Below are 57,671 nucleotides of genomic sequence, written 5' to 3'. Positions count from 1 at the left end.
TGCTACCACTGTTACCGGATTGGAAAATTAGTCCCCATGCGCTCTACGCGGTTTATCCCTATCATAAAGCGCAGTCACAAAAAGTGCGTGTATTCATTGATTTCTTAACTTCCTACTTAAAATATGAATGACTCAGAGAATAGTCTAAGCGGCACATAGTATGCACGTACGCTGCTGTTTTATTGTTTACTCTCAGTGTTTAATTTTTTTACTATAACTATGTTTTTCTACTCATCATTAATATTTAGACTTGGAAAATAGGCTCGACAGTGATGGTTTTGCCTTACTTGTCTAATTGTTTGAGGAGAAATTAATATGAAGAAGTTTTCTAATTTGATGCTAGTTGCGCTTGTTTCGGTATTGCCCCTATCAAGCGGTATCGCCAATGCTACCCAGAGAGAGGGGCAACTTATACTGTCGTATAGTGATGGCAGAGCCGAGTCAAAGGGGATTGAGCAGGTAAATCAAGTATTACGTCGTGTCGGAGTGAGGGTGAGCACTGTGAATATTCCAGAAGAGGCTCGGCCGATTCTGGAGGTGTCCAAGAAAAGAGCGATTAACGAACAAGAAAGCATCCAGTTACTGTCGTTATTTTCATTACACCGAGGTGAGCTGCTAAACGAAATCAAGCAAGCAGGGCGTCAACCGGAAATGCATCGTGGCGGATTCTTATCTACTTCAGAAATAGGCGTTGCGCCTTATCCTAAGATATACGACATGAAAGCGATGAGCAGCGAAGTTAAGTCCTATCTACAAGAGAAGTTTGGGAAACTCCATGTCAATAGCGCCGAAAATGGCGTTGGCATCGATGAAGTGATGACGATTGTATCAGGTGGCCCATGGACTTGGTTCTTTTTACTACCAGATAACGTGATCGGTAAGCTAACGTTAGGACAGGTAAGTAATCACAGTAATGCATGGCGCATTAGCTACCCGGGACTTGTTCCACACGGAGGCTTTTTGGACTCTGAATATGGCTTAGTAGTAGCCTACGCGCACGGACCAAAAAATTTCGTCATGCGATATGAAGATCCGAGTGTGGCGGGTGCTGAGCTATTAGGCACTAATGCATGGATTGATTTTACGTCTGAGACGCCAACATTATTAGATTAAGAATATCTCAGCGGTTCCACAGCGCTTTTTGAGGTGACGCTTAATTGCGACACAAAAGAAGCGAGGCTATATAGCCTCATTGGTTGGAGAATAGAGTGGTAAGGACGTGCGCTAGCGCGCTCCTTTGCCTGAAGTTGGTTCGCCTAATCAACGTTTGCGATTGCGGATTCTATGCGATTTTCGCAAAGGGTAGTGCCGGGCAGTGTCGCACAGTATTCGCCAGCTTGCTCGAGTCCGATGCGCTGCGTATTGCGGGCAGAAATACGAGCTGTAAGCTGTTCGATTTCAAGCGGGTCTTCAGACACAGCTTTAAATGCACTTAACCTTTCTATTTCGTCATAAACTAAATCTTGATAACTTCTGAGTCTGGCGGACAGTGCAATATAGCGGTTAGATAGTGCGGTGTGACCAGCATAGGCGAGGTCATAATGGCCAGAGTCTTCATAGCTTTCGACTTCGTACTTTAAAACGTTTAAATGTTCGTCTTTAAGGTCGTCGACATACTCTCCACCGTCTAGTAAGTAGCTAAATAAATTGTCGGCGTATGTAATACAGGGAGTTAGATTATCGGTTTTGCAGTGTATGGTGCCATTTTTACTGAGTCTAGCGAGTTCTGGCGTCATACCCCCATCGGTATTCACCTGAATCGTATAAACGGCATCTTTGGTTGCCTCTTGAAATACTTTGGTTTTAGTAAAAGTTTTACTGAAAAAAAGAAATTTCACTTTGATTTTGGTCTGAAACCATTCGTATTTTGTGCGATCTTTAAAATGGAGTTTAGCGGTAACATAGATACGAGAACCAAGTTTGATATTGTGGATGAAGCTGTCACCACAGCGGTTTCTTACCTGAGTCGGATCTGTACTGAGCAGCTCGACAAAAGCGGGTTTGGTGGCTCGATTTTCAAAGTTATAACTTCCTTTTTCATAGGTTAACTCGACCGCTGAGGCAGCTGAATTTCTATTTTTGGTTACTTTCCTGCGCATGGAAAACTTGGCTGAGCCACCAAAAATAACTAAGTTGATACCAGCTTTTACACTACCTGTAATGGTATTGATCATGGTGTCGGAGTCAAAATCGCCACGATAAGCCAAGTCGCCCATGCTACCACCCTGAAATTGCCACTGACCATCGAGGCACGATTCAAGCGGTATGCCTAATTCCTGTTCAAATCCCTGTCCGAGTTTTTCATGCTCAGTATTTAAAGAGTAATAGGTATGTGCATTTGCATAAAAGCTTAACAGGCCACAGAGCACTATTAATATGATTCTTAAGTGCATACATAAATTCCTGTAGATGGTTTACTGTGGGAGAGGCGAAGAAGTAATAATTCAATGTTCGAATGTTTATTACTTGCCACGCCTCAATTGAACTAATTGAGTCTTAGCGTTTTTACTACTCACTAATTTTCAAAAGCGGTTCCATAGGTTGGTAGGGCTGATTTACATGGTAGCCAAACCATCACGCCCGCAGCAGGGTCATTTGCATCAACAAAGGAAGGCGCCCAGCCCAGCTGTCTAAACCCAAGTGATACATGGTTTTCTTCAACCCCAAAGTTTGCTGTTGCTTCTCGGGCATTTTCACATTTGAAGTACTGCGTCATGTTATCAGCTGGTATATTCAGATCGGCAAGCGTGTAGTTTTGTATGCAGCCGACGCCACTACCACTACAGGTATTTAGGTAGTCGTTCCACGCATCTGTACAAGCTGTACCATAAGGATTATCGCGACAAACTCGAGCATATTGCTCATAAATCCATGCATTGTTGTAAGCGGCTTCTTGTACGCCTTCTGCTTTTTGACGTTGTACATCTGTCATCCAACTGGCGTATTGCGCAAGTACACCACGCGCACGGTGTTCATGATTAACCGACTTTTTGAATTGATCTTCAAGCCATAAAGTACGGTAAGTGGTTTCAAAGCGAATATCTTTATTACCTGAATCTAAACGACGTACATCTTGTGAGCTGATCTCGTAAGGCGTTGCCTTGTAGCGCACTACGTTGTAATCAGATAGCGCATTAAACTGATTACCAAAGTCGTTCTTCGCATAGTTCACCGCTTGCTCAAATAAAGTAAAGCAAGGCTCGTAGTTATCGAGCGAACAAGTGATAATATTGTTAGGGATTATGCTGAGAAGCTGTTTAGGATCACCGCCTTTTTGTAAGGCTCTGACGGTAATGCGCACACTTTTCTTTAGGTCCTCGTCGATATAATTAAGCTTACCATCGACGCTAATACCAATATTACCAGCACCGTAACTTACCCCTAAGTAACCGCCAATTTCACTTTTGTGCTGCTCACTTAAGTATTCAATTTTCATGTTAATGAGTAGCTGTGCACCGTATTCAATCTCACTGATAAATCCATCGCCTGCCATGCTCATGAGTTTACTTTGGTACTCATTCGCTAGCGTATTACCTGACGGGGTCAAGGTGTAACCAATGTTGGCATCCGCTGGCATAAGTACACGCTTTTTCGGTGTTAACGATGCTTGGAAAGTATAAGTATTAGAAAACTCAGTCGAGGACATTTCTTTGGCTAAGTGACCGCCAGCTTTCACTCGAATGACCGGAAAACCAACATCAACATCAACATTACCGTTGAGTTGACGGAGTACTTCGTCATAGCTGCCATTGTTTACTAGTTCAAATTGCACTCGGGTATTACCGAGAGTCTCAACTGTTTCCCCTGCGACAGTTTGAACATTCAAAAAGCGTTTTTGGTCGCTGTTATAGGCCGTACCTAGTACGATGTGATCATTCATTAATCCAGGGATTTCGCTTTGAAAGGTATTCACATTTTGTGCTTTTTGCATTAATTCCGCTTCGTTGACAAAATTGGAATCTGCGAATGCGAAAGGTGTAGTGCCGGCAATAAGTGCCGCGATAGTCTGTTTGTATAAGTTCATGTTGCCACCTATTACTTCACGTAAAGGAGGTAATCTTCTACCTCTCCGGAGTCTACTTCTTTACATGCGTCATTGCTGCCACCCAAGTAATCCATGGTAACGCGCATTTTCGTCATGCCCTTTTTAGCGCCCGTTGGCGGTGTAATTTCTACCTGAACGGCTTGTTCTGAAACACCTGCAAATAAGGTTTCTTTTGTATCGTTAAAATCACCATCTTGGTTCCAGTCAATAAACACATGCCAAGTTTCCGGGTATGTTTCTGCATTACTAAATCCTGGGGTTAACGTTAACTGGTAGCTTCTATCGGCATATATTTTCGCAGTATCACCAACATAGTTACTGTAAAAGGTGTTGCTACTGGTATTTTCAAGATTAGAAAACTTGACTGACTGGATAAACTCATAGGCACGTTCACGAGACTTAGTGGTGCAATAGTTCGGCATTACAGGTGTAACCATCACCGCGCTTATGCGATAATCTGATGGGATCTGCAAACAAGAAGTTGTAGGTGATTTACCCGCAAACCAGTTCTTTGGATTCGCATTGTCTTCATCTCCAAAGGTAAGATATTTTGCATCAGTCCTGAGGGTACTATTTTTGTATAGCATTACTTTTTTAAGATTTGCTATTTTCTCATCATTTGGAATGGGAGTTGTGGGATCAAAGATATTATCAGAGACTTCAACCAATAACCCTGGGTAGCACTTTTCCAACCATTGAAAGCGTCCTAACGCTTGCTGTGGCGTGAGTACATCTCGAGATTCAAATAAAGTCGTATTTGCCTGTGCTGATGGTGCTACTATCGCAGCGAATGAGGCAATTAATGTGCTGGTTAGCATGACTTTTAACATAGTCTTATTCCTTATAATTCTAGCCATTTACGGTCATACTGATGAACGCGGCCACGAGTCTGTAGCTCTCTATCGCGACAGTAATTACCAATTGGATTACGCTTACAATAATCAACGGCGTCTGCCAGAATAAATGAGTTAAAGAGTGCATTATCGCGAATGGTCTCTAATGCAGTTCGATGTGAGTTATTCAGCTCACTGGCGTAGTAATTGAGTAGGTTATCGGCACGACGATTGTCGAGAATTGCCTGTACCCAATCATCACTCATGTTTTTTAATGCCAATTTAGTCAAGATGCTTTTGGCTGGATAGACATCATCAGGTACTAAGGGAGATAGGCTTGGTCCTGAGTCGGTATAACTTTGTGTTAAGACTCGACCAACGTTGTATTTATCTAAGGTATCAAACTGAGTGACGTAGTTAGTTTTAATGTAATCGATGCTGTTTTTAAACACATCAAAGCATGGTGTTGGGTTTTCCATCGTACAGTTGACGAGTTGATTAGGGATCACCTTCAATAGTTCAGTTGGATCACCACCAAGTTGTAGCGCAGAAACGGTAATTTTGATGTTACGCTTCACATCTTCGTCTACTTTTTGCAGTTTACCACTGACACTGACTTTACCCGCCCAGTCAACACCAAGCTGACCACCCCATTTGACTTTGTCTTCGTCATTTTTATATTGGAACTTGAGATTGATCATAACTTGAGAGCCGTACTCAATCGCTGATACAAACTCATTACCAATATTATTGAATTTATCTCCAGGATTAGCATTGACCAAATCAAGCGCCGCTTGTGTTGGCTTAAATCCTGTTTGAGGATCTGCAACTAGCAGCCGTTTTTTCGGTTTCAAGGAGAGGAATAGGGTGTAAGTGCCGGTGTAGTTATCTGCGGCGTTTTGTTTTGCATAGCTTGCGCCAACGCCAACTTTTATGACTGGAACATCAAGTGCAGCGCCTAAATTACCATCTAGCATGCTAGATAGTTGGCTATAGCTCATATCTACACCGACTACAAAATCCATTTCGGTATTGCCATAGGTTTCATCAACTCGACCAAGCACACTTTGCAGTGCATAAAAACCTTCTTTTTCACTATGGTAAGCAGTACCGAGTGTCACTGAGTCTAAATCAGAGTTATTTGCTTGAGTAGTGAACTCTGGATTAGCAATTTGATCAGCAGTAGCTGAAAAACTGCAGGCAAAAAGTCCCGCTACCCCCATGGCACGTGCCAATGGAGAATGTATAAATTTCATGTTGAATTCCTTACTGAGAAGTATGGCCCCTCAATAGGAGAGGCCAGATGCAGCGATTAGTTCAGGCTGTTGATGTAGTCTGTTTTCCACTTTTCAGGAAGACGTTGGAGAATCTCTTCTTCTGACATGCGTACGTCCTGATCTTTGTAGTTGAACTCATCTTGTGTAGCAAGATCGCCTACCGCCATACCATTGGCAAACATGGCAAAGTTACGTGACTCAGCTAGTTTAGAATCTGCTGTTGGAGCAAGTTTTAGGTTATAAATCTTGTCGCGATACTTCTCTTTGGTCACGCTTGTTACCAGCACCGACCCATTCTCAGTTAAGATACGGTCACCAACTTTAAGCTCTTTCGCCCAAATAATTCCTTTATTTGACGTCGAAATTGGGTGAGTCTCAGTAGTTAAGATATCAGAGCCATCTGCGCCTTTTACGCGATACATCTTGATAGCTTCAATCCCAACCGACACATCAATAACTTGCATTGGTTCTTTAACTTGGGTATTCGAAGCAAGTGCACCTAATACCAAATCGCCTTTTGCAATGTCTTCAATGGCAAGTTGTTTGCCATCGGCCATGGTGATCATTGTGCCTGTAGCTAGACAGCTGTAACCTAGCTTCATCATAGGTAATACTTCACTATAGAAGTTACCAAAACGCGTTGATGTTTCTGACGTTAGTGAAACTTGGAATGCAACGGCACCACCTCGTCCTTTCTTAAAGTACGGATAACCTTTAACAGCAAAGGTCATGTACCAGTTTGCTTCAGCGATATTTGAGAACAGTTTGGCATTACCAAAACGGCCCTCAGAACGTGGAATATTCCAACGGATAATCGACTCTTGGTTTACTGTATCAACTTCGAACTCCAAGTAATCGGAAAATTGCTTAACCGCGTTTTCGAGCCCTTTATAGCTTTGCTTTGTCGCGCCGCCATAGATACCTTCTTGTAGATAGATATTCGTTGGTTCATCTATACCGTTTGGCAAATCGCCTACAGTTGGATAGATTTCAGTGATCTCGTGAGGAACACGTAACTCGCCGTTGAATGGGATATTTACATCGGTAATTTCATTCGGCTCACGGTATTGATCTGCCGCGTAATCACAGTCAGTATGACTACGGTTTAAACAGATTTTAATAACCGCGTCGTTGTTTTTATCGATTGGCGCAGTTGCATTATATTTCGGACGTGTATCCAAAGATGAGCTGATCCCTACGTTAAGTGCAGAAGCCTCACCTTTTGCTGCTGGTGCAGCAGAGCCATACAGCGCTTCAAAGTGCTCCCATGAGAATGGGTATTCAGTGTACTTCATCGTCGTACTGATAGTGCCATCTTCTTGCTCTAGTTCAACGTATGAACTTGCGTAAATGGTATCTAGGTTGGGAAAGTTTGCTTTCAATGACTTCAGTGAAATAGTCGAAGTTGCAAGTGTGTCTTTACCATCTAATACATTAAATGTAGAACCTAAAGGCGCAAGCTGATTACCATTTGCATCTTCTAACAACAAGTCGATGTAGGTCGCTTTTGTACCACCAAAGCGTGAGCTTTTTGCACGTACAATGAGATAAGGTTCGTTTGTATCAGACGAAATAGCTAAGTTCATATCCAAGAAGAAATGTGCTTCTTTAATAATATCCACTTCAGTTTCACTAACTGGCGGCACTTCAGAGGTGGTCATATTCATTTTGGCTGATAAGTGCTGTCCTTTTGCTACATCTAGCGTTTTGTGTAGCTGTGGGAACTCGCTCTCAATACGGTTTGCTTTTATTAAGCGTGACTTCGCCAATTGATAGTGCTGCAGATTGGACATATCGAGTTTACGGATCCCGAATTGGTCTGGCTGAGTTACTGCGATACCCTGGGTTGCAGCAGGACCAGACTTCTGTTTCGACGCCGTGGTAGTCGGTTGTTCATTAACACTGTTGCTAGCAGCAACCGCATTGCTGACTGCTAACGCGATTGCAAGCGGCATGAGCACCTTTTTGTTTAGTTTTTTCATTTTATTTTCCTTAATTCTTATAGATTTCTACAAGGTAGTCTTCAATTTCTCCGCTCCCCGAGGTCGCGGCACTGCTATAGTCAGAGCAAGGATCGATACTATTTACTCTGCTAAATCCGTAATACTGCAAAATTCTCATTCGAGTCGTTGTGACAGGTTGTGACAGCTTATTGCTTGGAATGCTAAATTCCCCCTCAACATAGCCTTTACCGTAGTCTTGGTTAGTTTGGTCAAAATCCATGACCAGCAACTCTGATTTGTTGTTTCTCCAATCGCCATCGCCAAATTGACCGTCGCCGTTTAAATCTATCCAGATGTGGTAGTTTTCAGCGAAGGCTTCATTGCCTGCATAACCTGCCTCAATACGATAAGTATTATTCTGTGTGGCATAGAGCTTGATTGGATTGTTAGGATTAACGACACCAGGTTGCTGTGCATTGCTAAATGGACCATCTTGATTGAAAGTCACGTTACTGATGTGTTCATAATCGGTCAGACCTACAGCCGTGCAATATTCAACAGGTTGTGTTGATTTAAGCTCTAGCAGCATATTTTTGGTACCTGTAACTCGGCTTCCCCAATCATCCCAAATAGGTTTGTCGTAACTAATTGTTAGGCTTGCGCTAAAGTTACCTGCGGCTTGATAGGTGTGTTCGGTGTCTTGGCCAAAATCACCAGTTTGCGTAAGTGTTGAGCCATCTCCAAAGTTCCATTCCAATGTTACATCTGGGTATCTTGAAGCATTATCAGGTTTTGTGGTGGTATTACTGAAGCTGACCTTAAACGTACCGTCTGCTTGTTCGCTTACCGTGTAGCTCACATCAGGCGTAAAGCTCGTCTCACCAATTTTCACTGTTTCAGTGGTAGATTGTGTGCCATCAGCATGATTAATTGTGAGTGTGATCGTGTACTCGCCATCGGCTTGATAGGTGTGCTGAGTGTCTCTTACCGAGGACGTGACACCATCTCCAAATTGCCACTGTATTGTGCTACCTTTAGGGATAACACTCTGATTTGTATCTACATAAACAGTACTACCGGATTTACGAGGTGTGAATCTTGCCGTGATAGTGGTGTTGAACTGAACTTGTTTGTTCCAGCTTCCAATTACCTTGTTGAATCTGTCATATGCTTTTAGCTCGACCGCATAGTTGCCAGATTGCGCATATTGGTGAATAGGCGACTTTTCACTACTGGTTGTGCCATCGCCAAATTTCCAATGCCAACGTTTAACACGTGCATCGACAGTATTGTTTTCAAAGCTAATCTGATTGACACCTTGGTTTGTGCTGATCCTTAAATCAACAGGATCTGTGTTTTCAATGAGCTTTACTGTGTAGTCTTCAACTTCACCCCAAGACATGTCACCACACGCGGATTTCACTAGACCAAATGACACCATAGTTCGAAGGCGGTAGCTTTGGTTTAGCTCACCACTCAATGAGATCTCGCCAGTCAATTGCGTTTTACTGCTGCCAAAAAGTGCGAGTTCTTCCGTCTTATGAAATAAGCCATCATTATCTTTGTCTAACCAGACATAAAAGTTCTTTGTCTTGTCTTGAGTATCTGGGTGGGGTGCTGCGGTTAGCGTTACATTGAGTGCTTTACCATCCTTAACTTCGACTACATCATGTGAGTAGTCGCTATAATTGCTTGATGTAGAATCGTTTTTGTAGCTGTTCAACGAAACTGATGATAAGTAGTACTTGCTATGATTGATGCCTTGCGCGGGGCAATAGTCGTCAAAAACTTCAATAGGCAGCATAAAAGTATCAGACTGACCAGAGGGGGCGATGGCGGTCAGTTCAACATTGTATTCGCCCGCAGTAGTATAGTTGTGTGTAGGCTCAAAGGCGCTACTTTGTGCACTTCCATCACCAAAATTCCACTGCCATTGCCAGCCTTCGCTGTTACTAGCCGAAACTTGCTGGCCGTCACGGCGAGTTAAGTTTTTAAAGTCAAAAGCTAAGAATTGACGATCAAAGCCAAGTTCACTCTCGAGTCCACGGTCTACCTTCAAACCTATACCGACTTGTGCAAATGCCTTACGTACGTGGTTTTGTAAATCAGTAGCTTGCCAGTTGCTACCATCTTGCTTTTTAACGCCATCTTGAGTCAGCTGATCAGTTACCGTGTGAGTTTGTCTCATTACACAATCAGCACCAGTAAGATAAGTACTATTGCTGGTCCAGCAGTTTTTATTTGCGTTAGCAAACAAGATAAAGGCGTACTTTGTATTCCACGGTGAGGTTTCGTTGTCTAGATCTGCAGTCGTGAGGTAATAAAAAGCTTTGTTAAATACGCCTGCGCCATGGTGAGAAGTGACTGAGTCGTCATAGTCCTCAACATGATCAATCGAATTTCCATCTAGCGTAGGAGTTTTGAAATAACGCAGTGCATCATCAAGGCGGAACGTTTCGTGATTACTTTTCCAATCATTCGCGCCAGAGTAGAAGAATTCAGCTGCTTCACCCGCCATATCAGAAAAGGCTTCATTGATGGCACGAGCTTGACCTGTCAGCATTGATTTTGGCGTATTTGAGCCATACTCTTCGGTAAAACCGTGAGCGATTTCATGGGCAACTACATCCAAGGAAACCATAGGATAGAAGAGGTAGTCACCATCACCAAAATAGACCTCGCCGTTTTCATAAAATGCCTGATCCATGTTTAGACCGTAATGGACATTTTGAATTATCTTTTTATTAAAGTAGGGTTTATGTCCAAGATAAGCCTCGAACATCAAGCTTGCTGTTTGTCCATGATGATGAGCATCATTTAAGGCAGAGCGAGCGCCGTGATATTCTTTATAGTCATTGCGAGTTGAATCTGAGCAGTTATAGCTATAAGGCGTATTAACTTGCGCGGTACCGTGATTGTAGTTTCTGGTCTCAACGTTTTTTGCATCAAACAAGCAGTTAGTTTGCTGAGCATCAGTTTCCATGGCGACAACAAAGGTCTTTGGTGGGTAGGAAACGTAATCTGCTTGTTGATAATCTGGGCGTGAAACCTTGTCATTACCAGATGGTCCGCTTCCGCCTTCATACACAACGCGCTGCAATACATCTGATTGGCTGATAAGCTCGTTTGTTATTAAATCTACAAAAGCAAGGATCCTTTGTGGCTTAAAAGGACCAGACTTAAAATCGGTGAAAAAAGTAAGCTTGGCAGCGTGTCGGGCTTTGCCATGAGCATCTATATAAATTACTTCTTCTGCTGATGAACGTCTAAAAATTCTAGGGCGTTCACTGGTAAACTGAGAAATGACTGAGTCTAAAGTCGCGCTAAGTTGTGCTTCAGAAACAGGAGCGAGCGTGGGTATATCTTTAGCGACGTTAATAATGAGATCACCATAAACTTGCTCAACAGCGCCATTTTCGTCTGTCAGCACAACAAGGTCATGATTCCAGATTGGAATATTCTGGTACTTTTGAGTTATGGTATGGCTTTGCTTCGTTTGACCTACTTGGCTTTGATGAAATGTAAGCGTATGACCTGTGTATTGCGCTGCAAATGTTTTCAGCGTGAGTAGATAGTTTTGATTAGAATCATCACCAAATGTGGATTGTTTTTGTTGTAAAGTTGGCGCAATTTTCTGCGTGTCATTGAATAAAGAGACGCGTTCAGCGCCGTGACAATACATACTTATCGCTGATGCTAAAACGCACAGAGACTTTAACCCTTGCATGTTAACTCCATAATTATTTTGAAGATTCCTTCCCACTAAAACGCAACTACTCAATACATGAGATAAAAGAGCGAATGAGTGCGGCTGATTATTAGTGCTATTGCTTTGAGCACAAACTCTAAGGTAATAAAGAATTTCAAATAAATAAATAACAAAAAATAAACAAAATAATAACCTTATGTTTTCGTTGGGAATTTAGGGGAAGATTTTATTTTTTGTTATTTTTATCTAACTAATTATTATTGTTGAATAAATCTAAATTTTTTTAGAGCTTATAAAAGACTAAGAACAGCTCATACGCTAGAGTAGGTAGTCATCATTTTGTAATGTAAGGTAAATTTTAACGCTGGCAGATTTACTATTTGTTCCTTTATTAGGAGCTTTTGCACAATATTGATGAGATAAAATGAATAAGAAGCGTTGTTTTGGGTTGCTTGATTGATGAGGAAATTGGTCTGGTAAAAAGTACCTAGCTGTTTTACAAGTACTAGGTACTTTTTGTGATCTTTATTGAACGGTTACATTAATGTAGTTAGTAACAAAGGGCGATATCTCAATAGTTCCTGTCGCATAGACTTTTTTACCTACATCTTCACCTTTTATCTTTATATAGTATTGGCCAGCTGGAATAACAATGTCAGAGTAATGGCGTGTGCCAAAGTGAATAGTATCGCCTTTGACCAACCAGCCCTCTGGTGAAACTTCGTATAGATAGCCTTCACACCTTATTTTTCCAATTCGCGGATGTTTGCATTCATTAAACTTAAGTCTGGTTTTACCACTTGGATTCTTTGCCGTTTTCACAAATGCCAATGAACCATAGTCTCGAGCCGTTTTCGTTGCTTGATGAGGCCATACGTCTTCTTTTTCGACTGAATAATCGTTACTTGAGCCACTACCAGTTGCTGAAACGACGGTTCCTGAACTGCCAAAAATACCATTAATGGCGCCGTCTACACCGTCGTTAACTACACGATTGATATCATTACTTTTACATGCGGTAAGAGAGATAAGTGAAAGTGCGATAAGTGTTACTTTTTTCATTATTTGTCCTTGAAGTTCCATTCGCATCAGCATTTTTACTTAATGTTAGCTGCTTTCTTCAACGCTTAGTAAGTAACATATTCAAAGACTTACTAAGCTGTAAAACTAACACAAAGCAATACGAGCATTCTTTGCTCATACAATGCTTCCAGTTATTTTTGATTTAAATCGCATAAAAGTTTACCTTGTGGCGAAAAAAAGTCCAACAAAAAGCATGCTAGTTAATGACTTTGCTCATAAAACAGCATGAGATAAAGTCATTTAGGTATAAAATATAGGGGAGCATTACTGCCCTCCAAGTTGATTAGTCACTTTGCAGCGCTTCGATTGGGTCTAACTTTGAAGCCTTAATGGCCGGATATACCCCAAATGTTAAACCGACTAAGGCACAAATACTAAAAGAAAGGAAAATAGCACTTAGAGACCAAGACACCGCCCAATTTGAGTAAAATGCAATTATCTCTGACAGTAAAATACCAAACACCACACCGAGTAGTCCGCCTAATATCGAGATGGTAAAGCTCTCTGTAATAAACTGGACTTGAATATTTTTCCGAGTGGCGCCTATTGCCCGTAATAAGCCTATTTCTTTGGTTCGTTCAAGTACGGTTGCGAGCATGATATTCATAATACCAATACCACCAACAAGGAGTGATATACCCGCAACGCAAGACATCACCATATTAAAAATAGCCTGTGTTTGTTTTTGCTGAGCAAGCAAAGCGGCGGGAATGGTTAGCCTATAGTCATCAATATCGCTATGGCGATTGGTTAATATGTTAGTGATAGCTTGAGATGCCAAAATTGGACTCTGAGATTTGTCGATAGCGAGTTTTAGTTCGGTAACCTCTGGTTCAAGTAATCCTTTATTAAAGCGATGAATGGCGGTCGTTAGCGGAACAAAAATACGGCTTTGTTCACCACCTAGGGCAACGCCTTGAAACTCCTTTTTGTTCAGGTGCGGTGCTTGTAAAATACCAACAACCTCAAACCATAAATGGTTAATTTTTACTTGTTGACCAACAGCGCTCCCGAGGGGAAACAGAGTTTTTGCGGTATTTGCGCCGAGTAGTGCAACCTGCCTATATTCCTTGCTATCTTCAGTATCTAGCAGGCGACCCGCCGCGAGTTCATAATGCGCAAGGCTAAAATAGTTTGCTGTGACGCCCGCGGCTTCTCCTTCAAAGCTGCCGAATTCGCTAAATATCTGGTAGGTATCCACCAGTCGCTCTGCCGAAAAGTCACTAACAAAGGGTAGGGCGTCGACAATCACTTGGCCGTCTAATAGATTAAGACCTTGCGAGTGTTTTCGTTGTTCTTTTAGGTCATTCTCTTCAATGTCTTTGGCGCTGACAATAACATTATTAATCCCCATAGAATCGATCATTTTAAGCGCTTCTCGTTCAGCACCTTCACCGATGTTTAACATAGCAATAACGGCACCCACACCAAAAATCATGCCGAGCAAGGTCAATAGGGTTCTGAGCTTATGCTGCTTTAATTGCACAATAGCGTCGGTAAATAAATCCAAATATTTCATTACAGTTCCTTATTCGCGACGAGTGCAATTTGTTGTTTGGGAGACAAACCTGCCAATACTTCAGTATGGCTTAGGTTGCTTTGGCCTAACTCCACTTCTACGCGTTTAAACTGGCTACCGTCTTTAACTTGAACAAAAAATGCGTTGTTATCATTGATCACGCTATGTTTAGGCACGAGTAGCGCTTGTTTATTTTCTTGGACAAATACCGTAGCGAGTACTTTATTGCCCGGCTTGAAGTGGGCCGGAGTCTCATCAAGGCTCGCGATGATCTCATAGTATTTTTGTGGATCTCCACGACGAATAGATTGTGGGTAAGGTGATACTTTTGTGATTTTACCATCAAAGCGCTCATCGCTATTGGAGAGCAGGGTAAACTCAACCTTTTGGCCAATCGCAAGGCCAAGCGCTTCTTTTTCATGAACGAAAAGCTTAGCTTGCAGGGATGAAATATCTGGTAACCCCCCGATCTTTTGCCCAGGCCATAGTGCTTGACCTGATTTGGGCTTCTCTCCACGCCAATCGGCACTGAGGGTAAGTAAGCCATCATGTGGCGCGATGACTTCAAGACCTTCTAAGTTTGCGTTGTACATCGCAATTTTGCTTTCATGTTGCTTTGATTGCAGTTTTAACAGTTCCATTTCTCCAAGAGCAGAAGATGAAAACTGCTCTGTCTGCCAGCCAAAATAAGCCTCTTTTGCATTGAGATACTCAACATTTTGCATTTGATCTAAAATGTCGAGCTTTGAGCGGATCCGTTCATCGTCAACTGAAAAGGTTTCGGCAAAGTGTTTCTCTTCACTAACGATAACCTTGTCGCTATCCAAATGGGACTTTCTCGTGGTTAAATCACTATCGGTGACCGTAATGTCTTGTGCGACTTTGCCTTTGTCGAATTCACTAAAGCGTTTTCGTCTTTCTAATTGGCTGCCATCGAATCGTGCAATAACATCGCCTTTTTTCACCTGAGTGTACTCAGGCATGATCCATGCGAGCGTCTGAGCCCCTCTTGCTGAGGTTGGGGCAGATATGACGGTTTCACTTGCGGCTTCCAATTCGCCTTCTGCCTCCACTGTGATCGAAAATGGCTTCGACTCTACGGTATATAGTAGTTGCGCTGGCTGCTCAGGTGCTTCTTGGCAGCCAAGTAACCAAAGTGGGACAATGACTGCGAGTAATGTTTTTCTCATAGCTTTACCTCCACGCCTTGGCTAATTCCAGAAGAAATCACGGCAAGTGTCGGTGTGGTATAAGAGACGGTGACCTCTTTCTCTCCGCTATTTGTGCTTACATGTACTTTACCCGCACTTTGTTTTAACGCGTTTAATGGCACGGTCAAGGCGTTATCGAGTTGTGCTGTCACTATCTCTATACGAGCACTCAAGCCTGGCCGCAGCTTTTCGGTATCGACTTTGTCCAGCTCTATAATAGCATCAACAATGCGGCTTTTATCTTGATACGACTTTTCTCTAAAGGCCTTTCCTATTTCAACGAGTGTTCCGCCGATAACATAACCGTCGGCGCTGTCTATGGTAACTTTGACCTTTTGCCCCAATTTGATCCGTCCAAAATCGGCTTCTTTAATTTGTGCTTTTACTTGCATTTGTTCAATAACTGATAGCTCAACAACAGGTTGACCAAATTGCATGGATTCACCAACACTGGGTTTTTCACCTTCCCTGTTTGCGCGATATGCAACTAACCCATCCATTGGCGCTTTTACTTGTAAACGCGCTATGTCACGTTTTAGTTCTTTCACTTCAGCATCCATTCGTGCAACCTTACTTCTTGCCATTTGGATACTCAGTTCTTTGTTGTTTAGATGAAAAGCGAGTTTACCGCGGGCAAGTTCTAAATCATTGGTTGCAATGGTGAAATCGATTTGCGCCTTTTTTCGGTCGTTGTCTGAGCGTGAGTTATCTATGATCTCTGCGCGTCGTTTTGCCTTATCAAAGTTCATTTGCGCTTCAGCGAGTGCGAGTTTGTATTCTTCTTCCTGCTTCTCGACTTGAGCTTGTTTATTTTCTAGCTCTTTTTGCGCTTGACTTAGCTTCGAATTATATTCCATCAAGCGATCTCTAACGGTTTGATCGTCAAATGAAACAACAATTTGGCCTTTTTGAACCGTGGTATTTTCAGGCATTAACTGTTTTATTTTGTATTGCCACATACGCTTGATTGAAGGAGGGGCTATCAACGCTCGGCTTTTTGATTCCAATTCACCATTCGCTTCTACTGTGATAGTGATTGGCTGTGCCTTAACGATATGTATATCGCTGGGGGCCTGACTACAGCCTAGTAAATAGAGTGGAATGATGACTGCCAGCAACTTAACTTTCATTTTTCTCTCCTGGCAAAGTTATGCTTCCGCTCATGCCTGGCAGTAGTGGCAAATCGGTGTTGAATGTGAACTTAGCTCGGTAATACATGCCTTGGCCCCAGTCTTGGCGCTTTTCAGGTTGTGTTGATAGCTCAGTGAGCGTACCAGGCGTTGGTGATGAGCGAAAGGCGTCAAACTTTAAATCGGCGGTTTGACCTTCCTTAATGCCAATAGCATCTACTTCATGGATCCAGGCTTCTAGATACAGACCCGCTGTAGAAGGGATTTCTGCTACTTTCCAACCCGGTTGTACTGTTGCGCCAGCAAACAACTTGTTGCCATTCCAAGGGTGATCCGTATACAGAATTGGGCCGCTGTTACTAGCCGTTAGACTCATTTTTTCGAGCTGCTCTTGGTTGTGCGTAAGGCTTGCTTCTAACCGTCTTATTTCCAGTCGCTGTTTCTGAGTATTTGCTTTTGCTTCAGTTTCGGCCTTGCTTAAGCTGATTTCGGCTTTATGGTTTTCGATAATCGCTTTTTCTAACGTTAGCTGGTATTGCTCGTAGTCGTAGGTGCTAATATTGGCTTTTGGCACGCTAGCATCTATTTTGGCTCTTTCTACGAGCAAAATGGTTTTTTTCAGCTGAAACTGAGCTTCTAGTACCTTTTGGGCGCCGTCTTGCTCAATTCGTTTGTACTCATCTCTTGCAGCATCGAGCGCTACTTTATCTTGGTCGATTGAGGTCGCGATAGAGCCTGAATCATAGACGACGACGATGTCACCCTTATTAGCAACTTCACCCTCGGGCAGCATCCATTGAATTTGAATTTTCCAAGAGTCACTCATCGGTGCGTGAAAGACCTGAGTTTCACCAGCTTTAATAAGACCCGAAACGATAATTGGTTTGGCAAAAGCCTGCAAAGAGGTGAGCAGGGCGATGCTTATGATATAGCTGCGCATTGGCTATCCTCCACTTTCTCGCCATCTTTCATTCTGATGATACGCTCGGCATATGCCGCAATATCGTCTTCATGCGTTACCATTACAATCGTGTGGCCTTGCCGATGTAGCTGACATAGTAATTCCATGATCTCATGCGAGGTTTTACTATCTAAGTTGCCAGTTGGTTCATCGGCAAAAATGACTTTTGGCTCATTGATAAGAGCCCGAGCAATAGCAACACGTTGGCGTTGTCCGCCAGACATTTCGAAGGGTTTGTGATGTGCTCTGCTATCAAGACCTACTTTTTTTAGCATGGCAAGTCCGCGACTTTTTGCCTCTGATGGGGAAGTCTCTGTGTACCTTAGCGGTAAGATGACATTTTCCAGTGCGCTCAGGCGAGTGAGTAAGTGGAATGTTTGAAAGATAAAGCCAATTTTTTGATTTCTAATTTGTGATAAGGCTTCATCTTCCACGGCCTGAATTTCTTGATTAGCAAGATAGTAAGAGCCGGAGGTTGGAGAGTCTAAACAGCCAAGTATATTCATTAAGGTAGACTTTCCAGAGCCAGAAGACCCCATTACTGCGACAAATTCACCTTCCATTACTTCTAGAGAAACTGATTTTAGTGCATGCACTTGCGTTTCTCCGCTTCCGTATACTCGGCTTAAGTTTTCGACCCGAATCATTGTAGATTTTAATCCCTTGTTTTTATTATATTTTATTTATGGTCCAGAGGTGTTCAACCTTGTACCTGAATTTGAGTGTAACTGTTGTGCAGGATAGAGTAAACCGAGAAGGGATTAGACGAAAAGCGAATAAGGTAAAAAGTTGTTTCTGAATACTGCGGATTACAGAAAGTGCCTAACAAAATTGGCTGCTAGGCACTTTGTGCGCAAGGTTATACCAATTTGCTTAATTAGGCTCTACCCAAAACGCTCCAACCTCTTTTTTAACCACTTTGACTTGCGTTCCTGCAGTAATAGGTTGTTTACTTTTTAGTTGCCACGCAATACCAGAATAGGTATGAAAAATACGACTTTCTGCATTCAAGTCTTTTTCCAGCGTAAAGGTAAGCTCAGCAAAATCACTGGTTACTTCTTTGTCGTCGGTGACATTTTGCATGCGTCTTAGTGGTTTCCATAAAAACACAGCCAGTAATGTCGTAACTAACGCATTAAACCAAAGTGCAGTCAGCCAAGTTTGGTCAAGCATGCCTGCGTACATTAGACCGCCGCTGATCACCAGCGACAGACCCAAAAAGAACAGTACAAAGGTCGCAAAACCAAGCACAGCAACCTCAACAATTAGGCAAGCAATTCCTAGTACTACTAAGGTTTGTGCTAAATGCTCAAGTAAAAAGGCCATAGGCGTTACCCTTGCTTTTTATTTAATGTATTAATAATAGACATGCCTTGTGCCACAAGTGAACTTGCGTCTGTGCCATTGTCCGGTAGTAATACCACAGAAGATTCTTTGGCTATTGCTTCTTTTGCTGCAATGGCTTTTGTTGCTAAGTCAAGCTGAATGGCTTTTTGACCTTCTTCGGTATTTGCGGCTTCACCGACTTTACGAAGGGCTTCGGCTTGTGCGTCTGCAACGGCAATAATCGCTTTTGCTTCACCTTCAGCGCTTAGGATCTGCTCTGCCTTTTCGGCTTCAGCTGCAAGCACCTGCGCTTGCTTCTTACCTTCCGCGACGTTGATTGCGGCTTGACGGTCGCCCTCCGACTCTAATATTTGAGCTCGTTTCACACGCTCAGCCTTCATTTGTGCTTCCATTGCTTCCATTACTGAGTTTGGTGGCACAATATCTTTAATCTCGTAGCGTAGTACTTGAATGCCCCAAGGATCAGAAGCTGAGTTGATGGCGGCGACGATGTTGGTATTAAGTAAATCTCGCTCTTCAAAGGTTTTATCCAACTCCATTTTACCCAGCTCGCTACGCATGGTGGTTTGCGCGAGCTGAGTTACCGCGAAGATATAATCGTCAACACCGTAAGTCGCTTTATACGGATCTAAAACCCTAAAATAAAGTACACCATCAACAATCAATGAAATATTGTCTTTAGTTATGGCTGATTGAGATGGTACATCAACGGCTTGCTCCTTTAAGCTCCTATCAGCCGCTACGCGGTCGATAAATGGCAGAATAAAGTTTAGGCCGGCTTCTTTAGTGGATTGATACTTGCCGAAACGTTCAATAATCCACGCACGGTTCTGCGGGACAAATTTGATACTCCCTTTTAGTACCACAATAACGAAAATCAATAAAAACGCTTGAATGGTAAAAAGGTAATCAAAAATAAGTGTGACTGGATCCATGTTAGCTCTCCTACTACATAAGAATTGTTCGCATCAAATGCATGTTCCCAATATAGATGAACCATTAGTGAATTTCTATAAATAAATTCACTCAGAGGTATAGCGATGGCAATCATCCTCAAACGATAGCCATCGTTACTTACTCCATTAAAGTAGTTCTACTTTTATTTCTATCCATGCGGTAGCGCTATTTTCTGCTCCGCCCTTTGATGTCGGGGTGATTTTGAATCCTCCCCAGTGATCGGTATATGAATTTCCGATTGTTAGCTCCGAATCGGTTTGGTCGTCACCCCACCAGCCTGGTGTTTTTGACCCTGGAGTCATATCTAAGAGGTAAGAGGTCGTTTTCCAAAAACGTGGATCTTGCTCATTTTCGAAGTAGCCCTCTAAATTGATGAGTATGCCGTTTTTGGTATTTGGATATCGCGCATTTGTAGTTCTGTACTCTAACCAATACGTATATAAGCCGTTACCCGATTTTAGCTTTAATCCGATATATCCTTGATCATTGCGCCCGTGGTCAAATGCATAAATGCGATATGTTCCCGATGAGGTAATGAGTGGGACTTCTGATCCGCTTACCCAACCGAAATACTTTTTGTACAGTAAGTTATATTCTTCTAAAGAATGAGCGCCCATTCCCATCATGCTATATACGTTACCATAGTTTAAACTTTCCTTTGCATAATCATGATCGCCAATGACTCTACCAGGGCCAGCTTCTAGCGCTTTAGCATGACGTAGCCCAAGTGCATGCCCTAACTCATGCGCCACCACGCCTGATGTGTGGTGATATAAACTGATTGAAGGAGGAGCTGCGCTGGAATTGAAGTTACCAACTTGAGGGGCAACCATCATTACCACATTACCAGTTCCAGGGTTTTCTGGGTCAACGCCGTTGGCTTTAACATGCTTCTTCCATTCAGCTGTCCAACCGTGAAAGTCACTGTCAAAGTCACTTTTGGGTCGATTAATATTAATTATTGGCACCGATGTATCATATGTGAGGTTAAATTTACCGTAAGATTGGTCCGTGTAATATGCTGCAGCGTCAGCTAAATCACGCTGCATTGAATTCCAGTTAAGTTGCGCATCGCTAAATTGAAATCTAAACACTTTGATGTTGGCATAATTTAAAGGATAACCATCATTATCTCCAGGTGGTGGAGTAGAACCTAAGTTACGGCATGAGGTTGCACCTAAGTCAACGACCAATGAGGCACCTTGACTGGCCCCATCTAACGTAATGTAAGTCCAATATTGGTTTAAGTTCTTAAGCACGATACATTCGCTATTACCGTTTCTTTTTGAATTTGGATCGCTACCGTCCAGTTTTGGCCACCCCCCATTTTTTGAATATAAATTAAGATTTCCTGAGCCATGTCCAGTGGTAATTGCCAAACTATTTACACTATTTGTACCTGGAATACTTAAGTAAGTTCGAGTGCCACTCGGAAGGCAAATAGGTTGCTTATTGACAATTTCTCTTCCAGTAAATGGGGCTGAGGATTTACAGGTGTCAGTGAGTTGAGCTGCACTTGCCGGACCTGCCGTTAATAGTAATAGAAGCGCATAATAGCGCGCTCTTCTCAAATATATCTTTTTCACAGTTGTATCCTCATTAAATAAGCTTGCTAATTTACAAGCCTATTTAACATAGGATTAAAGTATACAATATTCAATATAATATTCTTGTGAGTTGGTGGAAGGTATGGATTTTACAATCGTAAAATCCTCAACTAAATTTAGAGAGGGAGGTATTAGGCTCAGGAATCCTTTTGTTTACCAGGTAATTGAATGATGTATATGAATTTTCTGAGGTACCTATTTGTCGTTTTTTGCTTAGCTGTCACTGCTAATGTTGATGCAACAACGATTCAGATATTTTTGGATGATGAAGAAGACCTCGCTATTTTGACGCAAAAAGCTAAACCTGAAAATATTGCTGGCGCAACCAACAAAATACTATTTGAACAGTTAAACCTCTCAAACATTGAGTTTCTCGGCGCAAGTTATAAACGGACGTTACGCTCAATGCTAAAGCAAGATAAATCAGCTATTTGCACTCTTAACAAAGTAAAAACTACTTATCGCGAAAAAAACTTTCTATTCAGCTTGCCAGTAAATTTTTATATCAGTAGACGTCTATATCAACATGCTGATTCACCTCCGCTATCTAAAGAAGTGCTTGATGAAGAAGGTAATGTAGTCTCTCTTATGCAACTTTTTAACGTATACAGAAATAAGCTGATAGTAACTGCTGACGATCTGTCATATGGGCCTTTTTTAGATAAGCAATTAGCACAGGTGGATAGCGCTAATAAAGTGGTGAGAGGTGGAAGTAATCATTATGAAACTGTACATCGGATGTTCGAGTTGAAACGTGTGGATTTTCTGCTTGGTTACCCTGTTGAAGTGATGCGATACGCGAAAGCCAATCAAGATAAATATGAGTCCTATCTAATCGCGGATTCACCTCGGTTTATTTTAGGTCATGTGATGTGTAATAAGACTCAAGTAAGCAGGCAGGTGTTAGAGAGAGTAAATCAGATACTACTCAGTAATTATGGTACCAAAGAGTTTTTATTGGCCCATATAAATTATTTACCCGTTCAGGAGCATCGATCTATTCAGGAAGTTATAGAGCGCTACATAGATCAACTCGGCTCAAACTAATCCACTAAGCATGCTCCTGATCCTGTGTCGGGCGGTACAGCTATCACCACCCCCCAAATCTTGGCCAAAACTCGATGTCATCATGACTTAACACATGATAGCCCGAGTGCTGAGCAGCTGTTGCACATGCATGATTTGGTAAAATACGTAGTAGGTCACCATGTTTCACGTCTGGTAAGGTGAAGCCGGGTTCACATTCAATAACGCCATGTTCTTGATTTGCCGAGGTTACTTTGAGCCCAGGCAGCAAATTACCCGCTTGGTCACAGACGAGGCCATAGCCGCAATCAAACGCTTGACTCGCGGTACCTCTGTCTCTTGAAAGCGCCATCCAGCCTGCATCTATAAAGAGCTTATTTTCACTACGTTTGATACCAGTGACACGCGTTAGCACGCTTAGTGCAATATCTTCGATGTCACATATGCCGATACCAGCCATAACAAGGTCGAAGAATGTATAGACCCCAGCTCGCACTTCAGTGATCCCATCGAGGTTTTGCGTTGACAGTGCTGTTGGGGTAGAGCCAATACTCAGCACTGTTGTGGTGATCCCTGCCTCTTCCAGCATGGACGCGGCAGTCACAACTGCTGAGCGCTCTTTCTCAGCAAACTGTATTAGCTGCTCGGCCGTGCTACACGCGTATGAGCCACCGGCATGCGTTAGTAAACCCCGATATAAACGACTACTTTCCAGTATGGTTGCGATGGTCACGATTTCTTTGTTTTTAGGGCTAAGTCCTGCGCGATGTCCGTCACAGTCTATTTCTATCAAGCAAGGAATCGTACACTCATTTTCCGAGCAAAATTGCGAGACAAGCATGGCTTGTTCCATACTGTCTAGCAGTATGGTTAGGTTGACACCTTGGTTGATTAGGGCTAGAACGCGTTGTAGCTTATCTTCTGTGATCCCCACCGCATAAGTGATATCAGTGTAACCTTCCGCTGCAAATGTTTCTGCTTCTTTGAGGGTGGAGACCGTACATCCTGCTTGTTTGTCGGCCAAAATATAGCTTGCGGCTGCAATGGATTTTACCGTTTTCAAATGTGGGCGAAGGGGCACATTAAAAGCATCAAGATGCTTTTCCAGACGCGAAAGGTTATGTAAAAAAGCAATTTTATCAACAACTAAACATGGTGTTTGTAAAGATCCTAATGTCGTAAACATAGCTCAATCATACTCCTATGAGTTCTATTTCCTGTCGATTGCTTGGGGACCAGACGCGTTCACAAGCGTGTGTTTTGTTAAGCCAAATAAAGTCTGTATGTTCATCTTCAGCAAGTACCACACTGATCCCTGACGGTACTTGGACACTAAAAACATGTTCAGTGTTTATGGTAACACCCGGCTCATAACGATGGCGCCACTGCGGTCTTATAGTGTATTGATTCGTTTTATTATGCGAGTGGATGGTGATCCCAAGCGCCGCGGCGTCAATACCGGTCTCTTCTTTTAACTCTCGATACGCGGTAGTGATTGGAGTTTCACCGGGATCTACTCCCCCAGTGACTGATTGCCAAAAGTGTTTATCGTCTGCTCTTTGTAATAGCAAAAACTCATTATGCTCGTTGTATATTACGACCAATACCGAAACGGGTTTACGTAGTGCCGACATGGTTTACATCAAATCAGGAACATGTGCTTTGAGTTTAACCAGTTGAGTTGCACTCGGCAATTGGTATAAAGCGTAGATGGCGAATTTTGGACAAAAAAAAGCAGGCCATCTGGCCTGCATAAAAACTCCAATAGCAACAAGCTGTGCCAAGGAAATCCCAATAATGCCAACATCCCAGTCGGCAAGCTCTACTTCTCGGGAGTTCAATTGTGACTTTAGGCACGCCTAGATACGCAGGTAAAAAGGTGCAGCCCCAAAGGAACGAGACCAATGCTAATGTAATGTTTAGTACTTGTAAACTAAAAATTGAAAAAAATAGTTTAAACGGATTTTTTTTGCTCACTTTGAAATATAAAGCTTCTAAAATGATGGAATTACAATCGATGTAACTATTTGTTATTTATCTGGTTGATAAATTTTGTACCTTTAATGGTTTGAGAGTTGTTGCAATTTTGTATCCATTCTGTATGTTAATGAGTTGTACAACATGTAACCTAGGAAAGGAAAAATGAAATTAACATCAGCAATTATCGCAACCTCATTATTGGCAACCAGTGTCGCAGTAAACGCGGCGATACCTTATAAAAATGAACAGTATCAATTTACCCAACCAAGTGGTGAGGTGATCACTCTTATTCTTAATGGTAATACGTACTTTGCTCAGCAGCGTACACCTGACGGCGAGCTTGTAGTGTATGATGCCTCGCTCAAAGGCATGGCTTACGCACAGGTATCAGTCGATGGAGAGCAACTTATATCAACAGGTAAGCTTGTGACCAAACGCAGTAAGCGGGGCATGCAACGTCACTCAGTAGATGCTATGCAGCAAGGATTATCCTCGACTGCTATTGCAAAAAAGGTAAAAGCGGCGCAGCAGTTAATGTTGGGTCAAAATCAAACACCAGTCGACTTGGTACATACTCATCAGTTTGAGCGTAGTGATAATGCAATGGCGTTGAATGCCGAGATCAGCGGTCAAGTAAAAGGGTTAACTATCATCATTGATTTCCCTGATGAGCGCGGCACTATCACAAAAGCGCAAGTTGAGCGTTTTTTAAATGACCAAAATTACAATGAATTTGGTAACGCGCAGTCAGTAAGAGGGTATTTTTCGTCGGTCTCTGGAGGCAAGCTCGATTATACCAATACGGTAACGGCTTATTACACCGCAAAGAAAAACAAAGCGTATTATGCGGATAGCGCATTAAGCTCAACAGTACGCTCGCAAGAACTTATAAAAGAAGCGCTAAACTGGCTTGAATTTCAACAGGGATTTGATTTTAGCTCGCTGACTACAAATAGTAGTGGGCAGATCCGTGGATTAAATATTTTTTATGCTGGCAACTCTGATAGTGCATGGTCTAAAGGTCTGTGGCCACATATGGCAAGACTCAGTCCACGTTTTTGTGCTGATGGCGTGTGTACAGATCGCTATCAAATCACGGATATGGGAAATAGCCTTGCAATTGGCACCTTTGTACATGAGTCAGGTCACTTAATCACAAATTGGCCCGATCTTTATGATTATGACGGCAGCTCAGAAGGCTCAGTCGCAAGTTTTGGCGTTATGGGATTTGGCGCGATTGGTGCTTCCAACCGTTTTAAGCCGACGCCACCTGTCGCACACTTTAGAGCAATAGCTGGTTGGGATACGGTAACTGAACTTAATCCAGCCGTAAATGCAAATGCCCCAACGGGAAGGCTAAGTCATACTTCGGGCGCTAATAGCTCATATAAATGGACCAACCCAAGTAACACAAATGAAGCCTTTTACATTGAGGCTATTCATCAATCGGGACAAAACTCAGAGCAACTCGATTCTGGCTTGGCTATTTGGCACGTTGATCCCGCGGGCAATAACTCGAATGAATGGTATCCGTATATCCAAATGGAGCATGGTGATGCCAAACGAGATCCTGAAAATGGTCGCAACCGTGGGGATAATGGCGATTTATTTGATGTGGCAGGAGAGTTTAGCGCCACACTGCCGAATGCGTTGAGTAGCAAAGGGACGAATGCGCTATGGTGGAATGGAAGCGACTCTGGCTTGTCCATCAGCAATATTTCTGATCCCGCTGCAGAGATCCAATTTACCGTAAGCGGTAGTACAACCCCACCACCTGCGGGAGATGTTTACACTGGATACTTAGCAGACAAGCAACAAGCCATACAACCTGACGGCAGTTGGTTTCAGTACAGCGGTGGCACAATAGCACTTACTTTAGAGGGGCCGGCGAACGCAGACTTCGATTTGAAACTCGAAGCTTGGCAAGGTGGTGCATGGCAACAAGTTGCAATTTCGGAGACGCCAACCTCACAAGAGTCAATTAACTATTCGGCAAATTCAGGTTATTACCGCATTTTGGTTTACTCATACAGCGGTGCGGGTGACTACCGTCTAACGGTACAGAAGTAGCTATCCTAAGCACTGGTTAGTCAATACAATTGATATAATGCCAAGTCGCGTTGCTTGTGTGATCAGCGCGCGGCTTGTTTTGGTGCGTATGTTAGAACGCCAAACTCCACTTTCTTATCTATAATTCATACTTTATTACCAAAACTATGATAATAATGCAGTCATGCATATTGTTTGTTACGGAATAGCTTATGAACTTTTTTCGAAAGCCAAATCAAGAAGTTGAAAATTTGACCGCTGAACTCAACCGTGCTCGGGCATTACTTTCTGCGATTGATGAAGCGGTCGCAAAAATTGAATTTACACCCGATGGTCAAATAGCTGCAGTCAATCAACATTTTCTCGCTGTCGTGGGTTACACAGAGGCTGAAGTGATAGGACAGCACCATCGTATTTTTTGCCACAAGGACTATGTAAACTCTTCAGAGTATCGTAGTTTCTGGGCAAGCCTTCAACGTGGCCAAGCTCAGTTTGGTAATTTTGAGCGCTTTACCAAAACAGGTGACGTGGTTTGGCTTGACGCTACCTATTTTCCGGTTGAAGAAAATGGCAAAGTCACCCGTATTGTGAAAATTGCGAATGACATCACAGCAGAAAAACTCACCATAACAGCACAAGAAGCGATAGCTAACGCACTCAATAAATCCATGGCGACCATAGAGTTTACACCCGAGGGCGTTATTTTAGATGCGAATCCAAATTTCACGGCAACTGTGGGTTATAAACTTAGTGAGATTAAAGGCCAGCATCATCGAATGTTCTGTGACGACAGCTTTTATAAAGAGCAGCCACACTTTTGGCAAGAGCTGGCAAAAGGCCAGCATAAAAGTGGTCGCTTTCATCGCTTAGGTAAACATGGCGAAGATATTTGGATTGAAGCAACGTATAACCCTATCTTTGATGAACATGGCAAAGTCATTAAAGTGATAAAGTTCGCAACAAATATCACGGCGCGGGTGCAAAAAGCGCATCGAGTCGCACAAGCTGCCGAGGTTGCGCAGGTGACATCAGAGCAAACCGAGCAAATAGCGGCCCGTGCGAGTTTGCTGCTGCAAGAGTCTGTTAGTACCTCAGGGCTTATTTCTAATCAAGTACAAAGTGCAATGGCCGCAATAGCACAGCTTAATGAACAGTCAAAAGGGATTTCGGCAATTGTGTCTACCATCAGTGCGATTGCAGAGCAAACTAACTTGCTTGCGTTAAATGCAGCGATAGAAGCTGCCAGAGCGGGCGAGCAGGGAAGAGGGTTTGCGGTGGTAGCCGATGAAGTAAGAAGCTTGGCAGCACGTACTTCGCAGTCGACCAACGAAATCAATGATGTGGTAAATCAGAATGAAGTGTTAACTAAAAAAGCCACCGCACTGATGAATACGGTGTCTGAAAGCACAGAGCTTGGTCTTGCACAAATCGATGAAGTGAATAAAGTGATGAATGAAATAAAGCAAGGCGCAGAAAACCTCACAAATACGGTCAAAGGATTGTCAGAATAACCTAAAGATCGCCGCATAAAGCGGCTCCCACCAAAAGCTTGAATATGGTGTAGGAGCGGGTTCACCCCGCGATCTTTACGCTTGCAATCGCCGCGTAAAGCGCCTCCCACCAAAGGCTTGAATATGGTGTAGGGGCCGGTTCACCCCGCGATCTTTACGCTTGCAATCGCCGCGTAAAGCGGCTCCCGCCAAAAGCCTGAATATGGTGTAGGAGCGGGTTCACCCCGCGATCTTTACGCTTGCAATCGCCGCATAAAGTGGCTCCCACCAAGAGCTTGAATATGGTGTAGGAGCGGGTTCACCCCGCGATCTTTACGCTTGCAATCGCCGCATAAAGTGGCTCCCACCAAAGGCTTGAATATGGTGTAGGAGCGGGTTCACCCCGCGAGCTTTTCATCAAGATCGGCGCATAGAGCGCCTCCCACAGCGACATAATGTGAATGCTTTATTTTTCAGCGATTTGCCACACCGCAACTGAACCGGAAATTTCATTACCGATCACCAATAAGGCTTCGCCAGTTGCACTTTTGTCGGCAGGAATAAATACCATGCCCTCTGGGGCTAAGTCGCCACTAATTTCGGCATCTTCAACTAATCCGCGGTTGTAAAAATAATCTTCAAACTTAACATCGTAAGGGTTGGTGATATCGTAAACCATGATACTACCCATACGCTCTAAGCCAACGAATGCAAAAGTGCGTTCACCAATTTGACCTAGCGCTAGTGCTTCCGGCTCTGGGCCTTTTGCATCGGAGCGCGTATCGCCTTCATTGGTGTCTTCATCATTGTTAAATTGTGCGCCATGCACGGAGGCTGTGATCCGCTCGATTTGATCGCCTGAGTCGAACACCACAAGGCCGTTGCTATCCCAAATGGTGAATGAACGTGCACCATAGGTGTACAGCGCTTCATATTGGCCGTCATTATTTTCATCGCCTTTCACCGTTGTAACTTTAAGGCGACCAATGTCGTCATCGTCATTATTGAGATAAGCAAAGTTGCTTGCTAAGGTAAGATCTTCGGCACGGCTCTCATCAATGTACGCTAAACAGCCATCGTCTTTATCGTAATCTAGGCCACCTCTCGCGGTACAGTCGGCTTCATCGGCAGCATCAAAAAAGTATTCTCTACCATCACCTTCGTTAGCAGAGACAATAAAGTTCGCGCCTTTCCACGTGTAGCTAGAGATAGTATCTGGCTGATACATGCCGTAAAGACCGGGATACTTTTTAAAGTTGATCTTTTTATCTTTATCCGAGGCATCTATGGTGTAATTAGACCAGTCTTTGAATCCCAAACCGACTAAATTAAGGCTGTTGTCACTTAGATCTACGATAGCGAGTGCGTTGTTTTCTTGAATTGAAACATATGCGAAGCGGTTGTCTTTAGAGATGGTGACATATTCCGGTTCTAAATCCATCGCAACTGTCGTATTAATAAGTTTGCCATTGATAGTGCGACCAGTTGGATTGGCGAAGACAATGCCTTGTGCTTCTAGCTCAGCTTGCTTGGTGTTAAATGCGCTAAAGTCTAATTGTGTTGCTGTATTTGCAACTACGCCGTTTGTAATGTTGATAATGCTGATGCTACCTTCAGGATCAACGCTGTAGTCACCTGCGGGTTCCCCTTCATTTGCGACCACGACTTTGCTGCCATCATGAGTAAAGGTAACCATATCAGGTAGTGCACCTGCTGTTACATTTTTAACAAAGGCCGGAGTTGCACCTGAGATATCATAAAAAGCGATTTGTCCTGCGTCACCCGTAGTCTTGGCAGCCATTGCAACTGCCAATAGTTGGTTGTTTTCGTCAACTGCAATACTGTTTGCGTCGCCGGGTGTATTGTCGTTTAAGTTGATTGTCATGGCTGATGTTAAATTTGTAGCGGTAATAACACCTTCATTATTTTTGACCAGAGCGGCCGTATCAAAGCTGGTTGCTGGAATAACTTCAACCACAGCGGCACTGCCTGAACTATTAATGGCATATATCCATTTTTTGGATGCTTGGTAAGCGACAATTTCAGCGGCGCCTTCAGGGCTTTCTGCATTAAGCACTGCGCGTCCCACAAGACTTATTTCAAGCACGCTATTGGCGTTAGTGCCATTGGTTCCGTCTTGTCCGTTTGCTCCATCTTGGCCGTCGGAGCCATTTTGACCATCGTTACCATCTTGTCCGGCAACGCCTTGTTGCCCTTGCGAGCCTGTGGCGCCATCGTCACCATCAAGTGAACAGCCAGTGAGAAGAGAAAGCAAAGAGAGCGCGATAAGTGAGTGCTTAAACATAAAATATCCTGATTATTATTGTTAAAGCAGCTACTTAATCACAAAAATATGACTCTTATATGGCAATGAGGTTTCACAATTATTGTGAGAAATTCATTGATATCACTGAGCTGAATGTAATGCCATTCAAGCGTTAGTATCATCGGTATCAATGGATGAACAGGCAAAAGTTGGTATTGCAGTTGGCGCAATTAGGTACAGACAAAAATATACAATAATTTTGCAAATTTGATGAACTTTTATTCAACTCTGTTCGTAAGGGTTAGCTATGGGTGACAAAAGTCATTCTTTTTAACCGAGTCTACAGGATGAGTATAATGAAAAAGTTTATAGTAAGTGCCAGCCTCATGCTTCTTATGGCATGCAGCGATAACGACGATAACGATACAGTTACACCTCCGCCACCTCCGCCACCCCCGCCAGTCCAAGAGTTTTCAGCGACTAAGACCTTTGAATTGATGTTATCAGGAAAGCAAGAAGTACCGATGAATACGTCAATGCAAACTGCTTCCGCAACAGTTGAGCTTGATGAAAATCTGATGCAATTCAGAGCAACACTCGACTACAGCGATGTCGAAGGTTTTAGTGCTGCACATATTCACGATGGTGATTTGGGGGCGAATGGCGATGTGGCATTCGCTTTTGAAGCATCAGATGACAATAAGGTCAGTATTCCAATCACAGATCTGTCTGAGGATCTAATTGAGGATATGTTGGATGGTGATTGGTATATCAATCTACACACCGAAGCCTTTCCAAGCGGCGAGTTACGCGCTCAGATTGTGCCAGACACGGTAAGCGTGATCACGTTCAAATTAGATGGCTCACAACAGGTGCCAATGAATGAAAGTAGTGCCATGGGGTATGGTTATGCGTCATACGACAGCACCGACGGCGAGCTTTATCTTCGCGCGGTCACTATGGACGTCGATGATGCCACTGCAGCACATATTCACACTGGCCGCATTGGTATGAACGGCGATGTGCTTGTGGTGTTAGAGCAGGACGACGAAGTAATGACAGACTGGGTAACGCCAGATGACACGATGATCGACGAAGCGACGTTGAACGTTTTGCTCTCGGGTGGACACTACGTCAATGTTCATACGCCAGAGCTACCAAATGGTGAGATCCGCGGCCAAATCCTGACGGACAATTACGCAGTTGCAACATTTGACTTATCCGGCAAACAAGAAGTGCCAGCAGTAGCAACAATGGCATCCGGTGATGGCTATGCCCTTGTGAACACAGATAACTATGAAGTAGAGCTCAGAGTTGTCACTAGCGGTGTTGAGGATGCAACGGCGGCACATATTCATACTGGCCGGATCGGCATGAATGGTGATGTTCTAGTGGGCCTTGAGCAAAGCACCGATGATATGAATGTATGGATGACGCCAGACAACACTATGATCAATGCTGAGATTTTTGCGGTACTCGCATCGGGTGGTCACTATGTTAATGTCCATACTTCTAGCAATCCCAGTGGTGAGCTACGTGGCCAAATTCTTACCAGCAATTATGCGCTCGCTACATTTGCGCTTTCAGGTCAGCAAGAGGTTCCTGCAGTATCGACCATGGCGTCAGGGGATGGCTATGCATTGGTTAACATGAACGATTATGAAGTTGAACTTCGTGTAGTGACAATGGGTGTTGAAGATGCAACGGCGGCACATATTCATACTGGCCGGATCGGCATGAATGGTGATGTTTTAGTGGGCCTTGAGCAAAGCACCGATGATATGAATGTATGGATGACGCCAGACAACACCATGATCAATGCCGAGATTTTTGCAGTACTCGCATCAGGTGGTCACTATGTTAATGTCCATACTCCTAGCAATCCCAGTGGTGAGCTACGTGGCCAAATTCTTACCAGCAATTATGCGCTCGCTACATTTGCGCTTTCAGGTCAGCAAGAGGTTCCTGCAGTATCGACAATGGCGTCAGGGGATGGCTACGCATTGGTTAACATGAACGATTATGAAGTTGAACTTCGTGTAGTGACAATGGGTGTTGAGGATGCAACGGCGGCACATATTCATACTGGCCGGATCGGCATGAATGGTGATGTTTTAGTGGGCCTTGAGCAAAGTACCGATGATATGAATGTATGGATGACGCCAGACAACACCATGATCAATGCTGAGATTTTTGCAGTGCTGGCATCGGGCGGTCACTATGTTAATGTGCATACACCAGCAAGTGCGAGTGGTGAACTCCGTGGTCAGATCCTCACTGACAACTACACTTTGGTAGCGTTTCCATTGAGTGGCGAGCAAGAAGTCCCTGCTGTCACAACCACTGCCACTGGTAGTGGATATGCTTTGGTAAATCGAAACGGCTTTGACCTTGAATTACAAGTCCTCACCTCAGGTGTTGCTGATGCAACGGCTGCGCATATACATACTGGCATTGCCGGTGAAAACGGCCCTGTGTTATTGGCATTAATGCAAGATAGTAGTGATGCCAATCGCTGGATGGCTCCGGCCAATGCAGCATTGACAGCGGAAATATTTGCGATTCTGGCAGGCGGTGGTCACTACGTAAATGTGCATACACCAGCAAATCCAAGTGGTGAGTTAAGAGGCCAAATAGCTAATTAATCATTAAGTAATTATCTCGCATCTAAGAGTCTGTTAAGTGCAGGCTCTTTTTCTTTATATTCAAATTACACAACCGCTGTCCAGTCAGGGGAGTTATATTTAGTTAAAAATATGTAACCAAAAAATCATTATTTGTTCCCATAATTGTAATGCAAAGCGTCTAGCGTAAGCCTTCTTTAAAATAATAATGGTATTACAATGAATAAGGTAAGCGTTTGTTCTGCGATCGTAGCTTCATTATTACTGAGTGCATGTGATGATGATTCTGTGGAGGTTGTACAGGTTGAAAAGCCGGTGATCACAACGGAGACTGAAATAAAAGTCGTTGAAGTTCCGGTAATTGTGGAGGTGCCAGCAGGTAGCGCAAGTGCTATGCAAGTGGGCACACGTCCTGATTTCTTGATTCAAGATATGGAAGACAGTGCACTCAAAACCAAGCTTGAGCAGTGTGCTAACGGACCTTTTTATAAAACAGACTTTTCAATTGGACACCGTGGTGCGCCAATGCAGTTTCCTGAACACACGAAAGAATCTTATATTGCGGCGGCTAAAATGGGTGCTGGGATTTTAGAGTGTGACGTTGCCTTTACCAAAGACAAAGAGCTGGTTTGTCGCCACTCACAATGTGATTTACACACTACAACAAATATTTTAGCAACGGATTTAGGCCAAAAATGTACAACACCATTTGTACCAGGCGATCCTGAAAATGGAATTGCAGCCCAAGCGATGTGTTGTACCAGCGACATTACTTTGGCTGAGTTTAAGACATTAAAAGGTAAAATGGATGCCGCAAACTCAATGGCCACAACCGTAGAGGAATATATGGATGGCACGGCAAATTGGCGCACCGATTTATATTCGAGCCGTGGCACTTTAATGACCCATGCCCAGAGTATTGAGTTATTTAAAAGTTTAGGCGTGAAAATGACGCCAGAGCTGAAGACTCCGTCTGTCGCTATGCCTTTTGACGGTTTTACACACGAAGCCTACGCACAAAAAATGATCGACGAATATAAAGCTGCAAATGTAGATCCAAAAAATGTCTGGGCGCAGTCATTTAATCGGGACGATGTCGTCTATTGGATAAAAGAAAATCCAGAGTTTGGCGCACAGGCAGTATATTTGGACGACAGATACGAAGCGCAGGCAGTAGACAATGAAACCATGGTATCAGCAGAGCAAATCGTGCATAACCCAGAGCTATTGTCGCCAACGATGGAAGAGCTTGCAGCGGATGGTGTTAACATTATCGCACCACCTCTTTGGATGTTATTAACCGAAGAAGGAGGGGAAATCGTACCCTCACCTTATGCCAAAGCTGCAAAAGCAGCAGGGCTTGAGATCATCACTTGGACACTAGAGCGCTCTGGTCACCTAGCCAGCGGCGGTGGTTGGTACTATCAAAGCATCAACGGCAGTCTGTCAGGTGAGGCGATGATAGATAATGATGGCGATACTTTTAAAGTGCTAGATGTATTGGCCAAAGAGGTTGGCGTAATCGGCGTATTCTCTGATTGGCCAGCAACGACCACTTACTATGCAAGCTGCATGGGTATGCCTGCCAGTATTTAAGCGGTGTTTATTGTGGTAGGGGCGGATTTACCCCGCGATCTTATCTCTAATGATCGCCGCGTAAAGCGGCGCCTACCAAGGGTTTGAGTATATGGTAGGAGCGGGTTCACCCAACGATCTTGTCTCTAATGCTCGCCGCCTAAAGCGGCGCCTACCAAGGGTTTTAGTATATGGTAGGAGCGGGTTCACCTCGCGATCTTTTTCTAATTATCACCGCCTAATGCGGCTCCCACCAAGGATTTGAATATGTGGTAGGAGCGGGTTCACCCCGCGATCTTTTCTCTAATAATCGCCGCCTAATGCGGCTCCTACCAAGGGTTTGAGTATATGATAGGAGCGGGTTCACCCCGCGATCTTTTGATTTGGTTCTCACTGTTATTATGTCAACTCCATTTGTTCCTAATTCTATGCTAGAAGAATCTCAACCCCTGCACTAGTCTTTATTGTGAACGCTTCAATAAAGGCTAGAATCATGAAGTTAAACTCTATCCGTATCCTCATGACCACTATCTTCGGTGGCATTATTGTTTTTGTGGTCATCGTTACCTTATTGGTTGTTAACATGTACAACGCCTTACTTGATTTTGAACAAATGGCTGACAACCGCTATAAAGCCTATCAACTGGCCGACGAATTAAGACAAAGCTCAGACGATTTAACGCGATTGGGCAGAACCTATGCGGTAACTGGCAACGATAAATACGAAAAGATGTATATGGATGTATTAGCTATTCGTAATGGTGAAAAGGCAAGGCCTGAAGGCTACCATAAAATCTATTGGGATCTGGTGCTTAACTATGGTGAGAAACCAAAACCAGACGGTCAGCGAGAAGTATTACTCGATGCCATGAAAGCGGCGGGCTTTAGCGAAAAGGAGCTCAACTACTTAAGTGAGGCACAAGCCAATTCCGATGGCCTTGTTGCATTAGAAGTCGAAGCCATGAACGCAGTAAAAGGTAAGTTTAAAGATAGTGCCGGTAATTACACCATTCAAGGTGAGCCCGATTTGAACAAAGCGGTTAAGCTTACCCACAGTGATGATTATCATCGCTATAAAGCCAACATCATGAAGCCGGTTGAATCGTTTTTTACTGAACTTGAAAACCGCACCAAACAAAATGTTGTGCAAGCTCACAGTGCTGTAGAGTCTTACGTTTTGTGGGCTATGGTGATGTTAGTGATAACCGTATGTTTCAGCTTATTCGGCGTGTATTTAGTTCGTCGTCGTATTGTGAAACCAATTGAATTGCTTGGTAGAACTTTTGAAGAGATTGGCAGTTCAAACGATCTTAGAAAAACGGTAGACGAAAGTGGCGCAACAGAGATTAAAGCGGTGGCTAATATCGTAAACCGTATGCTCAGTAGCTTTAAAAATACAGTAACGAATATTGGCTCTGCGGGCGGCGCGATGTCACAATCTTCCAAAGAAGTGGCGCACTTTATTCGCAGTAATAAAGAGATAAGTGAAGAACAAAACGCCCGTCTTGAAACCATCGCCACGGCTGCGGAAGAAATGACCGCAACACTCAATGAGGTCACGTCCAGTACAGTGAGTACCGCAGATTATGCCAATCAGGTTGAACTTGAAGCACAGCGGGGGATGGAAGTGATGTCGCAAACCAGTCAGCAATTTAGTGATTTGTCAGTGCGCTTTGACGAAACTGCGAATATTATCTCTGAGTTGACTGAGCAAAGTGACCAAGTGTCAAATGTAGTGAGCGTTATCCAAGCTATTGCAGAGCAAACTAACCTGCTTGCATTAAATGCTGCCATCGAAGCGGCGAGGGCGGGAGAGCAAGGCCGCGGTTTTGCTGTTGTTGCAGATGAAGTAAGGACCCTTGCACAAAGAACCCAAAAATCCACCGAAGAAATTCGCGATATCATCAACCAGCTGCAAACCAAAGCGGGGAGTGCGAATACCGCCATTCAGCAAAGCCAGCACCAAGTGCAAACGACGGAAGAGCAGGTGATGGTATCTTCCGAAGTGCTCGATAGTATCTTTGAAGCGGTGAGCAAAATCAAAGACTTGACTCAAGGTGTTGCCACCGCCTCACAGGAGCAGCTATCGGTGACAGAAGACATTAACACTAATATCAATGGCCTGAGCGATATTTCCAAAGAAGCAATTAAGCGGATGAATGAGTTTATGGCCATTGTTGAGCAGTTAGAGCAAACCAGTCATCGGCTCAACGACAATGCAAGGGAATTTACTGTTTAGCTTGTAGCAAGCGCTTTACGCGGCGATCTCTTCTTTACTGATCGCCGCGTAAAGCGGCTCCCACCAAGGGGTTGAGTATTTTGTAGGAACGGATTTACTCCGCGCTCTTTTCTCTAATAATCGCCGCATAAAGCACCTCCCACCAAGGGTTTGAATATGTCGTAGGAACGGGTTCACCCCGTGAGCTTTTCTCTAATAATCGCCGCATAAAGCGCCTCCCACGAAGGGCTTGAATATGTGGTAGGAGCGGGTTCACCCCGCGATCTTGTCTTTAATGATCGCCGCGTAAAGCGTTTCCTACCAAGGGATTGAGTATATTGTAGGAACGGATTTACTCCGCGATCTTTTCTCTAAAAATCGCCGCTTTACGCGGCGATCTCTTCATAAGCAGAAAAAAGAAAAATCAAAAAGTCTATAACGCCCCTTAAATATGATTTAAATCAAAAATGCAAATGAGATTAATTATCAATGTTTTTGACTTTTGTTCAGTTTCCATTTAGAGTACGCGCCAAAATTTACTTTAATGCAATAAATTTTGGGATATTAACAATGACAAACACGCCTTTTAAACGTGGTGTACTTTCTGCTTTGGTGCTTTCTGCCCTTAGTCCAGTTGCTTTTGCTGACTCGGTAAAAGCACAGCCAGACATGGAACACATCGTTGTAACTGCGACTGGTTTTGAGCAAAAAATACCAGAAGCACCCGCGAGTATTTCAGTGATCACTGCTGAAGACATTCAAGCTCAGTCCTATACGACTTTGCTTGATGCCGTGAAGTACCAAGAAGGCGTGGACATTGGCACAACTCGAGATAAAACCGGCCAAGGCAGCGTGAGTATGCGCGGTTTAACAGGTGAATATACGCTGCTACTTATCGACGGTAAGCGTCAAAACAACCACGGTGATATCTACCCAAATAACTTTGGTGGTAACGCGTTTAACCATATTCCACCTAAAAGTGCCATTGAGCGAATTGAAGTCATTAGGGGACCTGCCTCTACACTTTACGGCGCAGATGCGATGGGCGGCGTAATCAACATTATTACTAAAAAGTCAGTAGATGAATGGACTGGTAGCATCGATTTTGGCCGAAGCCTACAAACAAACGACCAGTTTGGTGATGACATTACCACTGACTTCAGTATCTATGGACCTTTGGTTAAAGGTTTACTCAACTTTTCTGCTCGCGGTAGCATTTATGAGCGTCAAGCTTCAAACCCTGAGTTTTCACCTGCAATCGATCCAAATGGTGAGCAGCATCATCGTGAACTTGGCTTTGGGCGCGGTGGCAAAACAGTAGACAACACTAACACCCAATTGGGTGCAACCTTTGTATTTACGCCAAACGACAACCACACGGTTACTTTTGACTACGATATCTCAAATCAAGAGTACGATAATACACCAAACTACGACGTTGAGTCGGGCAAAATTACCTATCCGCTTGGCACCAAAGATAACATCGAATCAATCTGGCAAGACCGTCGCGGTGTGGTAAATCCACGCGCAGGTTATGCGGCGGATCAAGAATTTGACCGAAGCTGGTGGTCACTAACGCATCAAGGTACGTTTGGTGATATTGAAACCTTTGTGTCATTGGCGTTTGTTGATACCGATAACAATGGCCGTACTATGCCGCTTTCTGTTGCAGAGCGTAAACTACTACAAGCCATGTATGATGGCAGTGGTAAATATGCCGATATGGAAGAAGCAGAACGTAAAGCGCTTGCTGAAAGCACATTCTTACCACGTCCAAAGCGCACACTGAACAGCAACCAATATACGTTAGACGCGCGAGTGGATATTCCTGTTGACGATTTACTTGGCGATCACGTGTTTGTTGTGGGCGGCCAGTGGGTTGATGGTGAATTGCAAGATGGCGTATTTGGTATGGAGTCTGGCGTTGATCAAGGCGTTCAGGAACACCAAATGTACTCGCTATTTGTAGAAGATAACTGGCACTTAAGCGATCCGCTAACAGTTACAGTGGGTGTCCGTCACGATAACCACGATGTATTTGGTAGCCAACTTTCTCCGCGTCTATACGGTGTATACGAGCTGTCTGACGATTGGACAGTAAAAGGCGGGATCAGCACAGGTTATAAAACGCCACAAACGACCGACTTATACAATGGTATCACCGGCTTTGGTGGTCAAGGTACGTCACCGTTTGCAGGTAACCCAGATCTTGAACCAGAAACCAGTGTAAACAACGAAGTTGCATTGTATTGGACGCACCCAACAGAGAACCACAATTTTAATATCACTTACTTCTCAACGGAGTTTGACGATAAAATCGCCCGTGGTGATACCATCAAGAGCTGCTCTGCAACCAATGGTGCAAAACCATGCGTGAATTTAGGTGTATACGACGAGCTTGGCTACGATACTTATAGCCAAAAAATCAATATCGACAAAGTTGAGATCCAAGGTATTGAGCTTGCAGGTCGTTACCAGTTCACTGATGCAGTTTCACTTTACGCAAACTACACTTGGACTGACAGCGAGCAAAAGAGCGGCCCTCAAGAAGGTCAACCACTAACCAATACCGCTGAGCACATGGCAAATGTCACGGTAAACTGGCAAGTAACAGACGAGTTTTCACTAACGCTAAATGCTGAAATGCGCTCTGATCGTTACCGTGGCTGGGACAATAATCTAGACAAAGCCATGTACTACAAAAACTACAACCTACTGCACTTAGGTGCTAAATACACCTTTAACGACAATGTTACTGTGTTTGCGCGTATCAATAACTTATTGGATGAAGACTTTACGTCTTATAGCACGGATTACAACGACTTAAACGGTGATGGTAAATACGAATACCTAAGCGGCCGTGGTGTGGTAAGTGAAGTCGTATTTAGCGACGACTACAACGTAAAAGACAAAGCCCGCAATATTTGGTTTGGTGTAAACGTGACGTTTTAATATTCATGTAAAGCATTACTAGATTACAAAACTCAAAGGAGGTGCAATTTGCACCTCCTTCTTTATTGCCACTTGTGCAGGACGCAGCGATCATTTCTCTACTTTTTACCTCACTCGTAGCAGCGGCTTTACGCCGTGACAGTCATCTGTTTTAACAGAATAAATCCGCTTGCCACCTTGTGTAGGAGCCGCTTCACGCGGTGATCATTTCTCTACCTTTTTTACCTCACTCGTAGCAGCTGCTTTACGCCGCGACAGTCATCTGTTTTAACAGAATAAATCCGCTTGCTACCTTGTGTAGGAGCCGCTTCACGCGGCGATCATTTCTCTACTTTTACCTCGCTCGTAGCAGCGGCTTTACGCCGCGACAGGCATCTGTTTTAGCAGAATAAATCCGCTTGCTACCTTGTGTAGGAGCCGCTTCACGCGGCGATCTTTTCAACAAAATCGCGCTCACTCTCTCAACCATTAACCTCAATCCAACGCGGTCAAGGCACGATAGGTATCATAAGCAAACTGATCAGTCATACCGCTAATAAAATCCTGAATAAGGCGGCAGCGATAATAAAACTCAAAAATCGGCTCTGCTTGCTCAGCCTCACTAAGCTGCGCGACCGTTTCGCGGTATACCGCAACATACTTTTTGGAAATCCGATTAATCAATCGCGACTCTATCGCAAAGTCATGGTCGCCACTTAATGCTGCGTTAAATTCATTAGCGTCTAAGTCAAGCACTCGCTGATATTCATTCAATATGCTGCTGGTGATCTTATAACCTTGAAGCTCCAATTGCTCGACTTCTTTATTCGAAAATACCTTGTTGGCCGCCACCGTTTTCAATGACTTTACAATGGCATGAAGATGGCTATTATCCTCCAGTAACGAAGCGTTAAAACTCCCTTCGTAGATCGCACCAATATTATCGATAAAACGCGTTTTGGCATGTTCAGCAAGCGGGTGTAGCAACCCCACGCGGAGCCAAATAAAAAATTCATTATCAAAATTCGCCATATGCTTGCTGGCTTTGTCATTGGCATAGTGCAGCTTTTTACTCATAAGCTCTAACAGCTTGTCATCGGTGATCCCAAATCCTGCGGCGATATTTTGATATTCCTCTATTAAACAGCCTGTTAACTCATCTACGCTAATAATGCCTTTTTCTACAGCGTCTTCCATATCAGCAAGGCAATAAGCAATATCGTCAGCCGCTTCCATGATATAAGTCACAGGATGGCGATTACCCACTTGGATCTGCAATTTGTCGCACAGCTCACTAACAAACCCACTCTCACTAAAATAGTATCCTGCTTTCTTTTGCAGATAAGATTTATCAATGGCTACGGTTGATTTAGGTGTGGTTGCGCAGCGGGTATATTTCATCACAGTGGCACACTGTGAATAGGTAAGATTAAGGCGAGAAAGCGTATGAATAACACGAATAGCTTGGGCGTTACCCTCAAAACTACAAATATCGAGCAGTAACTCCATTTCTTGATTTAATACCGCCAGATCAGATGCTTTGCTCTCCTTTGAGCCATACCTCAGCGCCGCCCGAGCACTTTTTGCAAACTGCTGATGCTGGCTCAAATAGCGTTTAAACCAATCATTGATAGCGGCCTCGCCAAAGTGACCAAATGCAGGGTTACCAATATCATGCATCAAACAGGCCATTTCAGACAGAGTAACCAAACACTCAGACAAATCCACCTGCTGTCCGTTTTTATCTTCATATTGCAGCAAATCTTGCCTACTTTGCTGCACCAGCGCATCAACAATTTTTTTAGCAATGTAACGGCCATTTTGTTGCACCTCCAGCGAGTGCGTTAAGCGCGAACGCACCGCCGCATTGCGCTCAAGCGGAAACACTTGGGTTTTTTGTTGCAGTCGTCTAAGCGCAGCACTGTTGATAATACGCCCGCGGTCACTTTCAAGACTACTTGCCTCACTGCCACCGGTATTGTAAGAGCGCTCGTTTGTTATTTTATTCTTGAAGTGCATGCCACTTTCCTGTTGAGACCCAAGCTACATTTTCAATGTAGGTGAATGTGGAAAAGTTGTAAACCGTCCAAACTATTCAAATGACAATGTTGTATTTTTGTTTTCTTTGTTATTAAATTGGTTTCTAGTTTCATTATAGGGACTAGCTAATTCAACTAAAGGAATGACAATGAATACAAATGTGAAAAAAGCGCTGCTAGCCGGAATTTTACTTTCCCCTGCATTTTCTAGCTTTGCTGTCGATTCAAGTAAAGGCTACTCAGATCTTTACAACTTCAATAAACACGGCAAATGTCGTTATGAACAAGTAAACTTAAACTATCAAGATGACTCCCATAGTAATTACGCTAATAACTTTCGTGATGAGCTGTCACAGTACAATTACTTGAACTTGGCTGGAGGATTAAATAGAAAGCTACTACGTGGTAGTTGGTATAGCCTAGATAATCAACTATTTTTAGTTGGTGGCGTCAATGTATCAAAGTATTCAGGCCCGTCTTCGACGGGCTCTGCGAAAGCTGCACCAATGGCAATACAACGTGGTGATTGGACTTATTACGTTATCAATGGTGCGCATTCCGATTGCGCTGTAGCTAATATGCCACCGAATAAAAACTACGAACGCTTAGTTATTGCTGTTGGTGCCTATAACTATAAAACTGGTGAGATTAAGGAGCCTGTTATAGTCCATGTGAAAGAAACCAGTGACTTCCACGATACGGGAGTCATCAATATGGATGATAAAGGCTATGTTTACGTATTTATTTCAGGCCGCAACTCCAATCGTGGCGGATTAATCTATCGTTCAACTTTGAAAACCGATTTATTAAGAGATGGTAATGTAGGCGCATTCGAACTTGTTCACGCTGAGAATGAATTAGGTAGTGCCCTAGATAGAGAGCACAACTGTCCAGATAGCAACGCTTCTTGTCACTACCTTGGCTTTACTTATCCGCAAGCCTGGTGGGTAGAGGATAAATTTGTACTATTGAATACTCGTTACATCCAAACAACAACGGCTATGAGAGACAAGTTTCGACAGGATGCCCGTCGGCAGCTTTATTTTACGGAAGTTGCGCCAACTAATGCGAGCACCCAACAAGTTGCTGTTAAGCCTAGTAAAAAACTAGTTGCACTGGATGATAAGCTGAGTTTTGGACATTATGCTGTTAGTACAGAAAAAGATGGTGTTATCGCGGTCGCATTTAACGTGCACGTACCCGATCGCTGTACCATTAATGGCTTTTCAACAGCAGACTGTTATGCTCGAGGCAAGGATGGAGGAGGCCAACTTCGCCATTACCCGAATGATAACCGAACAAATCTGTATTTTATGTACTCCAGTGATAACGGAAGAACTTGGTATAACCGCAATGGGCAGCGCTTAATTGATACTTTTTATAATGAGTATATTAATAGCTTTAACAAGCTAAACCAGGCCTTGCTGTATCAACCAGACAATAACGTCGATCTTGTTGATGGTTATAACCCATATACAACCACTATAGTTAAGCGCATTTACGTTAAAGATCTGGATATTACCGTCAACGACCGAAAGCAAGTCACCTCGTTAAAGGTGTTAGTTAACGAGACTGACGGGATCCACGGTTTTGTTCCTAAGACCGCGTCTGAATCGAGAAAAATGATCCGCACGCTTGTGATAGATCAACAAGGTAATAAATCCTATGTAGGTTGCTACAATGCATCAGATTGTTGGGCTGATCACGCATATTCTTCGGGCGCGATTCGTACAGAAAATAACAGTGGGTATAGTGAAATTGCTTTCCCTATGTCAAGTGGCGATAGCTTAGCTGGCGGAAAGGTTCATTTGTATAATAGCAACCTCAAGTCAACCCAAGGTATTCAAGCTTGGAGTTATTTGGGCGCTCAGCATTACACAGATCCAAAAGAAGCCAACTATATTCGTAAAATCCACGATGCGAAGTCGATAACGGGAGCTGAGCCAGTTTATTTTTGGGCTCAAAGCGGAACCGACAAGCTTGTTGATTTAGTGCTCTCTGGCAAAAATGGTCGCCAAGTTCAACTGAATGGTAACTTTGGAAGTAAAAAGAAACTGAGCTGTCCAACACAGTACGTTTTCAGAAATTGTAATTAAAACCTGCTATTTTCCTGAGGCCGCGATGCTTGAGTCGCGGCCTTTTTATTTCCATAATCTGTGATTGGTATGTTGCTAGTTGTAAATATTGAAATTGAAGCATAAACAGAACAGCGCGAACCTAAATGTATTAACGCACTTCAGCTAGCTTTTACAAAATATTTAGACCCCTAACACACAAAAACACCATTCAAGCCAGTAAAGTGATAAAAATAGCTGTAATACGTTGTAATGGGCTAGCCCATCTATATTTGTTACTTTTAACAGTTTGAATTAACCCTGGTTTTAACGGTCTGGCAAAAAATATCTAACACTTTGGTGGCAAAAGCTTCGGAATTTGACGCAAATCACTACAAAACTTACGGATTTTCGGGTTTAATACTCTCAGCATTCGTTTACATCTAATTTCAAATGAATATATACAGTGGTTAAGGATGAAGTAACCGCTCACGAACAGGATCTTTATGTGTTTGAGCGTTTATCTAACCATTTAGATTAGTAAGATCAGCTTTACTGTGGCATCACATTGGCGACGGACAGCAAATGTGAGTTTGCAGAGTTTCAATGGTGACATGGAAATCATACTTTTCGTCATTTACACTGCGCCACTAAATGAAGTTATGTTAGGTAAAAGATGTCCGAAATTACGCTCGCTTATTACGACCAATATGCAGATGAATTTGCAAACTCAACATTTAATGTGGACATGCAACCGCTTTATCAGGAGTTTCTTCCTGAATTACCAAAGCGTGATAAACGTCATATTCACATTTTAGACGCTGGTTGTGGCAGTGGCCGCGACGCTGTCGCGTTCAAACAACTTGGCTATGAAGTTAGCGCAATGGATGCGTGCGAAAAGCTAGTGAAGATTGCCGCTACACAATTAGGCCAACCAGTGAGACACCAATTCTTTGAAGATATACAAGATATTGCTGCTTTTGATGGTATTTGGGCTTGTGCCAGCCTTTTACATGTTGCAGAGAAAGACTTGTCCAATGTTTTTGTGAAGTTACAAGACGCGCTTAAACCTCATGGCGTGCTGTATGTTTCGTTCAAATATGGTGCGGGTGAACGGGAGCACAATGGCCGTAGATTTACAGATCTTAATGAAGACGGATTATCAAAAGTTACCACAACATGTCCAAATCTCAACGTCATTAAGCAATGGGTGACGGAAGATAGAAGACCTAACCGCGATAATGAGCTTTGGTTAAACGCTCTGCTTAGGAAGGATTAATCAGGTGAGCAGCAATAACCAAGGAAGACAGCTCGCGCTTTGCACCAATAAGCAACTTTATGTAGGGGGGGATGACCCCTTGTTACCTGCACTGCTCCATGCCATAGAACAAGCTGACGAGGTTGAAATTACCGTTTCATTTATTCAGCGATCTGGTCTTGATTTACTTTTTGATGCTTTGTACGACGCTCTAGCAAACGGCACTACCTTAAAGCTACTTACGTCGGATTACCTAGACTTTACTTGTCCGTTCGCACTTAAAGAATTGATGACACTACAGACTTTAGGGGCTGATCTGCGAGTATATGAAACTCGCGGAAATGAGAGTTTCCATATGAAGTCATACATTTTCACCAAAACCAAAGGTGAAGATGGTCAAATTTATGAGGGGAGTGCGTTTATTGGTTCAAACAATATAAGCGCAGTGGCACTAACTCAAGGGTTAGAGTGGTGTTTTCGCCATGATTTTATAGCTAGTCAGAGTGGTAATAACAAGGCAACATTTTTGCAGTTTAAGGCTGCGTTTGCCAGTTTATTTACTCACCCTCAAACCGCATGTTTAAGCTACCCATGGATACAGCACTATCAAGAACGCCGTAAGAAGTCACAGTTCAAAACTGTTAGTAATGTTGTTGCTGATATAGATATTGAGCCGATTAGCCCTAGACCTGAGCAGCAAGAAGCCTTAGAAAAACTGAATAGCGCAAGAGCACAAAGCTATAAAAGAGGCTTAGTGGTATTAGCGACAGGAATGGGAAAAACGTGGCTTGCTGCTTTTGATGTTCAACAAGTAGGCGCTAAAAAAGTCCTATTTGTGGCACATAGAGAAGAAATTCTCAAGCAAGCGGCTAAGACGTTTACGCGATTAATTGATTGTACCGCAGGGTTTTATACCGGTAAGCAAAAACAAAGTGATGCCGACTTTTTGTTTGCCTCTGTGCAGAGCATTGGTAAAACAGAGAGTTTGAGGCAGTTTACAGCAGATTACTTTGACTACATTATTGTTGATGAATTTCATCACGCGAGCAGTAAATTATACCGAAATTTGCTGTCTTATTTTGAGCCGCAATTCTTACTTGGTTTAACAGCTACACCAGAGCGAACGGACCAAGCCGATATTTTAAGCCTGTGTGACAACAACCTCGTCTATGAGCGGAATATGGTGCAGGGGATTGACGCCAAAACGCTCGTGCCGTTTCACTATTATGGTATTTGGGACGAAAGCGTTGACTATACCGCAATTCCTTGGCGTAACGGCAAGTTTGATCCAACCAGTCTAAACAACCAATTTGCCACAGAGCAAAGAGCAAGACATGCTTTACAGCACTGGAAACAGTTAGCGCAAACACGCACGCAGGCATTTTGTATTTCGACCGCACACGCCGACTACATGGCAAACTACTTCAATAAAGCGGGAATTAAAGCGGCTTCAGTACATGGAAAGTCAAGCATAAAACGCAGTGAAGCACTCGCGCATTTAGCATCTGGAAAACTACAAATTATTTTTAGTGTTGACCTGTTTAATGAGGGCACTGACTTACCCAGTATCGACACAGTGATGATGCTGAGGCCCAGTGAATCAAAGGTTTTATTCTTACAACAATTAGGCCGTGGACTGAGAACCCATCAACAGAAAACGCATTTGGTGGTATTAGATTTTATTGGTAACCACCACAGCTTTTTGAACAAGCCTTATGCACTTTTTGCTACACACTCGCCTGGAGACTTAGTTGCTAAGTTAAGTAAAGATAACCAAGTAGTTCAGCTACCCGAAGGATGTTTTGTAAATTACGACCTAGAAATTACTGACTTTTGGCGGCAACTCGCTAAAAGAACAGCGAACCACGGCTCTTGATGATTATCAAAATCTAACAGAGCAACTAGGTCATGCGCCTGATGCTTGTGAGTTTTTCCATGAGTATGGTGAGTTTAAGAAGATAAAGCCCTATGGAAGTTGGTTTGAGCTCGTTGTAAAAGCAAAGAGCGTTAGTAGTATTTCAGCTGCGTGGCTTGCGCCCTACAAGGTGTTTTTAAAAGAGGCTGTCGAAGTGACCAGTATGACAAAATGCTTTAAAGCCATTTTGCTTGAAGCCTTTGTTCAGCTTGATGGTATGGCTTACCCTCCCACATTAAGAGCGCTGGCAGATAAGAGTTATGATGTGCTATTGCACTACCCTCAGCTAAGAAAGCTAGATATATCAGAAAAGGACAGAAGCAAAAGCAAAGGCAGTAAAGCTTGGTTCAACTATTGGTTTGATAATCCGGTTAATGCCTATACAGAAGCAAAAAAAGCCTGTGCATAAGCGAAAAGCACACCACTGGTTTTCAATTGAACAAGCACCAAATCAATCCATTGAAGAAGCACAGTTCAAACTAAACCTTGAAGTTAAAACGCAAGATATTGAACAACTGACCGATTGTATATTGGAGTTAAGCCGCTATCGCCTTGCTAGATATCTTCATACCAAACGTGACAGGCTAGCCGAACTCGAAAGTACACAGACGGTGACAGATGATGCGATACCAAACCAACTTCAAAGCACAGATGTTGCGGAAAACGTGGTACAGCTGCCATATTTTCCTAATTTGAAAATTGCTTGTGGTCACTTTAAATCAGGTGACAGCAGCGAAATGTCCTTCGTGCCTGCACCTCGGGGTGTGGAAAAGTCGACCCTGAAAAACATTTCTTAGCTCATGCTAGTGGTAACTCTATGAATGGTGGGAAACACCCTATCTTCGATGGAGACTTATTATTACTTGAGCGGATCACATCGAGCAATGCGGGATCAATTACAAATACTACTATTGCCATCGAGCGCTTTGACGCAGCTGGCGACGAACAATTTTTATTACGAGATGTAAAAAAACAGATTAATGCGCAAGGTGAAGTAACCTACTTACTTGTGGCAAGAAACCCAGAGTATGAAGTAATGGAAGCCAACGATGAGTTTGTGACGTTTGCGCGGTTGAGAGAAGTTTTGAAACTCCCTGTAAACTAACGCTAGATGGATATGAACTGTCAGCGTCAAAGAATAGCTGATATTGATTTAACAACCAGATAGGCTTCTCTATCAACATAACGGTTGATAGGTTATAGCTTGAACTCTATGTATATGGATTGTAAATTTATTTATCTATAAAAACTTTGATTGTATTTCACAACTTTAGTAGCTAGGACACGCAAACAAATGGATGGCTCAGCGTCACAACAACACAGCACAGTAAAAAAAGCGGCTTTTTTTCATTTAATAAATTTGTTGCTTTTACCGTTTTTATAACCAGTATTGTCATTGGTGCTTATGCAACTGATATTGTTGAGATAATAAAGGCCTACGTACTTTATTCTGGTAGTAGCTTGATTCGCTTTATACCAATTTTGGTGCTTAGTGTGGTGATGATAAGTTATTTATATTATCAATTTGAGCGAGCTGGACTAAGCACTTTTAGGAGATTCATAAAGTCAATTTCAACTGTGTTTGTATATGCAGCATTTTTCTCAGCAGGGATGTTTCTAAAAGATCCTTGGATATCACTTTCCATTCAACGATGAATACGATGGCCCCGTCAAAAACTTTTCAACACTACGCGGGGTTTGAAGTAAAGAAGGATAAATGTGAAAAGCGCGGTAAAAACCTTACTTTGCTCCTTTTACGCTATTAATCTACTTCCTCGTGATAATGCTTTTAGGATTAGAAATAAAAGTTATGCGATTGATCATAAAGATAGTCAAGCTAGATTACTTGCATACTATGTAGGTGAAAAGCGGTATGGTAGTTATAACTCTGATTATTTACTGTGCCTGTAGGAAGTAAGCGAATGTTTAAAATGGAGTTTGAGCTCTCATCAGATGAAAAAATGGTATTTGCTCCGTACTTGTCAGTAGTGCTAGATGCAGAACATCATGAAGAAAAGCATCTCAACTTTAGATCCATGGATGTTGTGGACTATGTTCAGTAGTCTGTGGTTTTGCAAAGGTGAATTATGAACCAAGCCCTTAAATTTTTACTGTCTATCATAATCGTCATCGTGACTTTTGTCGTGTCAGCAACCTTGGCTGGGATCTTGGCGGAGTATGCGGGCTGGTGGAAAAAGCCGGTGATAGGCGGTGTAGCTGCGGCTTGTGTGGTGTTGTCGGGCTATTTTAGTGCGCCAGTGTATAAGCTGTATTCTGCGGCGGTATGGCTGTTGATTGGTGCAGTTGCAGCTTGGGTGATGTCGAGTGTGTTTATGTATGCTGAGGATGCCGACCTCAGTGCCTTTGTATGTGACCTATGTAAGTGGTGTATTTGCTTTGGCGCTTTGCTGGGGTTTGGAGCGTCGAAAGGTTGTGTGAGGGATTGGTTCTCTGTAATGGGGTGCAAGAGATCGCCGCGTGAAGCGGTTTCTAACTGCGGAAGTCTAGCTTGGTTATTCTCACTATCACGATATTTCAATAAAAAATAGGATTGAGGGTCAAGGAATGAAGGGCGCTTGGAGCGAGTGGAAGGAGGCTATTTTTAAGGCCTGTTTAGTTGTGTTTTCTGTGTTGTTGTTTCTCTTTTTTGATGGCCGTGAGTTTTGGTTCACTCAGATACAGCCTCAGATAACCAATATGCTAAGAAACCAAAAAACCGAGTTAAATAATGCGCCTGTGGTTTCAGAGCAAAAGTTCAAACAACCAAGTTCAATTCAGTCACCAAACGGGGATACCTATGACCATCAAACGAGTTTAAGAGAGTTTGGTCGCTGTGTTTCTCAGCAAGCTGAGGGAATCAAATACCGAGTTGAGAATGGGATATACACTTGGGTTGATGAAAGAGGCATTACGAATTACTCGGATAAAAAGCCGAGTTCTGCGGCTAAGCATTATCAGCCAGAGCGTAATCGTGCTCTTGATTTTTTCGACCTCAATATTTCCGGTCCAAATATCACAGAAAAGTTTAAAAACACCTTGAGCGCTAAACTGAATGCCGTATTTAGAGGGTATACCAGTATTGTTGGCTTGGACGCGATGCAAAAGGTGACGCTCAGGATCAAGGTGCTACCTAATCGGCGCGAATATGAGCGAGTGGTTAAATCCTATGGTGGCAATCCAAAGGGTAATGTTGGTCTCTACTTGGGTAGATACAACCTTGCTTTGGTTGAGCAGAGAAAATCATCATGCGACGATGCAAACTGCCGTTCATGAAGCGGTGCACGCTATTAATCAGGCTGTGATTGGATATACGCCGCGTTGGTTAAATGAGGACTTGCAGGCTATTTTCAAACCGTAAAAGTGACGATGCAGGTCGGCACTGTTGCACCAAATCAAGCTAGATTACATCGCGGTTATATTACAGGGCGAGTGTTATCGCCTTATGAGCTTATCAATGCAGAATCCAAATGAAGTCTTACAGTTCTGAGCTGATGTATAAAAGTAGTTGGGCGACCATCCATTTTTTGATGTCTACCACGACCGGTAGACTAAGTTTGAAAAAGTTGATGCTGCAAGAGCAAACTGAGCGATGTCGTGCTTTGAGTAACCGAGAGTCACAAGCTCTGTTACGTGCGCATTATCCAAACATAGTTGATAGATTCGCCGTCTTTATACAGAGCCCAGTAGAACCGCAAAGGTTGTGATCCTGAGTTTGACGTAAAGATCGCGGCGTAAAGTGGCTCCTACCAGCGGGGGCTAGTGTGGTGAGAGCGGATTTATTCCGCGATGTTTTATTTAGAGATCGCCGCGTAAAGTGGCTCCTACCAGCGGGGGCTAGTGTGGTGGGAGCGGATTTATTCCGCGATGTTTTATGTAGAGATCGCCGCGTAAAGCGGCTCCTACGAGTGGGTGCTAGTGTGGTGAGAGCGGATTTATTCCGCGATGTTTTATGTAGAGATCGCCGCGTAAAGCGGCTCCCACCAGCGGGGGCTTGTGTGGTGAGAGCGGATTTATTCCGCGATGTTTTATGTAGAGATCGCCGCGTAAAGCGGCTCCCACCAGCGGGGGCTTGTGTGGTGAAAGCGGATTTACTCCGCGATGTTTTGTGTAGAGATCGCCGTGTAAAGCGGGCCCTACCTACCCAATTATTAAAGGAATGTTCTATATGACTCCAAGTGCGTTACGCAAAGCAGTTAATGCCTTTTCTCAATATACTCAGCATCAACCGGATTATTATTTTGTTGAAGGCTATTTGATTGGCAAAGTTGCCATTAATGATATTGCTGAAATACACGAGTGGTTGCCTGAGCTCTTTGGTGATTACACGGCTATTTACCGTGCTCAGTTAGAGGCCTTAATGGATTTGCATGAGCAGTGCGTTTCAAGCTTGGATGGAAAAAACTTATAAGTTGCCAAAAGAGTGTGCGCTCTCTAAGCAAGACTTTGCTGCATCATTAGCAAAAGGGGCTCCGTTACCGAGCTTTTGTCTTGGTCTGCTCAAAGCTTTGGATAAAGTATCTTTTGAGAACTTGTCACTAGAGCAGAAAGGTGCGGTAAGTGAATTACAACAGCAGCTCACAGGTTTTACTAGCTTAGATGCAGCAAAGGCGGCATTTTCACACGCTGAGCCTATGATGCCTTTTGAGCGAGAGGCTCATGACGTAAAGCGTTATTTGGCTGGCGCGATTATGGAGTTAGGGATACTTTAATTTGGGATCCTGAGTTAGACAACGAGCTAGGAGCGTTTGAATTTGAAGAAGATTTTGATGAAGAACAAGAAGAAATAAGAAACTCACTGATTGAGAACTTACTCAAATTGACTCACATCGATTCAATCCCTTTACTTGACCAGTTTATTCATAATGAAGAACAAGACTTTATTACGCCTGATTATATTGAGGAAAATCAAGGCAATTTTTGGCTTATCCACGAAACCAGACCTTATATGTTTATTCGTTACCATAAAGCATGGATTTACTTTTGGGCAGACAGAGTACAAGAGGCGGTTGATGAGCTCGCCGTGCTGCTGCGACTTAATCCAAACGATAATCAAGCCTGTCGATACCTGTATGTGAACGGTTTAGTGATCTTAAAACAGTGGGATAAACTACAAGCTTGCCTTGATGAATATGAAGAAGAGAGTATTTTTATGCTATCTGCAGAGGCGCTGATGCATTTTGCGCAGGGTGGCGAGAGCAAAGCTTTGAATGAGCTAAAAGCGACAATCAAAGGGTACAATAAGCACTTTATCAAGATGCTTACAGGTCAAGAAAAGACTAAGCAAAAAGAGATATATGGCTACACATTGGGTTCAAAAGAAGAAGTCTTAAGTTATATAGATTGTGGTGGCAAAAAAGCCTGGTTAAGCGTTGAAGGAAGCCTGTTTTGGCTGCGTAAGAAAAGTTAATTGTACTTTGTTTCAGGCTTGCTGAGTGAGTCTATTTAGGAAAAGGCCCTAAATTTGATAGGGCCTGCTGGTTGGGGGTTGTGTTAAGTTATATGCCTTCAATCATCCACTTAGCGGATAACTGGTCCGGCTCGCCATGGCGATTTAACTCAGGTTGGTTTTGCGCTTGGTTAAACCAAATATATTGCTGCCAAAATTGATTTTTGATATTCCACACACCACCTTGATAAATCAACGAGTAGAGTGCTTGCTTAGGAGAATCTACGAGTTTGAGATAGCCGGCGCTTTTGCTGCTGTAACTTAAAAACAGTGAAGGGGCCTGGGTGGCTCTAAAATAGTGCTGGCCCTGTGCATTGGTTATCTGAATTAAATCGAGAGGCTCAGTTGGACTAAAGGTAATTCGGGTGTCATTGTTCAGGGTTTGTGCTGCTAAATACTGATTATTTACGGGCGACTTTATCGTGATTTGTGTGCCCGTGTCTGCACTTAACTGCGGATATGTCCAGCCGCTTGGTGGCGTTTGCCAGGTTAGAGATTTCCAGCGCCAGTTGTAGGGAATATCTAAGTGTGGGTCGTTAAGATCTTCAAAACCAGGTTCGGCTTCGATATTAAAAAGACATTGGTTTCGCTCTGCATCTAGCTGTGCAACACGCTCTGTTTGGCTAGTCGTGCCTACATTTAGCTCCGTCATACAGGCTTCAAGTGACTTCCCTTTTCCTGACTCATTAGGGGCCAGTACATAAGTATGGTCACGTTTACTTTCGTCCTCATACCAAGCCAGCATTGCGGCCTCGTCAAACGACAACCAGTTTTGTACCAGTAGTTGTGCTTCTTGCTCGGCTACGCTACGTCTTTGTGCTTTTGGTGTTGCCATTGTGCGAATAAACGCAGCCAGAGATCTTTACTGGCCTCCAGCGCGACAATCGCGACCGGTTTCATGCTACTAATACGATAAGACTGCCAACCAGATTCTAAGCGTGTATTCGCTCGCCAAATTACATCGCCACTGGCGAAGTTGAGCACATCTTTGGTATCGTGCGAATGCTGCTCGGCACCTTCAGAGCAAAGGTAAGCTTTTACTTGCCAAACCTTTTCGTAGTTATCTTGTGGGAGCCTTACCGTGTGTTCTGGACTAAATGAGTCTTGAAATAGGTGAACGGCACGGCCAAACAAAAAGTAATTATGATCTACTTCCGCGAGAGCTGCGTGACCACCACCATCCCACACTTTGAGGCGCTTCCCCTCAGCCATGGCCGCATCAATAAAATGTTGAACAAAACGTTTTTGCGCGCGATAAGCTGCATCTACACCACCTTGGCCTGCAATATCATCATAGCGGCGCATAAAGTGATCTAGCTGAATGTCAGCCGGTTCTTGCGATACTGCGCTAAAACAGTTTGGGCCGGTAGGATCGGTACTGGCGTTGGTGACGTTAAATCCAGCAATATCAACCCAACGCTCACCGACAATGGCGGAATTCACACTGTCGTATCTTGGTTCATAGAGTGGGTTATTGTTTAACTGGGACTGAAGTCGAGTAATTTCATCTTGTGCGGTATGTAGCGCGATGTTTTTTGCCAGACCATAGCGCCAAGCGTGTCTGGGGTCGTTGGGATCTGGTTCGATAATATGTTCGGCATCCAGCACCTCTAGTGCTGCGGTGCGGGTTAACCATTCATGTCCCATGGGCATGATCCCTTGTCCACCAAATTGGGTGAATGCTTGAACTGTGCTGCTTAATGCAAGTCCTAGTGAAATTGTAAGAGGCTTTATTTTCATATCTACTCCTTGAAAACCAAAAGCAAAAATAGAGTTTTTACTCAATGTAGGGGCAAAGATTATAGTTTGTGAAATAAATGTTTCAATTGATTTTTGTTTGTAACTAATAGGTTTTTTATCACCTGATTTGTTTGGTGAGTGTTTGCCTCTTACATGGCTTAAAAAAGATAAAAGTAATTTTTATTTAATATCAGATTGTTACAGTTTATTTTGTTCGTGTCTTATGTTCTGTAATGACGTGAAATATGCACATTTTCTTGCTGGTGCTACAGTTACTCTACTTAGCTGGGAATCAATTTAAGCGAAAGTTAGCGCACACTTGAGTATCTTTTGTTAACAAGTGTGTTGTTTTGTGCCGTGGTTACTATATCTAAAGGATATAAATATGAACTATTCACTTCACCCCTCTGTCGGTGTCGCAAGACTCGGTAATAGCGATGGTCAGTTTTATTTAGCACCAGACAAAATAGGTGGTTTACCGTTTGAATCCGATGAATGGGGCAATAAGATAGACAGCCCTGTCAGTCAGTTTAAAGACGCAGAAGGCCGGATCCGCAGACAGGGCCAACCCTTTAAAATCATTGACGAAAATAACAATGAGCTTACGTTATCGAGCGATAACGTTAAATCCATTAGTTGGACTGTACACGTCGCTAATAAAAAGGCGGCATGGTATGAGTTTAATGAATTACAAGGCAACTTACTCTATGGTCAAGATAATAGTTATAGCAATCGCAACACGCCTTGGCGTAATGCGGATGCAACGGATCGCCGAAGCTTAATTATTGACCCAGGTCCAAGAACGATATCTGGCGCAAATGCAAAGGCTGAATTTGACGCCGCCAGTGCGCCTGCAGGATATCCGGTTAGTTTCCCTCCCAAACCGTGCCAAGGCACTGAAATAAAGTCGCTCGGAGACATTTTAACCGATAACGAAGGCCGCTTAGTGGTACTTGGCGGTAAAGGGAATGCGGGTGGTAACCAGCCTCTTGAATCTTACGGTGGTGCGGACACATGGCATGATGATATTGCGGATGGAACTGTGTATTGCACGGTTACGTTTGACGATGGTAAAACCTTGCAACTCTCTGCTTGGGTAATTGTTGGCTCTCCGGATTTTGCACCGGAAATCGTTAATATCTCCAATCTCAGTGATACTATGTTTGACGTTGCGGTGCGCGAACAAAACTTATGTCCTGAGCTATACAGCGATGGTGAGTATCAGTCTTCTTATCAGGCAAATTATTACCAAGATATTGAGCCGATTATCCAGCGTATTAGCCGTTATCAGTGGGTATCAAATGTCCAATCTATGTCGGCATTTGTTTCCAATATTTTTGATTTTAAAGACAACTCTGAAGATAATAAAGCCAATCGTCAGGCTTACTTTAAGTACTTTAGACAGCCAGTTGACCCAGCCACAGTGCAGCAAACTCCGCCAAACGAGCAAACCAATCAGCAACTATTCGAGTATGGTATTGAGGGTAATTTACCACTGATGCCAATGAACTCTGGTAGTAACTCTGTGAGCAACGCTGAAGACAATATTGTCGATAAGTTTCTGACGTTAACGCAGACTCAATACTTCTTACTGAGTCAGTGGGCCGCTGGTAACTTTTCAAGTGCTAAACCTTCAGCGCCACAGAGCGCAGTCGATGAGTTTGGCGTATTTTATGCGGATCAAGGTAGCGTGGGTAATTGCGTTGGCTTACCTATGTGTCCAGGGATTGAGGTAACGTGGAGTTTACAAAATCCAGCAGTGTACGCGGCGCCTTATATCATCAAAGATCAAAGCATGGGTAATGGCTTTCCGAGCGGCTTGGATGCTGAGCGTGATGAGTGCGAAGGCGGTGGATGTCAGCCTGGAGATTTAACCAAGCGCATGGCATGCCCGTGGCAAGCAGACTTTTTCAACTGTACTATTCAAAATGTGAACTTTACCGAGCCAACGGTGAATAAAGTGAACGTCGGCACGGAAGACGATCCGCAAATGGTGCCAGCTGCCCCAACTTACTATAGTTACTGGTGGCCACCACAAAGCCCTTGGGATGTATTGACGAATCAATTTGATGATCAATCACTTACCCATCTGCCAGCAGGCCAGCAAGTCAACTATGCACGTGGTATCAATAGTTTTGTGCAAATGGTTGAGCATTGGTCTGCACTTGGTTTTATCCGCAATCAAAATAGTGATGAACCGAATTTCCCTTACTTTACGGAAATCGAACGTAATCACCAACTGTTTGCCTATAAGGATGTGCCTGTCTCTGATATTACTGGGAATTGCCAAGACGACGGAACCGATATTCCGGTGTTTTATATTCCTGATGACCTTAAAGATCACCTATCGTGCGGGTGCTCTAAGGCCAAAGCAATATTAAAAGGACTTGAAGAAAAAATGGCTAAGCCAATTACGCAAAAACGAGCTGCGAAAAAAGTGCCTCGCAGTGGTACTCGAACAAGACGGTAATGGATATGAATGGTACTCACGAATGTGATGTGCTAGTAATTGGTGCTGGCCCTGCCGGGGCTAGCACCGCATTAAACTTGCTCAATCACACAGACCTATCAGTCATTTTAATCGAGCAGTCTGATTTACAAAAATTAAGAATTGGCGAAAGTGTATCTGCAAGTGTGTTTTCGGTATTGGACTATTTGCAGATAGATAGAGCGGATTTCGGTCCGCACTGTTTTACTCCAACTCAAGGTAATAGTGCATTTTGGGGAAGTGAGAAATCTGCTAATCGTCACGCGATTTTTGCACCAGACAGAGCAACCTATCAAATTAATCGCGAGATATTTGATCTAACCTTGCTCGAAAGCACAATCCAGCGCGGTGGAACGGTGTTCCCGCGCACTAAAAGCAAAGCAATTACTCAGTTACAAGACGGTCGTTACTCAGTGGTGGTGAGTCATCCTGACTATGGTCAGTTCACCATTGTTTGCAAGTATCTAGTTGATGCGTCAGGGCGTAATTCGTCTATTGGCAAATCTCTAGGAGCGGCTGTTCAGCAATATGACAGACTTACTGGGGTTGGTGCCTTCTTTAAAGTAAAGCGGGGGGCGCTTGAGCAACTTCAACTAATTGAAAGTGATGAATGTGGCTGGTGGTACAGTGCGGCGCTTTCTAACGATATGTTAGTTGTAACGTATTTTAGTGATTTTGAATTGCTCTCAAAGCAGCGCTTAAATCGTTTGGCACAGTGGCAAGCGCACTTAGGTAGCAGTAAATATATGTCAAGGCGTGTTGAGGGGGCAAAGATGGTCGACGAAAGCCTATGGGTCCGACCTGCCGGGAGCCATTTTAACAGTTTTGCTCATCTCAAAAATTATCTACCAGTGGGGGATGCGGCTTGTGCGTTTGACCCTATTTCCTCTATGGGATTAGGGTTTGCCATGACATCGGGATGCCAAGCGGCAGCCATTATCGGCAATACC

The 57,671-nt window shown here is 43.4% G+C and carries 44 protein-coding genes (2 of these 44 only partly in view); 23 read left to right on the top strand and 21 right to left on the bottom strand.

What is annotated here, in order from left to right; all coding sequences use genetic code 11:
• Positions 1–131, top strand: partial view of a LysR family transcriptional regulator gene (locus GSF04_RS02355; protein WP_211857429.1) — the 3' end only. The gene continues 763 nt to the left of window position 1, outside the view; only the last 131 of its 894 coding nucleotides appear in the window; its start codon lies beyond the left edge, outside the window; the stop codon is at positions 129–131.
• A 184-nt stretch (positions 132–315) separates the two neighbouring features.
• A complete protein-coding gene (locus GSF04_RS02350; RefSeq protein ID WP_211857428.1) occupies positions 316–1,113 on the top strand; it encodes a hypothetical protein in 798 nt (265 codons plus the stop codon).
• A gap of 143 nt (positions 1,114–1,256) precedes the next feature.
• Here GSF04_RS02350 and GSF04_RS02345 read toward each other — a convergent pair whose 3' ends face one another.
• The 15 genes from GSF04_RS02345 to GSF04_RS02275 all read right to left on the bottom strand — a co-directional run bounded on the left by GSF04_RS02345 (position 1,257) and on the right by GSF04_RS02275 (position 21,601).
• Positions 1,257–2,393 (bottom strand): hypothetical protein, encoded by a 1,137-nt coding sequence (locus tag GSF04_RS02345; protein ID WP_211857426.1) that lies wholly within the window; start codon positions 2,391–2,393, stop codon positions 1,257–1,259.
• A gap of 122 nt (positions 2,394–2,515) precedes the next feature.
• Complete coding sequence (locus GSF04_RS02340) at positions 2,516–4,024, bottom strand: hypothetical protein (RefSeq protein WP_045963290.1); 1,509 nt, start codon at positions 4,022–4,024, stop codon at positions 2,516–2,518.
• Between the two features lie 11 nt (positions 4,025–4,035).
• Entirely contained in the window at positions 4,036–4,875 is an 840-nt protein-coding gene (locus GSF04_RS02335; RefSeq protein ID WP_211857424.1) for a GEVED domain-containing protein, read from the bottom strand.
• Between the two features lie 11 nt (positions 4,876–4,886).
• Positions 4,887–6,134, bottom strand: a complete 1,248-nt coding sequence (locus tag GSF04_RS02330; protein ID WP_039491816.1) for a hypothetical protein — start codon at positions 6,132–6,134, stop codon at positions 4,887–4,889.
• 56 nt (positions 6,135–6,190) lie between these two features.
• On the bottom strand, positions 6,191–8,137 hold the full coding sequence (locus GSF04_RS02325) for a Hint domain-containing protein (RefSeq protein ID WP_211857422.1): 1,947 nt from the start codon (positions 8,135–8,137) through the stop codon (positions 6,191–6,193).
• 10 nt (positions 8,138–8,147) lie between these two features.
• A complete protein-coding gene (locus tag GSF04_RS02320; protein WP_211857420.1) occupies positions 8,148–11,825 on the bottom strand; it encodes a PKD domain-containing protein in 3,678 nt (1,225 codons plus the stop codon).
• A gap of 507 nt (positions 11,826–12,332) precedes the next feature.
• On the bottom strand, positions 12,333–12,869 hold the full coding sequence (locus GSF04_RS02315; protein ID WP_010377903.1) for a hypothetical protein: 537 nt from the start codon (positions 12,867–12,869) through the stop codon (positions 12,333–12,335).
• A gap of 304 nt (positions 12,870–13,173) precedes the next feature.
• On the bottom strand, positions 13,174–14,409 hold the full coding sequence (locus tag GSF04_RS02310; protein ID WP_211857418.1) for an ABC transporter permease: 1,236 nt from the start codon (positions 14,407–14,409) through the stop codon (positions 13,174–13,176).
• Positions 14,409–15,599 carry an HlyD family efflux transporter periplasmic adaptor subunit gene (locus tag GSF04_RS02305; RefSeq protein ID WP_211857416.1) on the bottom strand — a complete coding sequence of 397 codons (1,191 nt, stop codon included), beginning with the start codon at positions 15,597–15,599 and terminating at the stop codon, positions 14,409–14,411. Before GSF04_RS02305 ends, GSF04_RS02310 begins: the two co-directional genes overlap by 1 nt.
• Complete coding sequence (locus tag GSF04_RS02300; protein ID WP_211857415.1) at positions 15,596–16,750, bottom strand: HlyD family efflux transporter periplasmic adaptor subunit; 1,155 nt, start codon at positions 16,748–16,750, stop codon at positions 15,596–15,598. Before GSF04_RS02300 ends, GSF04_RS02305 begins: the two co-directional genes overlap by 4 nt.
• Positions 16,740–17,690, bottom strand: a complete 951-nt coding sequence (locus GSF04_RS02295; protein ID WP_211857414.1) for an HlyD family efflux transporter periplasmic adaptor subunit — start codon at positions 17,688–17,690, stop codon at positions 16,740–16,742. The genes GSF04_RS02300 and GSF04_RS02295 overlap by 11 nt, the downstream gene beginning before the upstream one ends.
• The gene (locus GSF04_RS02290) at positions 17,672–18,358 is read right to left on the bottom strand and encodes an ABC transporter ATP-binding protein (RefSeq protein ID WP_211857412.1); all 687 of its coding nucleotides are present in this window, start codon (positions 18,356–18,358) and stop codon (positions 17,672–17,674) included. The genes GSF04_RS02295 and GSF04_RS02290 overlap by 19 nt, the downstream gene beginning before the upstream one ends.
• Positions 18,359–18,584: 226 nt before the next feature.
• Positions 18,585–19,037 (bottom strand): NfeD family protein, encoded by a 453-nt coding sequence (locus GSF04_RS02285; protein WP_211857410.1) that lies wholly within the window; start codon positions 19,035–19,037, stop codon positions 18,585–18,587.
• Positions 19,038–19,042: 5 nt separating this feature from the next.
• On the bottom strand, positions 19,043–19,993 hold the full coding sequence (locus tag GSF04_RS02280) for an SPFH domain-containing protein (RefSeq protein WP_211857408.1): 951 nt from the start codon (positions 19,991–19,993) through the stop codon (positions 19,043–19,045).
• 147 nt (positions 19,994–20,140) lie between these two features.
• Entirely contained in the window at positions 20,141–21,601 is a 1,461-nt protein-coding gene (locus GSF04_RS02275) for a pre-peptidase C-terminal domain-containing protein (protein WP_211857407.1), read from the bottom strand.
• Positions 21,602–21,790: 189 nt separating this feature from the next.
• On the opposite strand from GSF04_RS02275, the gene GSF04_RS02270 reads away from it, so the two are divergent.
• Positions 21,791–22,669: a hypothetical protein gene (locus tag GSF04_RS02270; protein ID WP_017218222.1), complete on the top strand. Its 879-nt coding sequence runs from the start codon at positions 21,791–21,793 to the stop codon at positions 22,667–22,669.
• A gap of 43 nt (positions 22,670–22,712) precedes the next feature.
• On the opposite strand, the gene GSF04_RS02265 is transcribed toward GSF04_RS02270, so the two are convergent.
• Positions 22,713–23,834: an alanine racemase gene (locus GSF04_RS02265; RefSeq protein WP_211857406.1), complete on the bottom strand. Its 1,122-nt coding sequence runs from the start codon at positions 23,832–23,834 to the stop codon at positions 22,713–22,715.
• Between the two features lie 7 nt (positions 23,835–23,841).
• Positions 23,842–24,282 carry a dihydroneopterin triphosphate diphosphatase gene (gene nudB / locus GSF04_RS02260; RefSeq protein WP_045989266.1) on the bottom strand — a complete coding sequence of 147 codons (441 nt, stop codon included), beginning with the start codon at positions 24,280–24,282 and terminating at the stop codon, positions 23,842–23,844.
• Positions 24,283–24,790: 508 nt separating this feature from the next.
• Between nudB and GSF04_RS02255 the strand changes: the two genes are divergently transcribed.
• The gene (locus tag GSF04_RS02255) at positions 24,791–26,698 is read left to right on the top strand and encodes a M6 family metalloprotease domain-containing protein (RefSeq protein ID WP_211857405.1); all 1,908 of its coding nucleotides are present in this window, start codon (positions 24,791–24,793) and stop codon (positions 26,696–26,698) included.
• A 191-nt stretch (positions 26,699–26,889) separates the two neighbouring features.
• Positions 26,890–28,188, top strand: a complete 1,299-nt coding sequence (locus GSF04_RS02250) for a PAS domain-containing methyl-accepting chemotaxis protein (RefSeq protein ID WP_211857404.1) — start codon at positions 26,890–26,892, stop codon at positions 28,186–28,188.
• A 445-nt stretch (positions 28,189–28,633) separates the two neighbouring features.
• Here GSF04_RS02250 and GSF04_RS02245 read toward each other — a convergent pair whose 3' ends face one another.
• A complete protein-coding gene (locus GSF04_RS02245) occupies positions 28,634–30,472 on the bottom strand; it encodes a choice-of-anchor I family protein (RefSeq protein WP_211857403.1) in 1,839 nt (612 codons plus the stop codon).
• A 317-nt stretch (positions 30,473–30,789) separates the two neighbouring features.
• On the opposite strand from GSF04_RS02245, the gene GSF04_RS02240 reads away from it, so the two are divergent.
• The 4 genes from GSF04_RS02240 (at position 30,790) to GSF04_RS02225 (ending at position 39,802) form a co-directional block, all read left to right on the top strand.
• A complete protein-coding gene (locus tag GSF04_RS02240) occupies positions 30,790–33,078 on the top strand; it encodes a CHRD domain-containing protein (RefSeq protein WP_211857402.1) in 2,289 nt (762 codons plus the stop codon).
• Between the two features lie 198 nt (positions 33,079–33,276).
• Positions 33,277–34,653, top strand: a complete 1,377-nt coding sequence (locus GSF04_RS02235; RefSeq protein ID WP_211857401.1) for a glycerophosphodiester phosphodiesterase family protein — start codon at positions 33,277–33,279, stop codon at positions 34,651–34,653.
• A 472-nt stretch (positions 34,654–35,125) separates the two neighbouring features.
• Positions 35,126–36,871 carry a methyl-accepting chemotaxis protein gene (locus tag GSF04_RS02230; RefSeq protein WP_211857400.1) on the top strand — a complete coding sequence of 582 codons (1,746 nt, stop codon included), beginning with the start codon at positions 35,126–35,128 and terminating at the stop codon, positions 36,869–36,871.
• Positions 36,872–37,420: 549 nt separating this feature from the next.
• Entirely contained in the window at positions 37,421–39,802 is a 2,382-nt protein-coding gene (locus tag GSF04_RS02225) for a TonB-dependent receptor (RefSeq protein ID WP_211857399.1), read from the top strand.
• Positions 39,803–40,276: 474 nt separating this feature from the next.
• Here the strand turns inward: GSF04_RS02225 and dgt are convergent, their stop codons facing one another.
• Positions 40,277–41,800: a dGTPase gene (gene dgt, locus GSF04_RS02220; protein WP_211857396.1), complete on the bottom strand. Its 1,524-nt coding sequence runs from the start codon at positions 41,798–41,800 to the stop codon at positions 40,277–40,279.
• A 169-nt stretch (positions 41,801–41,969) separates the two neighbouring features.
• Here dgt and GSF04_RS02215 point away from each other — a divergent pair, with 169 nt between their 5' ends.
• From GSF04_RS02215 to GSF04_RS23220, 12 genes are all read left to right on the top strand, one after another.
• Positions 41,970–43,916: a BNR-4 repeat-containing protein gene (locus tag GSF04_RS02215; RefSeq protein WP_165384140.1), complete on the top strand. Its 1,947-nt coding sequence runs from the start codon at positions 41,970–41,972 to the stop codon at positions 43,914–43,916.
• A gap of 634 nt (positions 43,917–44,550) precedes the next feature.
• The gene (locus GSF04_RS02210; protein WP_211857395.1) at positions 44,551–45,153 is read left to right on the top strand and encodes a class I SAM-dependent methyltransferase; all 603 of its coding nucleotides are present in this window, start codon (positions 44,551–44,553) and stop codon (positions 45,151–45,153) included.
• 4 nt (positions 45,154–45,157) lie between these two features.
• Positions 45,158–47,008, top strand: a complete 1,851-nt coding sequence (locus GSF04_RS23255) for a DEAD/DEAH box helicase family protein (protein WP_249122373.1) — start codon at positions 45,158–45,160, stop codon at positions 47,006–47,008.
• 202 nt (positions 47,009–47,210) lie between these two features.
• Positions 47,211–47,456: a hypothetical protein gene (locus tag GSF04_RS23250; protein WP_249122372.1), complete on the top strand. Its 246-nt coding sequence runs from the start codon at positions 47,211–47,213 to the stop codon at positions 47,454–47,456.
• Positions 47,449–47,844 carry a hypothetical protein gene (locus GSF04_RS23245; protein ID WP_249122371.1) on the top strand — a complete coding sequence of 132 codons (396 nt, stop codon included), beginning with the start codon at positions 47,449–47,451 and terminating at the stop codon, positions 47,842–47,844. The genes GSF04_RS23250 and GSF04_RS23245 overlap by 8 nt, the downstream gene beginning before the upstream one ends.
• 20 nt (positions 47,845–47,864) lie before the next feature.
• Positions 47,865–48,152: a hypothetical protein gene (locus tag GSF04_RS23240; protein ID WP_249122370.1), complete on the top strand. Its 288-nt coding sequence runs from the start codon at positions 47,865–47,867 to the stop codon at positions 48,150–48,152.
• 817 nt (positions 48,153–48,969) lie between these two features.
• A complete protein-coding gene (locus tag GSF04_RS23235; protein WP_249122369.1) occupies positions 48,970–49,110 on the top strand; it encodes a hypothetical protein in 141 nt (46 codons plus the stop codon).
• A 24-nt stretch (positions 49,111–49,134) separates the two neighbouring features.
• A complete protein-coding gene (locus GSF04_RS02195) occupies positions 49,135–49,596 on the top strand; it encodes a hypothetical protein (protein ID WP_249122368.1) in 462 nt (153 codons plus the stop codon).
• 16 nt (positions 49,597–49,612) lie between these two features.
• Positions 49,613–50,320, top strand: a complete 708-nt coding sequence (locus tag GSF04_RS02190) for a DUF4124 domain-containing protein (protein WP_211857391.1) — start codon at positions 49,613–49,615, stop codon at positions 50,318–50,320.
• Positions 50,321–51,212: 892 nt separating this feature from the next.
• The gene (locus GSF04_RS23230) at positions 51,213–51,455 is read left to right on the top strand and encodes a hypothetical protein (RefSeq protein WP_249122367.1); all 243 of its coding nucleotides are present in this window, start codon (positions 51,213–51,215) and stop codon (positions 51,453–51,455) included.
• Positions 51,415–51,756, top strand: a complete 342-nt coding sequence (locus tag GSF04_RS23225; RefSeq protein ID WP_249122366.1) for a hypothetical protein — start codon at positions 51,415–51,417, stop codon at positions 51,754–51,756. Before GSF04_RS23230 ends, GSF04_RS23225 begins: the two co-directional genes overlap by 41 nt.
• A gap of 107 nt (positions 51,757–51,863) precedes the next feature.
• On the top strand, positions 51,864–52,454 hold the full coding sequence (locus tag GSF04_RS23220) for a hypothetical protein (RefSeq protein WP_249122365.1): 591 nt from the start codon (positions 51,864–51,866) through the stop codon (positions 52,452–52,454).
• Positions 52,455–52,542: 88 nt separating this feature from the next.
• On the opposite strand, the gene GSF04_RS23215 is transcribed toward GSF04_RS23220, so the two are convergent.
• Positions 52,543–53,328, bottom strand: coding sequence for a hypothetical protein (locus GSF04_RS23215; RefSeq protein WP_249122364.1), 786 nt, complete (start codon positions 53,326–53,328; stop codon positions 52,543–52,545).
• Positions 53,295–54,233: a hypothetical protein gene (locus tag GSF04_RS23210; RefSeq protein WP_249122363.1), complete on the bottom strand. Its 939-nt coding sequence runs from the start codon at positions 54,231–54,233 to the stop codon at positions 53,295–53,297. The genes GSF04_RS23215 and GSF04_RS23210 overlap by 34 nt, the downstream gene beginning before the upstream one ends.
• A gap of 385 nt (positions 54,234–54,618) precedes the next feature.
• On the opposite strand from GSF04_RS23210, the gene lodA reads away from it, so the two are divergent.
• Complete coding sequence (lodA, locus tag GSF04_RS02175) at positions 54,619–56,703, top strand: CTQ-dependent lysine 6-oxidase LodA (protein ID WP_102058552.1); 2,085 nt, start codon at positions 54,619–54,621, stop codon at positions 56,701–56,703.
• Positions 56,704–56,708: 5 nt separating this feature from the next.
• Positions 56,709–57,671 carry the 5' portion of a lysine-epsilon-oxidase maturase LodB gene (gene lodB / locus GSF04_RS02170; RefSeq protein ID WP_249122362.1) on the top strand. Its footprint extends 168 nt past the window's final position, so the window shows 963 of its 1,131 coding nt (coding positions 1–963); the start codon lies at positions 56,709–56,711; its stop codon lies beyond the right edge, outside the window.

It is taken from the genome of Pseudoalteromonas sp. A22 (genome assembly GCF_018141345.1).
Classification (GTDB): Bacteria; Pseudomonadota; Gammaproteobacteria; order Enterobacterales; family Alteromonadaceae; genus Pseudoalteromonas; species Pseudoalteromonas maricaloris.
The sequence above is the reverse complement of the archived record's forward strand: the minus strand, read 5'-3'. Positions and strand labels throughout refer to the sequence as shown.

Excerpts from the sequence above, each read along its gene's own strand:
- GSF04_RS02215 (WP_165384140.1), top strand. The coding sequence starts at position 41,970 with ATGAATACAAATGTGAAAAAAGCGCTGCTAGCCGGAATTTTACTTTCC.
- GSF04_RS02270 (WP_017218222.1), top strand. The coding sequence starts at position 21,791 with ATGATGTATATGAATTTTCTGAGGTACCTATTTGTCGTTTTTTGCTTA.
- GSF04_RS02335 (WP_211857424.1), bottom strand. The coding sequence starts at position 4,875 with ATGTTAAAAGTCATGCTAACCAGCACATTAATTGCCTCATTCGCTGCG.
- GSF04_RS02245 (WP_211857403.1), bottom strand. The coding sequence starts at position 30,472 with ATGTTTAAGCACTCACTTATCGCGCTCTCTTTGCTTTCTCTTCTCACT.
- GSF04_RS02230 (WP_211857400.1), top strand. The coding sequence starts at position 35,126 with ATGAAGTTAAACTCTATCCGTATCCTCATGACCACTATCTTCGGTGGC.
- GSF04_RS23230 (WP_249122367.1), top strand. The coding sequence starts at position 51,213 with ATGACTCCAAGTGCGTTACGCAAAGCAGTTAATGCCTTTTCTCAATAT.
- GSF04_RS02340 (WP_045963290.1), bottom strand. The coding sequence starts at position 4,024 with ATGAACTTATACAAACAGACTATCGCGGCACTTATTGCCGGCACTACA.
- GSF04_RS23240 (WP_249122370.1), top strand. The coding sequence starts at position 47,865 with ATGAATGGTGGGAAACACCCTATCTTCGATGGAGACTTATTATTACTT.
- GSF04_RS02250 (WP_211857404.1), top strand. The coding sequence starts at position 26,890 with ATGAACTTTTTTCGAAAGCCAAATCAAGAAGTTGAAAATTTGACCGCT.
- GSF04_RS02225 (WP_211857399.1), top strand. The coding sequence starts at position 37,421 with ATGACAAACACGCCTTTTAAACGTGGTGTACTTTCTGCTTTGGTGCTT.
- GSF04_RS23215 (WP_249122364.1), bottom strand. The coding sequence starts at position 53,328 with ATGGCAACACCAAAAGCACAAAGACGTAGCGTAGCCGAGCAAGAAGCA.
- GSF04_RS02190 (WP_211857391.1), top strand. The coding sequence starts at position 49,613 with ATGAAGGGCGCTTGGAGCGAGTGGAAGGAGGCTATTTTTAAGGCCTGT.
- GSF04_RS02315 (WP_010377903.1), bottom strand. The coding sequence starts at position 12,869 with ATGAAAAAAGTAACACTTATCGCACTTTCACTTATCTCTCTTACCGCA.
- GSF04_RS02330 (WP_039491816.1), bottom strand. The coding sequence starts at position 6,134 with ATGAAATTTATACATTCTCCATTGGCACGTGCCATGGGGGTAGCGGGA.
- dgt (WP_211857396.1), bottom strand. The coding sequence starts at position 41,800 with ATGCACTTCAAGAATAAAATAACAAACGAGCGCTCTTACAATACCGGT.
- GSF04_RS02345 (WP_211857426.1), bottom strand. The coding sequence starts at position 2,393 with ATGCACTTAAGAATCATATTAATAGTGCTCTGTGGCCTGTTAAGCTTT.
- GSF04_RS02210 (WP_211857395.1), top strand. The coding sequence starts at position 44,551 with ATGTCCGAAATTACGCTCGCTTATTACGACCAATATGCAGATGAATTT.
- GSF04_RS23210 (WP_249122363.1), bottom strand. The coding sequence starts at position 54,233 with ATGAAAATAAAGCCTCTTACAATTTCACTAGGACTTGCATTAAGCAGC.
- GSF04_RS02290 (WP_211857412.1), bottom strand. The coding sequence starts at position 18,358 with ATGATTCGGGTCGAAAACTTAAGCCGAGTATACGGAAGCGGAGAAACG.
- lodA (WP_102058552.1), top strand. The coding sequence starts at position 54,619 with ATGAACTATTCACTTCACCCCTCTGTCGGTGTCGCAAGACTCGGTAAT.
- GSF04_RS02300 (WP_211857415.1), bottom strand. The coding sequence starts at position 16,750 with ATGAAAGTTAAGTTGCTGGCAGTCATCATTCCACTCTATTTACTAGGC.
- GSF04_RS02235 (WP_211857401.1), top strand. The coding sequence starts at position 33,277 with ATGAATAAGGTAAGCGTTTGTTCTGCGATCGTAGCTTCATTATTACTG.
- GSF04_RS23250 (WP_249122372.1), top strand. The coding sequence starts at position 47,211 with ATGACAAAATGCTTTAAAGCCATTTTGCTTGAAGCCTTTGTTCAGCTT.
- GSF04_RS02280 (WP_211857408.1), bottom strand. The coding sequence starts at position 19,993 with ATGGATCCAGTCACACTTATTTTTGATTACCTTTTTACCATTCAAGCG.
- GSF04_RS23225 (WP_249122366.1), top strand. The coding sequence starts at position 51,415 with ATGAGCAGTGCGTTTCAAGCTTGGATGGAAAAAACTTATAAGTTGCCA.
- GSF04_RS02295 (WP_211857414.1), bottom strand. The coding sequence starts at position 17,690 with ATGCGCAGCTATATCATAAGCATCGCCCTGCTCACCTCTTTGCAGGCT.
- GSF04_RS02240 (WP_211857402.1), top strand. The coding sequence starts at position 30,790 with ATGAAAAAGTTTATAGTAAGTGCCAGCCTCATGCTTCTTATGGCATGC.
- GSF04_RS02265 (WP_211857406.1), bottom strand. The coding sequence starts at position 23,834 with ATGTTTACGACATTAGGATCTTTACAAACACCATGTTTAGTTGTTGAT.
- GSF04_RS02285 (WP_211857410.1), bottom strand. The coding sequence starts at position 19,037 with ATGGCCTTTTTACTTGAGCATTTAGCACAAACCTTAGTAGTACTAGGA.
- GSF04_RS02195 (WP_249122368.1), top strand. The coding sequence starts at position 49,135 with ATGAACCAAGCCCTTAAATTTTTACTGTCTATCATAATCGTCATCGTG.
- GSF04_RS02320 (WP_211857420.1), bottom strand. The coding sequence starts at position 11,825 with ATGCAAGGGTTAAAGTCTCTGTGCGTTTTAGCATCAGCGATAAGTATG.
- GSF04_RS02310 (WP_211857418.1), bottom strand. The coding sequence starts at position 14,409 with ATGAAATATTTGGATTTATTTACCGACGCTATTGTGCAATTAAAGCAG.
- GSF04_RS02305 (WP_211857416.1), bottom strand. The coding sequence starts at position 15,599 with ATGAGAAAAACATTACTCGCAGTCATTGTCCCACTTTGGTTACTTGGC.
- GSF04_RS02325 (WP_211857422.1), bottom strand. The coding sequence starts at position 8,137 with ATGAAAAAACTAAACAAAAAGGTGCTCATGCCGCTTGCAATCGCGTTA.
- GSF04_RS02255 (WP_211857405.1), top strand. The coding sequence starts at position 24,791 with ATGAAATTAACATCAGCAATTATCGCAACCTCATTATTGGCAACCAGT.
- GSF04_RS02350 (WP_211857428.1), top strand. The coding sequence starts at position 316 with ATGAAGAAGTTTTCTAATTTGATGCTAGTTGCGCTTGTTTCGGTATTG.
- GSF04_RS23235 (WP_249122369.1), top strand. The coding sequence starts at position 48,970 with ATGTTTAAAATGGAGTTTGAGCTCTCATCAGATGAAAAAATGGTATTT.
- nudB (WP_045989266.1), bottom strand. The coding sequence starts at position 24,282 with ATGTCGGCACTACGTAAACCCGTTTCGGTATTGGTCGTAATATACAAC.